The 57,671-nt window shown below is 62.5% G+C and carries 44 protein-coding genes and 2 pseudogenes (2 of these 46 running past the window's edge); 27 read left to right on the top strand and 19 right to left on the bottom strand.

The window, feature by feature from the left end:
- Positions 1-227, bottom strand: partial view of a DUF4879 domain-containing protein gene (locus tag PSH78_RS04050; protein ID WP_305498659.1) — the 5' portion only. Its footprint begins 211 nt before the window's first position; the window shows 227 of its 438 coding nt (coding positions 1-227); its start codon is at positions 225-227; its stop codon lies off the left edge, out of view.
- Positions 228-443: 216 nt separating this feature from the next.
- Between PSH78_RS04050 and PSH78_RS04045 the strand changes: the two genes are divergently transcribed.
- From PSH78_RS04045 to PSH78_RS04030, 4 genes are all read left to right on the top strand, one after another.
- Positions 444-1,739: an NCS2 family permease gene (locus tag PSH78_RS04045; protein ID WP_305498657.1), complete on the top strand. Its 1,296-nt coding sequence runs from the start codon at positions 444-446 to the stop codon at positions 1,737-1,739.
- Positions 1,736-2,815 carry a tRNA (uridine(54)-C5)-methyltransferase TrmA gene (trmA, locus tag PSH78_RS04040; RefSeq protein ID WP_305498656.1) on the top strand — a complete coding sequence of 360 codons (1,080 nt, stop codon included), beginning with the start codon at positions 1,736-1,738 and terminating at the stop codon, positions 2,813-2,815. Before PSH78_RS04045 ends, trmA begins: the two co-directional genes overlap by 4 nt.
- A 290-nt stretch (positions 2,816-3,105) precedes the next feature.
- The gene (gene aroQ, locus PSH78_RS04035) at positions 3,106-3,546 is read left to right on the top strand and encodes a type II 3-dehydroquinate dehydratase (protein ID WP_305498655.1); all 441 of its coding nucleotides are present in this window, start codon (positions 3,106-3,108) and stop codon (positions 3,544-3,546) included.
- Between the two features lie 5 nt (positions 3,547-3,551).
- Positions 3,552-4,403 carry a shikimate dehydrogenase gene (locus PSH78_RS04030; protein ID WP_370871058.1) on the top strand — a complete coding sequence of 284 codons (852 nt, stop codon included), beginning with the start codon at positions 3,552-3,554 and terminating at the stop codon, positions 4,401-4,403.
- Positions 4,404-4,558: 155 nt separating this feature from the next.
- Here the strand turns inward: PSH78_RS04030 and PSH78_RS04025 are convergent, their stop codons facing one another.
- Together PSH78_RS04025 and quiC are read right to left on the bottom strand one after the other, a co-directional pair.
- Positions 4,559-5,236, bottom strand: coding sequence for a TetR/AcrR family transcriptional regulator (locus PSH78_RS04025; protein ID WP_305498653.1), 678 nt, complete (start codon positions 5,234-5,236; stop codon positions 4,559-4,561).
- Positions 5,237-5,338: 102 nt separating this feature from the next.
- A complete protein-coding gene (gene quiC / locus PSH78_RS04020; RefSeq protein WP_305498651.1) occupies positions 5,339-7,237 on the bottom strand; it encodes a 3-dehydroshikimate dehydratase QuiC in 1,899 nt (632 codons plus the stop codon).
- A gap of 270 nt (positions 7,238-7,507) precedes the next feature.
- Here quiC and PSH78_RS04015 point away from each other — a divergent pair, with 270 nt between their 5' ends.
- Positions 7,508-8,845, top strand: a complete 1,338-nt coding sequence (locus tag PSH78_RS04015) for an MFS transporter (RefSeq protein WP_305498649.1) — start codon at positions 7,508-7,510, stop codon at positions 8,843-8,845.
- 154 nt (positions 8,846-8,999) lie between these two features.
- Here PSH78_RS04015 and PSH78_RS04010 read toward each other — a convergent pair whose 3' ends face one another.
- Positions 9,000-9,878, bottom strand: a complete 879-nt coding sequence (locus PSH78_RS04010) for a DMT family transporter (protein ID WP_305498647.1) — start codon at positions 9,876-9,878, stop codon at positions 9,000-9,002.
- Positions 9,879-10,126: 248 nt separating this feature from the next.
- On the opposite strand from PSH78_RS04010, the gene PSH78_RS04005 reads away from it, so the two are divergent.
- The gene (locus PSH78_RS04005) at positions 10,127-11,005 is read left to right on the top strand and encodes a neutral zinc metallopeptidase (protein WP_305498645.1); all 879 of its coding nucleotides are present in this window, start codon (positions 10,127-10,129) and stop codon (positions 11,003-11,005) included.
- Positions 11,006-11,953, top strand: coding sequence for an alpha/beta hydrolase (locus PSH78_RS04000; protein ID WP_305498643.1), 948 nt, complete (start codon positions 11,006-11,008; stop codon positions 11,951-11,953).
- A 143-nt stretch (positions 11,954-12,096) separates the two neighbouring features.
- Here the strand turns inward: PSH78_RS04000 and PSH78_RS03995 are convergent, their stop codons facing one another.
- From PSH78_RS03995 to PSH78_RS03985, 3 genes are all read right to left on the bottom strand, one after another.
- Entirely contained in the window at positions 12,097-12,690 is a 594-nt protein-coding gene (locus PSH78_RS03995; RefSeq protein ID WP_305498641.1) for an HAD family hydrolase, read from the bottom strand.
- Positions 12,687-13,556, bottom strand: a complete 870-nt coding sequence (gene tesB, locus PSH78_RS03990; protein ID WP_305498639.1) for an acyl-CoA thioesterase II — start codon at positions 13,554-13,556, stop codon at positions 12,687-12,689. The genes PSH78_RS03995 and tesB overlap by 4 nt, the downstream gene beginning before the upstream one ends.
- Positions 13,557-13,660: 104 nt before the next feature.
- Positions 13,661-14,230, bottom strand: coding sequence for a GNAT family N-acetyltransferase (locus tag PSH78_RS03985; protein WP_305498637.1), 570 nt, complete (start codon positions 14,228-14,230; stop codon positions 13,661-13,663).
- 72 nt (positions 14,231-14,302) lie between these two features.
- On the opposite strand from PSH78_RS03985, the gene PSH78_RS03980 reads away from it, so the two are divergent.
- Positions 14,303-15,223: a histone deacetylase gene (locus PSH78_RS03980; protein ID WP_305498635.1), complete on the top strand. Its 921-nt coding sequence runs from the start codon at positions 14,303-14,305 to the stop codon at positions 15,221-15,223.
- Positions 15,224-15,502: 279 nt separating this feature from the next.
- Positions 15,503-16,744 (top strand): TIGR03862 family flavoprotein, encoded by a 1,242-nt coding sequence (locus PSH78_RS03975; protein ID WP_305501178.1) that lies wholly within the window; start codon positions 15,503-15,505, stop codon positions 16,742-16,744.
- A gap of 135 nt (positions 16,745-16,879) precedes the next feature.
- Here PSH78_RS03975 and PSH78_RS03970 read toward each other — a convergent pair whose 3' ends face one another.
- The 5 genes from PSH78_RS03970 to PSH78_RS03950 all read right to left on the bottom strand — a co-directional run bounded on the left by PSH78_RS03970 (position 16,880) and on the right by PSH78_RS03950 (position 21,433).
- Positions 16,880-18,217 (bottom strand): DEAD/DEAH box helicase, encoded by a 1,338-nt coding sequence (locus PSH78_RS03970; RefSeq protein ID WP_305498634.1) that lies wholly within the window; start codon positions 18,215-18,217, stop codon positions 16,880-16,882.
- A gap of 58 nt (positions 18,218-18,275) precedes the next feature.
- Positions 18,276-19,178 carry a drug/metabolite exporter YedA gene (gene yedA, locus PSH78_RS03965; RefSeq protein WP_305498633.1) on the bottom strand — a complete coding sequence of 301 codons (903 nt, stop codon included), beginning with the start codon at positions 19,176-19,178 and terminating at the stop codon, positions 18,276-18,278.
- A 243-nt stretch (positions 19,179-19,421) separates the two neighbouring features.
- The gene (locus PSH78_RS03960; RefSeq protein ID WP_305498632.1) at positions 19,422-20,033 is read right to left on the bottom strand and encodes a PolC-type DNA polymerase III; all 612 of its coding nucleotides are present in this window, start codon (positions 20,031-20,033) and stop codon (positions 19,422-19,424) included.
- 21 nt (positions 20,034-20,054) lie between these two features.
- Positions 20,055-20,534, bottom strand: a complete 480-nt coding sequence (locus PSH78_RS03955) for an NYN domain-containing protein (protein WP_030140338.1) — start codon at positions 20,532-20,534, stop codon at positions 20,055-20,057.
- A gap of 128 nt (positions 20,535-20,662) precedes the next feature.
- Positions 20,663-21,433, bottom strand: a complete 771-nt coding sequence (locus PSH78_RS03950) for a DUF2076 domain-containing protein (RefSeq protein ID WP_305498631.1) — start codon at positions 21,431-21,433, stop codon at positions 20,663-20,665.
- Between the two features lie 176 nt (positions 21,434-21,609).
- Between PSH78_RS03950 and PSH78_RS03945 the strand changes: the two genes are divergently transcribed.
- A complete protein-coding gene (locus PSH78_RS03945) occupies positions 21,610-22,269 on the top strand; it encodes a YciC family protein (protein ID WP_305498630.1) in 660 nt (219 codons plus the stop codon).
- Positions 22,266-23,345 (top strand): endonuclease/exonuclease/phosphatase family protein, encoded by a 1,080-nt coding sequence (locus tag PSH78_RS03940; protein ID WP_305498629.1) that lies wholly within the window; start codon positions 22,266-22,268, stop codon positions 23,343-23,345. The genes PSH78_RS03945 and PSH78_RS03940 overlap by 4 nt, the downstream gene beginning before the upstream one ends.
- A gap of 126 nt (positions 23,346-23,471) precedes the next feature.
- Here the strand turns inward: PSH78_RS03940 and hrpB are convergent, their stop codons facing one another.
- Entirely contained in the window at positions 23,472-25,988 is a 2,517-nt protein-coding gene (gene hrpB / locus PSH78_RS03935; RefSeq protein ID WP_305498628.1) for an ATP-dependent helicase HrpB, read from the bottom strand.
- A gap of 95 nt (positions 25,989-26,083) precedes the next feature.
- On the opposite strand from hrpB, the gene PSH78_RS03930 reads away from it, so the two are divergent.
- Both PSH78_RS03930 and PSH78_RS03925 read left to right on the top strand, forming a co-directional pair.
- Complete coding sequence (locus PSH78_RS03930; RefSeq protein WP_305498626.1) at positions 26,084-26,503, top strand: polyribonucleotide nucleotidyltransferase; 420 nt, start codon at positions 26,084-26,086, stop codon at positions 26,501-26,503.
- Between the two features lie 27 nt (positions 26,504-26,530).
- Positions 26,531-27,424, top strand: a complete 894-nt coding sequence (locus PSH78_RS03925; RefSeq protein WP_305498624.1) for a cation diffusion facilitator family transporter — start codon at positions 26,531-26,533, stop codon at positions 27,422-27,424.
- A 132-nt stretch (positions 27,425-27,556) separates the two neighbouring features.
- Here PSH78_RS03925 and PSH78_RS03920 read toward each other — a convergent pair whose 3' ends face one another.
- Positions 27,557-28,537, bottom strand: coding sequence for a DUF6515 family protein (locus PSH78_RS03920; RefSeq protein WP_305498623.1), 981 nt, complete (start codon positions 28,535-28,537; stop codon positions 27,557-27,559).
- Between the two features lie 341 nt (positions 28,538-28,878).
- Here PSH78_RS03920 and PSH78_RS03915 point away from each other — a divergent pair, with 341 nt between their 5' ends.
- The 5 genes and pseudogenes from PSH78_RS03915 to PSH78_RS03890 all read left to right on the top strand — a co-directional run bounded on the left by PSH78_RS03915 (position 28,879) and on the right by PSH78_RS03890 (position 42,301).
- A complete protein-coding gene (locus tag PSH78_RS03915) occupies positions 28,879-30,570 on the top strand; it encodes a ShlB/FhaC/HecB family hemolysin secretion/activation protein (RefSeq protein ID WP_305498621.1) in 1,692 nt (563 codons plus the stop codon).
- A 35-nt stretch (positions 30,571-30,605) separates the two neighbouring features.
- A pseudogene (locus PSH78_RS26570) lies at positions 30,606-40,248 on the top strand (hemagglutinin repeat-containing protein).
- On the top strand, positions 40,245-41,048 hold the full coding sequence (locus PSH78_RS03900; RefSeq protein WP_305498618.1) for a hypothetical protein: 804 nt from the start codon (positions 40,245-40,247) through the stop codon (positions 41,046-41,048). Before PSH78_RS26570 ends, PSH78_RS03900 begins: the two are co-directional and overlap by 4 nt.
- A gap of 337 nt (positions 41,049-41,385) precedes the next feature.
- On the top strand, positions 41,386-41,865 hold the full coding sequence (locus PSH78_RS03895; RefSeq protein ID WP_305498616.1) for an Lrp/AsnC family transcriptional regulator: 480 nt from the start codon (positions 41,386-41,388) through the stop codon (positions 41,863-41,865).
- Positions 41,866-42,091: 226 nt separating this feature from the next.
- Entirely contained in the window at positions 42,092-42,301 is a 210-nt protein-coding gene (locus tag PSH78_RS03890; protein ID WP_305498615.1) for a DUF2788 domain-containing protein, read from the top strand.
- Here PSH78_RS03890 and PSH78_RS03885 read toward each other — a convergent pair.
- The 4 genes from PSH78_RS03885 to PSH78_RS03870 form a co-directional block, all read right to left on the bottom strand.
- Entirely contained in the window at positions 42,296-42,862 is a 567-nt protein-coding gene (locus tag PSH78_RS03885; RefSeq protein WP_305501176.1) for a pseudouridine synthase, read from the bottom strand. The two genes, PSH78_RS03890 and PSH78_RS03885, sit on opposite strands and share 6 nt — an antisense overlap.
- Before the next feature lie 145 nt (positions 42,863-43,007).
- Positions 43,008-44,507 (bottom strand): AMP nucleosidase, encoded by a 1,500-nt coding sequence (amn, locus tag PSH78_RS03880; protein ID WP_305501175.1) that lies wholly within the window; start codon positions 44,505-44,507, stop codon positions 43,008-43,010.
- A 175-nt stretch (positions 44,508-44,682) separates the two neighbouring features.
- Positions 44,683-46,332, bottom strand: coding sequence for an acyl-CoA dehydrogenase family protein (locus tag PSH78_RS03875; protein WP_305498613.1), 1,650 nt, complete (start codon positions 46,330-46,332; stop codon positions 44,683-44,685).
- Between the two features lie 73 nt (positions 46,333-46,405).
- Positions 46,406-48,790 carry a hybrid sensor histidine kinase/response regulator gene (locus PSH78_RS03870; RefSeq protein WP_305498612.1) on the bottom strand — a complete coding sequence of 795 codons (2,385 nt, stop codon included), beginning with the start codon at positions 48,788-48,790 and terminating at the stop codon, positions 46,406-46,408.
- A gap of 446 nt (positions 48,791-49,236) precedes the next feature.
- On the opposite strand from PSH78_RS03870, the gene PSH78_RS03865 reads away from it, so the two are divergent.
- The 4 genes from PSH78_RS03865 (at position 49,237) to PSH78_RS03850 (ending at position 52,761) form a co-directional block, all read left to right on the top strand.
- Positions 49,237-50,034: a hydroxymethylpyrimidine/phosphomethylpyrimidine kinase gene (locus PSH78_RS03865; RefSeq protein WP_305498611.1), complete on the top strand. Its 798-nt coding sequence runs from the start codon at positions 49,237-49,239 to the stop codon at positions 50,032-50,034.
- 15 nt (positions 50,035-50,049) lie between these two features.
- Positions 50,050-50,676 (top strand): thiamine phosphate synthase, encoded by a 627-nt coding sequence (gene thiE, locus PSH78_RS03860; protein WP_305498610.1) that lies wholly within the window; start codon positions 50,050-50,052, stop codon positions 50,674-50,676.
- A 27-nt stretch (positions 50,677-50,703) separates the two neighbouring features.
- The gene (hemL, locus tag PSH78_RS03855) at positions 50,704-51,987 is read left to right on the top strand and encodes a glutamate-1-semialdehyde 2,1-aminomutase (protein ID WP_305498609.1); all 1,284 of its coding nucleotides are present in this window, start codon (positions 50,704-50,706) and stop codon (positions 51,985-51,987) included.
- Positions 51,988-52,206: 219 nt separating this feature from the next.
- Complete coding sequence (locus PSH78_RS03850) at positions 52,207-52,761, top strand: tetratricopeptide repeat protein (RefSeq protein WP_305498608.1); 555 nt, start codon at positions 52,207-52,209, stop codon at positions 52,759-52,761.
- 141 nt (positions 52,762-52,902) lie between these two features.
- On the opposite strand, the gene PSH78_RS03845 is transcribed toward PSH78_RS03850, so the two are convergent.
- Entirely contained in the window at positions 52,903-53,232 is a 330-nt protein-coding gene (locus PSH78_RS03845; RefSeq protein ID WP_305498606.1) for a DUF1820 family protein, read from the bottom strand.
- A gap of 286 nt (positions 53,233-53,518) precedes the next feature.
- On the opposite strand from PSH78_RS03845, the gene miaB reads away from it, so the two are divergent.
- From miaB to lnt, 5 genes and pseudogenes are all read left to right on the top strand, one after another.
- Positions 53,519-54,847: a tRNA (N6-isopentenyl adenosine(37)-C2)-methylthiotransferase MiaB gene (gene miaB, locus PSH78_RS03840; RefSeq protein WP_305498604.1), complete on the top strand. Its 1,329-nt coding sequence runs from the start codon at positions 53,519-53,521 to the stop codon at positions 54,845-54,847.
- 215 nt (positions 54,848-55,062) lie between these two features.
- Positions 55,063-56,070, top strand: a complete 1,008-nt coding sequence (locus PSH78_RS03835) for a PhoH family protein (RefSeq protein ID WP_305498603.1) — start codon at positions 55,063-55,065, stop codon at positions 56,068-56,070.
- Positions 56,063-56,521, top strand: a complete 459-nt coding sequence (ybeY, locus tag PSH78_RS03830) for an rRNA maturation RNase YbeY (RefSeq protein WP_305498601.1) — start codon at positions 56,063-56,065, stop codon at positions 56,519-56,521. Before PSH78_RS03835 ends, ybeY begins: the two co-directional genes overlap by 8 nt.
- Positions 56,522-56,561: 40 nt before the next feature.
- Positions 56,562-57,402, top strand: a pseudogene (locus PSH78_RS03825) (HlyC/CorC family transporter).
- Between the two features lie 27 nt (positions 57,403-57,429).
- On the top strand, positions 57,430-57,671 hold the 5' end (the start) of the coding sequence (gene lnt / locus PSH78_RS03820; protein ID WP_305498599.1) for an apolipoprotein N-acyltransferase. Its footprint extends 1,282 nt past the window's final position; only the first 242 of its 1,524 coding nucleotides appear in the window; the start codon lies at positions 57,430-57,432; its stop codon lies off the right edge, out of view.

Below are 57,671 nucleotides of genomic sequence, written 5' to 3'. Positions count from 1 at the left end.
ACATGAGGCTGGCGGCCATAACCGACCTCCAGCACGTAGACCTTGATATTCGGCCCGCCATGATCGCAACGGGTCTGCGTCTGCCCCGCCGCGACATCCTCGAAACCACAGGTCGGCGATTCGACCTTGAGCACCTTGACCTCGCTCAGCGGCGGCGCCGAGGCGGCGTGCGCCGCCGGTCCGAGCAGCGCCAGGTTCAACGCGCAGGCCCATGCGAATTTTTTCATGCGATACATACCGACCTCCCCGGAATCGCGCGCAGTATGGCCCAACTTTTGCGTCTGCACACTTTGCGACGTACCGAGGATCGCAGCCTCATCGCCGCGCTGCTATGATGCGCGGCTTTTTCCGACCCGCAGAAAATCCCGGGCGCCCCTGGCGACGTGTGCTTTGCTGTTGAGGTCGATACATTCACGGCGCCGCGCGCGCCACGGGGAGCAGACATGCTGGAAAGGCTGTTTCAACTCAAGGCACACAATACCAACGTGCGGACCGAGATCCTGGCGGGCGTCACGACCTTCCTGGCCATGGCCTACATTCTGTTCGTCAACCCGAGCATTCTCGGCGAAACCGGCATGGACAAGGGCGCCGTATTCGTCGCCACCTGCCTGGCGGCGGCCATTGGTTCGACGGTCATGGGCCTGATCGCCAACTACCCGATCGCCCTCGCGCCGGGCATGGGCCTGAATGCCTTCTTCACCTACACCGTGGTCTTGCACATGGGCCACACCTGGCAAGTGGCGCTGGGTGCGGTGTTCGTCTCCGCCGTATTGTTTTTCCTGCTGTCGATCTTTCGTATTCGCGAATGGATCATCAACAGCATCCCGCTGCCACTGCGCTCGGCCATCGCCGCCGGTATCGGCCTGTTCCTGGCGCTGATCGCCCTGAACAACGCTGGCATCGTGGTGAAAAACCCGGCGACCATGGTCGGTCTCGGCGACCTGAAGCAACCGGCGCCGATCCTGGCGACCCTGGGCTTCGTCCTCATCGTCGCCCTGGAAGCACTGAAAGTGCGCGGCGCCGTGCTGATCGGCATCCTGGCGGTCACCGTCGTCTCGATCGTGATGGGCTTCACGCCGTTTGGCGGGATCATTTCCGCGCCGCCCTCCCTCGCCCCGACGTTTTTGCAGCTGGACATCAAGGGCGCCCTGGACATCGGTCTGGTGAGCGTGATCTTCGCCTTCCTCTTCGTCGACCTGTTCGACAACTCCGGTACTCTGATCGGCGTCGCCAAGCGCGCCGGGCTGATGGGCAAGGACGGCCACATGCCGAAGATGGGCCGCGCGCTGATCGCCGACAGCACCGCCGCCATGGCCGGTTCGCTGCTGGGCACCTCGACGACCACCAGCTACATCGAGTCGGCGGCAGGCGTCAGCGCCGGCGGACGCACCGGCCTGACCGCCATCGTCGTGGCGATCCTGTTCCTGCTGGCGCTGTTCTTCTCGCCACTGGCCGCCAGCGTCCCGGCCTTCGCCACCGCGCCGGCCCTGTTGTTCGTGGCCGTGTTGATGACCTCCGGCCTGGCCGAGATCGACTGGGACGACATCACCGTCGCCGCCCCGGTGGTGATCACGGCGCTGGCAATGCCGTTCACCTACTCCATCGCCAATGGCATCGCCTTCGGCTTCATCGCCTGGACCGCCATCAAACTGGTGTCCGGCCGTGGCCGTGAGCTGAACCCGGCGCTGGTCATCCTGTCGATCCTGTTCGTTATCAAGTTGGGTTGGTTCAACGCATGACTTTTGATTCCCAGGCCTACGCCGCCCAGTTGCAGGACAAGGTCACGCGCTTGCGTGACTTGCTGGCTCCGTTCAATGCACCCGAGCCCGAGGTATTCGACTCGCCCTTGCAGAACTTCCGCCTGCGCGCCGAATTCCGCCTGTGGCGCGAGGCCGGCGAACGCCACTATGCGATGTTCTCCCAGGACGACAAGCGCACGCCGATTCTGATCGAAGAGTTCCCCATCGCCAGCCTGCGCATCAACCAATTGATGCCGCAGCTCAAGGCCGCCTGGCAGGCCAGCGCGCCCTTGAGCCACAAGCTGTTCCAGGTGGAGTTCCTGACCACCCTGGCCGGCGACGCGATGATCACCCTGTGTTATCACCGCCCGCTGGATGAACACTGGCACGCCGCGGCGTCGAAACTCGCGACCGACCTGGGCGTCAGTATCATCGGGCGCTCCAAAGGCAAGCGGGAAGTGATCGGCCACGATTATGTGGTGGAAAAACTTGAGGTGGGTGGCCGTACCTTCAGCTATCGCCAGCCCGAAGGTGCCTTCACCCAGCCCAACGGTACGGTGAACCAGAAAATGCTCAACTGGGCTTATGAAGCCTTGGGCGATCGCAGCGACGATCTGCTGGAGCTTTACTGCGGCAACGGCAACTTCACGTTGCCCCTGGCCACCCGCGTGCGCAAAGTGCTCGCCACTGAAATCAGCAAGACATCGGTCAACGCCGCGCTGAGCAACCTCAGCGAAAACGCTGTGGATAACGTCACGTTGGTACGGCTGTCCGCCGAGGAACTGACCGAAGCCTTGAACGAAGTCCGCCCATTCCGCCGCTTGCAGGGTATCGACCTGAAAAGCTACGAATTCGGCAGCGTCTTCGTCGACCCACCTCGCGCCGGCATGGACCCGGACACCTGCGAACTGACCCGACGCTTCGACAACATCCTCTACATCTCCTGCAACCCGGAAACCCTCGCCGCGAACATCGCGCAGTTGAGCGACACCCACCGCATCACGCGCTGCGCGTTGTTCGATCAGTTTCCGTGGACTCATCACATGGAATCCGGCGTGTTGCTGACTCGGCGCTGAGTCATCGCAACAACCCTTATGTAAAAGGGGCTATCTGTGGCGAGGGGATTTATCCCCGCTCGAGTGCGTAGCGCTCGCAAACTGTTTTGGGGGCTGCTACGCAGCCCAGCGGGGATAAATCCCCTCGCCACATTACTTTCACTACCTCCCGAGCAAGGCAATATTCGATCATCGAACACTTATTGGCCCTCCAACGCGGCTTTGTTTGACCAAATTAACCATCTAGTACAATTTATCCCCACAGGCTGAACCACAGCCCACACCAACAATAAAAATGTGGAGAAATTGCGATGCCTCCGATCGTTCTGGTGCTCAACGGCCCGAACCTGAACCTGCTCGGTACCCGCGAGCCGGCCACCTATGGTCACGAAACCCTGGCGGATATTTCCGCGCTGTGCGGCCGCGCCGCCGAGGAATTCGGCCTGGCCGTGGAGTTCCGCCAGACCAACCAGGAAGGCGAATTGCTTGACTGGATCCACGGCGCCCGTGGCCGGTGTGCCGGGATCATCATCAACCCGGCAGCCTGGACCCACACTTCAGTTGCGATCCGCGATGCGCTGGTGGCCAGTGAAGTCCCGGTGATCGAAGTCCACCTGTCCAACGTCCACGCCCGCGAAACCTTTCGTCACCACTCCTTTGTCTCGTCAGTCGCCATCGGCGTGATGTGCGGGTTCGGCAGCCATGGTTATCGCCTGGCCCTGGAACATTTCAGTCAGCGGTTGAAGGGTTGATGAGTATGTCCAACGTCACTGTACTGGCCGGCCTGATCGGCGCGGGCATCCAGGCCTCTCGCACGCCGGCGCTCCACGAACACGAAGGCGATGCCCTAGGCATGCGTTACCTCTATCGGCTGATTGACCTCGATGCGCTGAAACTCGACAGCGGCGCCCTGGCCGATTTACTGGTGGCTGCCGAGCGCATGAGTTTTACCGGGCTGAATATCACGTTTCCCTGTAAACAGGCGGTCATCCCGCTGCTGGACGAGTTGTCGCCCGAAGCGCGCGGCATCGGTGCGGTGAACACCGTGGTGCTCAAGAACGGCAAACGCATCGGCCACAACACCGACTGCCTCGGGTTCGCCGAGGGCTTTCGGCGTGGCCTGGGCGATGTTACCCGTCGCCATGTCGTCCAGATGGGCGCAGGGGGTGCCGGGGCTGCCGTTGCCCATGCGTTATTGGCCGAAGGCGTGGAGACGCTGAGCATCTTTGATGTCGAGACCAGCCGTGCCGAGGCGCTGGCGAATAACCTGAACCAACAGTTCGGCACCGGCCGTGCGCGTGCCGGGCATGACCTGCCCACCGCCATGGCCGAGGCCGACGGCCTGGTGAACACCACGCCCATGGGCATGGCGAAACTACCGGGCATGCCGGTACCGGTGGAGCTGTTGCGAGGCGATCTGTGGGTCGCGGAAATCGTCTATTTCCCGTTGGAAACCGAACTGCTGCGCAACGCCCGCGCCCTCGGCTGCCGCACGCTGGATGGCGGCACCATGGCGGTGTTCCAGGCGGTGAAAGCGTTCGAACTGTTCAGCGGCGTGGCGCCGGATGCGGGGCGGATGCTGGCGCATTTTCAGCGCATGGATAACTGAGGCTGGTAAGAATTTCTTGTGGGATTACTTGTGGGAGCGAGCTTGCTCGCGATAGCGATGTACCAGTCACCATTGGTGTTGGCTGATCGGCCGCTATCGCGAGCAAGCTCGCTCCCACACAGGCTCGCTCCCACAAGGTATGCAGAGGTTCGGTGTCAGGCCTGCAAGTACCGCAACACCGATTCACACACCATCTGCCGATGGCGCTGCTTGACCGCTTCGTCCGACAGATCGATCTGAAAGATCTCACCGAACGTCTGGCGGTTGGACACCCGGTAGAAGCAGAACGAACTGATCAGCAGATGCACATCCAGCGGCTCGAGGCCGGCGCGAAATACGCCCTCCTCGGCGCCTCGACGCAATATCACGCCAAGGGAATCGAGAATGGTGTTGGTCAGCGCCTTGATCGCGCCGGATTGCTTCACGTATTCGGCGTTATGGATGTTCTCGATGCAGACGATACGCACGAAGTCCACATTGCGGTCATGGTGGTCGAAAGTGAATTCCACCAGGCGCCGGATTGCGTCGACCGGCGCCAGCTCGGCCAGGTGCAGACGGCTTTCGGTAGTGCGGATATCGCCGTAGAGTTTTTCCAGCACCTCGACGTACAGCTGCTCCTTGCTGCCGAAGTAGTAATAGATCATCCGCTTGGAGGTGTGGATGCGCTCGGCGATGGCGTCGACCCGTGCGCCGGCCAAGCCCTGCTGGACGAACTCGACGATGGCTTCCTGAAGAATATTTTCCCGGGTCTTTTCCGGATTGTTCTTGCGACTCTTGCGCGGCGCGGCGACAGGTTCGTCGAGGGCTGCGGAAAGCTCTGGATTCATAGTCATTACGGGCTCACGGCCATCACTGCACAGGTTCGCGATTATGGGCCGCACCGCACAGTGAAGGAAGCCACGGCGTTGCCCTTTACCGCCGCGCTTACGATTTCCCTACAACTTGGCGTGCCGCAAGCCACCGCTGCGGGACTTGGCCATGGCCGCCAGCCGCACCGCGACGTTGGCCGCGCCGTAGCCGGCATAACCGTTCTTGCGCTGGATGATTTCGAAGAAAAACCGCCCTTCGAACGGTTCGGTATAGACGTGAAACAACTCGCCGCCCTGGGCGTCACGGTCGTACAACACGTTGAAATAGGCCAGCTCGCTGAGAAACTCATCGTCGAAATCGAAACGTGCCGCCAGGTCATCGTAGTAGTTGAGCGGAATGTCCAGCAACGGCACCCCGGCCTCCTTGGCACGGCTGACCTGGGCGAAGATATCGTCGCAGTCAAAGGCGATATGGTGCACGCCGGAACCGCGATAACTCGACAGCGCGTGTGAGATCGCGGTGTTGCGGTTCTCGGAAATGTTCAGCGGCAAACGAATCGAACTGCAGCGGCTGCGCAACGCACGGCTTTTCACCAGGCCATAGGGGTCGGGCAATACCACTTCATCGTCAGCTTCGAAATCCAGCAGGCTCTTGTAGAACAGCACCCAACTGTCGAGGCTGTCGGCCGGCAGCGCCATCGCCATGTGGTCGATGCGCTTGAGCCCGGCGCCGATGACCGCACCGGGTTGCAAGTTGAAATCGGTGCCATAGACATCGGCGTCCTGGTCCACCAGGTAGATCAGGCTGCCGTCCGGCGCGCGCACCGCCGCCAGCTCCAGCTCGTTGGGCCCGACCAGGCCACGATAAGGCTGGCCCTTGTAGGCCACCGCCCGCTTGAGGGCGCTGGCGCTGTCCTTGACCCGCACGGCGGTGGCGCACAACGATGGGCCATGGGCTTCAAAAAAGCTGTGGGCGAAGGAATACGGCTCGCAATTGAGGATCAGGTTGATATCGCCCTGGCGCAACAGGCTGACGTTCTTGGAGCGATGCTGGCCGGCCTTGACGAACCCCAGCCGCTCCAGCCAGTGGCAGAGCTTGGCGCCGAGGTTGTCATCCACGGCGAACTCTAGGAATTCAACGCCGTTGTATTCGCTGGCCGGCGCTGTCGCGAAGAGGATATCGCTGTTCTGGGCAGGCGCTTGCGCGGCCAGGCGCTCTCGGGTTTTTTCTTCCAGGTACAGCAGCGAACGCAAACCGTCGGCGGCGTTGGCCCTGGGCGGCGCGGCGCGAAACCCGTCGTTGAAGATCTCCAGCGACAGCGGCCCGGTGTAACCGCTCTGGATGATCGGCGCGAGGAAACCCGGCAGGTCGAATTCACCCTGGCCCGGAAAACAGCGGAAATGCCGGCTCCACTCCAGGACGTCCATCGCCAGGATCGGTGCGTCGGCCATCTGTACGAAAAAAATCTTCTCCCCGGGGATCTCGGCGATGGCGCTCGGGTCGCCCTTGAGGGACAAGGTGTGAAAGCTGTCGAGCAGCACGCCCAGGCTGGGGTGATCGGCCAGGCGCACGATGTTCCAGACCTGTTGATAAGTATTCACGTGGCGGCCCCAGGCCAGCGCCTCATAACCGATGCGCAGGCCCCGCGCACCGGCACGCTCGGCCAGCAAGCGCAGGTCATCGATCAGTATCTGCTCGTCGCCGACGCTGTCAGCCGAGGCATTGCTGCATACCAGCACCAGATCAGTGCCCAGCTCCTGCATCAGGTCGAATTTGCGCTCGGCGCGGTCGAGGTTGCGCGCCAGACGATCCCGGCGGCAGCCTTCGAAATCCCGAAATGGCTGGAACAAGGTGATGGCGATACCCAGGTCGGCGCACATCTGCCTGATTTCCCGAGGGCTGCCGTCGTAATACAGGAGGTCGTTCTCGAAAATTTCCACGCCGTCGAAACCAGCGGCGGCAATCGCTTCGAGTTTTTCCGGCAGGGTACCGCTCAAGGAAACAGTGGCAATGGAACGCTGCATGACTTCGGCTCCCGGGACAGGCATCGGCTACACAAGGTGCGCCGCTTTTGAAAGAGTCAGCCGATTATTGAGCGGTCGGTTTTTTTGGGCAATTTAATATGTACCATTCGGTTAGTTTTTTGGGCGATTATCGAACACAATGCCCGATCAGCGAATTGACGATTTTTTGTCCACTGCGCACCATCGGCCCCACATTGACGCCGGGTTGCGGCGCGAGCCTCAATGCAGACCCAGACCACACCATAAGAATTTCAAGAACGGGTGCACCTTATGATTCCTTCCCAGAGTTCCCGCCTGGCCCCCGGCCTGAGTGCCGCCCAAGGTGGCATCGGCGACAAGATCCGTGGCGCCATGGCCGTGGGCAAGACCCGTTGGGGCATGCTTGCCCTGGTGTTTTTCGCTACCACCTTGAACTACATCGACCGCGCCGCCTTGGGGGTCATGCAGCCTATCCTGGCCAAGGAAATGAGCTGGACGGCGATGGACTACGCCAATATCAACTTCTGGTTTCAGGTCGGTTATGCGGTCGGCTTCCTGCTGCAAGGTCGCCTGATCGACCGGATCGGCGTCAAGCGGGTGTTCTTCTGCGCCGTGCTGCTCTGGAGCCTGGCAACCGGCGCCCATGGCCTGGCCACTTCGGCGGTGGGTTTCATGGTCTGTCGCTTCATCCTCGGCCTGACCGAAGCCGCCAACTACCCGGCCTGCGTCAAGACCACGCGGCTGTGGTTCCCGGCCGGCGAACGGGCCGTGGCCACCGGCATCTTCAACGCCGGCACCAACGTTGGCGCGATGTTCACGCCGATGCTGCTGCCGCTGATCCTGCACGTATGGGGCTGGCAGGCCGCGTTCCTGTGCATGGCCGCGCTAGGCGGGATCTGGTTGCTGTTCTGGGGCCTGAAATACTTCAACCCGGAAGATCACCCCAGCGTCAAACAGTCGGAACTGGACTACATCCAGGCCCAGGAAGAACCGGACCAGGTCCGCGTACCGTTCTCCCGTATCCTGCGCATGCGCGGCACCTGGGCCTTCGCCCTGGCCTACTCGATTACCGCGCCGGTGTTCTGGTTCTACCTCTACTGGCTGCCGCCGTTTCTCAACCAGCAATACAACCTGGGCATCAACGTGACCCAGATGGGCATCCCGCTGATCATCATCTACCTGACCGCCGACTTCGGCAGCGTCGGCGGCGGGATCCTGTCCTCGTTCCTGATCGGTCGCGGGCTCGACCCGATCAAGGCGCGACTGGTCTCTATGCTGCTGTTCGCCTGCTGCATCGTGGGGGTGATCATGGCCGCCGGCTCCAGCAGCCTGTGGGTGGCAGTGTTTGCCATCTCCCTGGCCATCGGCGCGCACCAGGCCTGGACGGCGAATATCTGGAGCCTGGTGATGGACTACACGCCCAAGCACATGATGAGCACGGTGTTCGGCTTCGGCGGCATGTGCGCGGCCATCGGCGGGATGTTCATGACCCAGTTGGTGGGGCACATCCTGACCGTCACCCATAACAACTACACGGTGCTGTTCACCCTGATTCCGGCGATGTATTTCATTGCGCTGATCTGGATGTACTTCATGGCGCCGCGCAAGGTTCCGTCCTTGGAAAACTGACCGTGAACTAACGGACAGTGATTTACCCGTGGCGAGGGAGCTTGCTCCCGCTCGATTGCGCAGCAATCGCAAAAAAGCGAGGGCCGCTTCGCAGCCCAGCGGGAGCAAGCTCCCTCGCCACAAAAACCTCTGCCAGCTATAAAAGGTTTGAGCTTTACTTGCGCCGCTGCTGCCACGCCGCCGCCAACCCACTCAAGCAGATCAGGACGATACCCACTACCGTGGTCAGCGTCGGCGTATGGCTGAACAACAGCCAGCCGAGCAACCCGGCAAAGACAATCTGGCAATACCCGAATGGCGCCAGCAACGCCGGGGCGGCGAAGCGGAAGGCCTGGGTCAGCATCAGGTGCGCGGTCATCCCGCAGGCGCCCAATGCGAGCATCATCAAGCCGTGGGTCACGCTGGGCACTTGCCAGAAGAACGGCACCAGCGCGCTCATCACCAACGTGTTGCACAGGCCAGCAAAAAAGTTGCTGGTGGTCGGGCTGTCGATCTCACTGAGCTTGCGTGTGAGCAATTGGTAGAAACAGAAAAATAGCGCCGAACAGAACGGCAACAGCACCGCCGGGGTGAACAGATCACCACCTGGATGGACAATGATCAGCACGCCGATGAAACCGAAGATCACCGCGATCCACTGACCGCGCGTCACGTGTTCGCCCAGCAACGGCACTGACAACGCGGTGACCAGCACGGGGGCGAGGAAGTTGACCGCGGTCGCCTCGGCCAAGGGGATGTACATCAGCGCCGTGGTGAAAAACAGACTGGTGCCCAACAGGCACAACGCCCGGGCCAGTTGCCACAACGGACGCTTGGTCCGCAGCACCCGCAGCCCCGAGCGCGGCAGGAAAATGCCCGCCATCAACAACGTGTGCACCACGTAACGGGCCCAGACCACCATGATGATCGGATAAAAACCCGAGAGATATTTGGACAACGCGTCGTGACTGGAGAACAGGAACGTTGCGACCAGAATAAGCACGATGCCCTTGAAAGCCTGGTTGACGCCGGAGAGCGGAGTGCTGACGGTCATGAGGGAAACCTGCGTTGCTTGATGAAAGGCCGTGATCCTTGATGCACTTGTTGGGCCAGCGAGGATTCCGATAGTTCTGGTCCGAAGTGTAATGAAAATTCCGCCCTCGGGCAGGATCGGCGCACTGATGAACCAAAATCCCTGTCAGTTGCCTGAAAGCTCAAGCATGCGCGCACCTTGCGCTCCTGAAAGCTAGACTCTTCGCCACAGCAGCCATTCTTCGCACGGTCATTCAGAGGATTTCCCCCATGTTATGGAAAAAAGGTCGCCGCAGTGACAACGTGGTGGACGCCCGCGGTGACGGCGGCGGGATGCGTTTTGGTGGCGGCAAGGGCTTGAGCCTGACGGCCATTATCCTGATCGTCGGCATCGGCTGGATCACCGGCCAGGACCCGATGCAGATTCTCGGGCAACTGACCGGACAGATGGACCAGGCTTCCGCGCCCGCTCCTTCGCAAACGCGCCAGGCGCCACCGGCCAACGACGAACAGGCTGAATTCGTGCGCTCCATCCTGGGCGATACCGAAGACACCTGGGGCCAGGTTTTCCAACAGGCCGGGCGCCAGTACCAGCAACCGAAGCTGGTGCTGTTCAGCGGTCGGGTCAACTCGGCGTGCGGCCTGGCTTCCTCGGCGACAGGCCCCTTCTACTGTCCGGCGGACCGGCAGGTTTACCTGGACATGAGTTTCTTCAAGGAAATGTCCCAGCGCTTTTCCGCCGCCGGAGACTTTGCCCAAGCCTACGTCATCGCTCATGAAGTGGGCCACCACGTACAGACGCTGCTCGGCGTGTCGGCGAAAATCCAGGAAGCGCGCCAGCAAGGCCGGCAGATGGAAGGCGACGGTGGTTTGCTGGTGCGCCAGGAATTGCAGGCCGATTGCCTGGCGGGCGTCTGGGCCAACCACGCGCAAAAGCGCCTGAACTGGCTTGAACCGGGGGATATCGAAGAGGCCTTGACCGCCGCCAATGCCATTGGCGACGATCGCCTGCAGCAACAAGGCCAGGGCCGCGTGGTGCCGGACTCGTTTACTCACGGCACCTCGGCACAACGGGTGCGCTGGTTCAAGACCGGTTTTTCTCAAGGCCAGGTCAGCCAGTGCGACACCTTCGCGGCGAAAACCCTGTAGATGAAGTGGCGGGCATTGCTCGGGCTGGTGCTGTGCTGCGCCGTGGCCCAGGCCGAGGAACACGGCGTCAAGGTGATCGCCGAGGGACGCTTGCAGATCAGGGGCGGCGCCATGGCCGTCGGTGTCAGCCCGCCACCGGCCTCGATCGAGCGGGTGCTGATCATCCTCCATGGTCGGCTGCGCAACGCCGACACTTACTTGCACAGCGCTGAAAAAGCCGCGGCACAAGCCGGTCAATCGGCGACGACGTTGATCATTGCCCCACAGTTTCTCAACGAACATGACGTGGCGCGCCATCAGTTGCCTGCTGAAATCCTGCGCTGGCAGGGCAATGACTGGATGGCGGGCGGCCTGTCCACGGGGCCGAAACCGCTCAGTTCATTCCAGGTGCTGGACGACATCGTTGCGCGGGTCAGCGACCGCCAGCAGTTTCCCGCAGTGAAAGACATCGTCATCGTCGGCCACTCCGGCGGCGCCCAAGTGGTGCAGCGCTATGCCCTGCTTGCCCATGGCACATATCGCATCAGCCCACGGTTCGTGATCGCCAACCCTTCGTCCTACGCCTACCTGGACGCACAGCGGCCCATGGCGTTCGACCCGGTCAGTTGCCCAGGCTTCAATCGCTGGAAATACGGCCTGGAAAACCTGCCCGCCTACGCCACCGGGCAAACGTCCGCCCAGCTCGAGGATCGCTACATCAAGCGCGACATCGTCTATCTGCTTGGACAACAGGACATCGACCCGGAACATCCGGCGCTGGATAAAGGTTGTGAGGCGCAGACACAAGGGGCGTATCGGCTGCTACGGGGGCATTTCTTCTTTGACTACCTGACCCGGCGCCACCCGCAAGGGTTGAATCAGCGACTGATCGAAGTGCCCGGGGTTGGGCACGATGGGGACGGGATGTTCAATTCGCCGGAGGGGTTGAGGGTGTTGTTTGGGCAGTGAGCGTTGTGTCGACTTTCAGGGCCTCATCGCGAGCAAGCTCGCTCCCACAGGGGATTCCTGTGCATCACAAAATCCATGTTCGCCGTAGTTCCACTGTGGGAGCGAGCTTGCTCGCGATGGCGGTCGATCAGTCAACCAACCTCTCAAGCCGAAAGCATCCGCCGCAACTCGGCGCAATCACGCGCATGCCAGTCCGTCAGCTCCGGCCAGGGATTGTCCGGCAGATTCACCAGCACCGTCCGCGCGCCCGCCGCGCGGCCGCAGTCGAGGTCAAAGCGGTAGTCGCCCACCATCACCATGGTCTCGGGCGCCACGTTCCAGGCCTCGGCCAGTTTCAACAGGCCACCGGGATGCGGCTTGGGCGGCGCTTCATCACGACCGAGAACGTCCTCCACGGCAAAACAATCGGCCAGGCCGATCGCCTCAAGCGTCACGTGGGCGAGCTCGCGGGCATTGCGCGTCAGGATGCCCAGGCGATAACCACGCCCGGCCAACTCGCGGACCAGCTCCACCGCCCCCGGCGCGGGCCTGGAGCCCAGCGCCAGGTCCCGCTCGTGTTCCAGCAACCAGGCATGTTTGGCCGTGGCTTCTTCAGCGGGCAATCCCGCCAGATGCGTGAGGATGTCGTCTTCGGCCGGAATCGCCAGGGCCACGCGGATCGCGGCGAAATCATGCACGGCGATGGTCAGCGTGCCGTCCATGTCGAACACCCAGTGCCGCACATCGGCCAGGCTCATGCCCAGTCCTTGCGATGGCGGATCAGGCCTTCCTGGGTCACCGAGGCCACCAGTTGCCCGCCGCGATTGAACACACTGCCCCGGGAGAAGCCACGGGAATTGCCGGCCCAGGGGCTGTCCATGGCGTAGAGCAACCAGTCATCGGCGCGCAGGTCGGCATGGAACCACAGCGCGTGGTCGAGGCTGGCGACCTGCATGTCCTTGTGCCAGACCGATTTGCCATGAGGCAGCAACGAGGTGGTCAGCAGGCCGAAATCCGACGCATAGGCCAGCAGGTATTTATGCAGGGCCGGGGAATCCGCCAAGGCGCCATCGGCACGGAACCACACGTACTTGACCGGATCGGCCGGTTGCGGGTTGTACGGGTCCTTTTCGGTGACCGGGCGCACCTCGATCGGCTTGGGGCACAGCAGTTTTTCGCGCATGTGTTCAGGCAACAGGTGCGCGCGCTGCTGGGTCAGTTCCAGTTCCGAGGGCAGGTTTTCCGGCCCGACGACCTGCGGCATCGTGCTCTGGTGCTCGAAGCCCTGTTCGTCGTACTGGAACGACGCGCTGCAGGTGAAGATCGGGTTGCCCTTCTGGATCGCCGTGACCCGTCGGGTGCTGAAGCTGCCGCCATCGCGCACGCGATCCACCTGGTAGACCACCGGCAACGCCGCATCGCCCGGGCGCAGGAAGTAGCCATGCATCGAATGCACATGGCGCGCCTCTTCCACGGTCTGGCTGGCCGCCGACAGCGACTGGCCCAGCACCTGGCCACCGAACAGCTGGCGAAAGCCCAGGTCCTGGCTGCGACCGCGAAACAGGTTCTCTTCGATCGGTTCCAGGGTCAGCAGGTCGACCAGATCTTCCAACACGTGGCTCATTCAGATTTTCCTCACACAGCACAAAACCGCGCAGGCTGTGCTGCGGCGGCGGATCGATAATTGGCCCTGGCCATTTTGGCGGGCATTGTAAACGTCCGTGTCGGCTAACCGTGAAGGGTCTGTAACCATTGCTCACGATTGATGCGATAGAGCACATGGTGACGCAATGGATGACCGACCGCGAGCTTTGGGTGTTCGAAATCATCCTCCGGATCGTGCTGCATGCCGATGGCCTGCATGACTTTCTGCGAAGGCAAGTTATCCACAGCGGTAAACGCCACCACCTCGTCCAGGCCCAAGCGGTCGAAGGCGCAACGCAACGCGGTCCACGCGGCTTCGCTGGCATACCCCAGCCCCCAGTGCTCGCGCGCCAGGCGCCAGCCGATTTCCACCGCCGGGGTGAAATGCGCATCGAACCCGACCACGCCCAACCCGGTAAAACCGATGAAGGCACCGGTGTCCTTGCGCTCCAATGCCCACAAACCAAAGCCATGCTCGGCAAAATGCCCGCGCACCCGGCCGATCAACGCAGCGCTTTCCAGGCGACTCAGGGGGGCCGGAAAATAACGCATCACTTGCGGATCGGCAGACATCGCCGCAAACGCCGGCAGATCTTCATCGCGCCACTGCCGCAATATCAGCCGTGCGCTTTCCACTTCCAGTATCGGCTCCATCTTCACTCCCTTTCCATGCCCAGAGTCTACATCGCTGGTAGGATCCGTCACTCACCCGCCACTGAAAACACCATGCCGCTTCCGCTGATCTACCACGAAGACTACAGCCCCGAATTCCCTACGGAGCACCGTTTCCCCATGGACAAGTTCCGCCTGCTGCGCGATCACCTGGTGGACAGCGGCCTGGCCCGGGACTCGGACCTGCTGCGTCCGCCCCTGTGTCCGCCGGACGTGCTCGCCCTGGCCCATGATCGCGCTTATATCGAACGCTACATGGGCGGCGAGTTGTCCCGCGAAGACCAACGGCGCCTCGGCCTGCCCTGGAGCGAAGCCTTGGCTCGCCGAACGGTACGCGCCGTCGGCGGATCACTGCTGGCCGCCGAGCAGGCCCTCGAACACGGACTGGCCTGTCACCTGGCCGGCGGTACCCACCACGCCCACTACGACCACCCGGCCGGCTTTTGCATCTTCAATGACCTGGCGGTGATCAGCCGCTATTTCCTCGCCAGCGGTCAGGTCTCGCGAGTGCTGATTTTCGACTGCGACGTGCACCAGGGCGACGGTACGGCTCGAATACTCCATGACACTCCCGACGCCGTGACAGTTTCCTTGCACTGCGAAAAGAATTTTCCTGCACGCAAGGCGCAAAGCGACTGGGATATTCCCCTGCCGATGGGCATGGAGGACGCCGCTTACCTGAAGGTCGTCGATGACGCACTCAATTACCTGCTGCCGCTCTATCAGCCGGATCTGGTGCTCTATGACGCTGGCGTCGATGTGCACAAGGACGATGCCCTCGGTTACCTGAAGCTGACCGACGAAGGCCTCGCCGCCCGGGACGAGAGCGTCATGCGCCACTGCCTGGGCCGGGACATTCCGGTAGTCGGCGTGATCGGCGGCGGCTACAGCAAGGACCGCAAGGCCCTGGCCCGCCGCCATGGGATCCTGCACCACAGCGCACAAAGGGTCTGGACGTCATCAGGTTGTCACTGAAGTCTGCGCGTTACCCACAATGCCTGTGGAGCGGCCTGTGGATAACCTGAGCGAAAGGGCCTACAACCTATGCCGCCTATAGCTCGCAAGAGCTTGGCTGTTTTTTAACCAGACTTTCCAGCCATCCATATATCCCCCCTGTGGGAGCGAGCCTGCTCGCGAATGCAATGCACCAGTTGATGCTCATGTAACTGACACACCGCATTCGCGAGCAGGCTCGCTCCCACAGGGATTTGTGCTGATAGAATGCCCCGCCTACTCCTGCCCCACAGCCCGATCATGACCTCGACCACCAAGCCTTCCACCCCAAACATCGCCATCATCGGCGGCGGCCCGGCCGGCCTCATGGCGGCCGAGGTACTGAGCCAGGCCGGCCTCCAGGTCGACCTGTACGACGGCATGCCATCGGTGGGCAGGAAATTTCTGCTGGCCGGTGTCGGCGGCATGAACATCACTCACTCGGAAGCCTTCCCGGCGTTTCTCTCCCGCTACGGCGAACGCGCACCGAATATCGCCCCGCTGCTGCGAGCATTTGGCGCGAATGAGCTGTGCGAATGGATTCACGGCCTGGGCATCGACACCTTTGTCGGCAGCTCCGGGCGGGTATTTCCTACCGATATGAAGGCCGCCCCGCTGCTGCGCGCCTGGCTCAAGCGCCTGCGCGATGCCGGCGTGCTGATTCATACGCGCCACCGCTGGCTTGGCTGGAATGCCGACGGCAGCCTGCGCATTGCCAGCATGGACGGGGAAAAGGCCCTGCTGCCCGACGCGACCTTATTGGCGCTGGGAGGCGGCAGTTGGTCTCGCCTGGGCTCCGACGGTGCCTGGATGTTGCCGCTGGAACAGCGCGGCGTGGTCCTCGCGCCTCTGCAGCCAAGCAACTGCGGGTTCGATGTGCCGGGCTGGAGCGATCTGATGATCGCCAAATTTGCCGGCACCCCACTGAAGAACATTGCCATCGGCCTTAACGATGACGTACCACGCCTCGGCGAATGCGTCATCACCGCTACCGGCATCGAAGGCAGCCTGATCTATGCGCTGTCGGCGCGGATTCGTGAGGCCATCAATCAACACGGCAGCGCGACCATTCACCTGGACCTGCTGCCGGGCAGGCCTTTGGACAAGGTTCTCCAGGCATTAAGCAAGCCGCGCGGTTCTCGCTCGATGGCCAAGCATCTGCACAGCCAGTTGGGGCTCGACGGGGTCAAGGCAGCGTTATTACGGGAACTGACTCCAGCCGATTGTTTTGCCGACATGGCGCGGCTGGCCCAGGCGATCAAGGCGTTGCCGGTCACGCTGGTGAACACCCGTCCGCTGGACGAAGCCATCAGCAGTGCCGGCGGCGTGACTTTCGAAGCACTCGATGAGCGACTGATGCTCAAGCAAGTGCCCGGCGTTTTCTGCGCGGGAGAGATGCTCGATTGGGAAGCGCCGACCGGCGGATACTTGCTTACGGCATGCTTTGCCAGCGGTCGTGCGGCGGGGTTGGGGATGGTGGAGTGGCTACAGCGCCAGGCTTGAAGACCGAGGCGCGCCCATCGCGAGCAAGCTCGCTCCCACACAGGATCTGAGGTGCACACAAGATATGTGAACACCCGCTAACCCATGTGGGAGCGAGCTTGCTCGCGATAGCGGTGTATCAGACACAGCAAATCATCAAGGCTTACGCTTGCGCGGCCCGGTATTGAACACCGGCACTTTTCGCACAGGTTTCACCGAAGGCTCTACCGGTCCCGAGTCGCCACTGTCCACCCACTTGCCAAGGTTGCGTTTGCCGCCACCACCGGAAGCTTTCGGCTTTTTTGGCTTTTTCGGTTTCTTGATCACCTGGCCGCTGGCATCGGTATCCGGCACGCGATGTTCAGGTTCGAAGTCCTGTTCCATCTGCCGGGGCAATGTCTGACGGGTCAGGGTTTCGATGGCGGACAGCAGATTCACTTCATCGGCGCAGACCAGGGAAATCGCCTGCCCGGTGGCACCCGCACGGCCCGTACGGCCGATACGGTGGATGTAGTCCTCGGCGACGATCGGCAAATCGAAGTTCACCACCAGCGGCAAGTCCTCGATGTCCAAGCCTCGGGCCGCGACGTCGGTGGCCACCAGGATCTGCACTTCGCTGGCCTTGAAACGATCCAGCGCGCGCTGGCGGGTCGCCTGGGGTTTGTCGCCGTGGATGCCATCGGCGTTGACGCCCAGGCCCTGGAGTTTTTCTACCAGCGCATCGACGCCGTTGCGGGTCTTGGCGAATACCAGCACCTGCTTCCACTTGTGCTTGCGCATCAGGTGGATGAACAGTTCCGGCTTGCGCTTCTTGTCCACCGTCACCACCCATTGCTTGACGGTGTTGGCGGCCACGTTGCGCGGGCTCACTTCGATGCTCAGCGGGTCGTTGAGCATCTGCCCGGCCAGCAGGCGGATCGCATCGGAGAAGGTCGCCGAGAACAGCAGGGTCTGGCGCTTCTTCGGCAGGGCCTTGTAGATGTTCGCCAGTTCCTCGGAGAAGCCTAGGTCGAGCATGCGGTCGGCCTCGTCCAGCACCAGGGTCTGCAACTGGTTGAACTTCAGCGCGTTCTGGCGGAACAGATCGAGCAAGCGGCCCGGCGTGGCCACCAGCAAGTCGACGCCTTTGCGCAGCTTCATCATCTGTGGGTTGATGCTGACGCCGCCGTACACGGCGTAGGTGCTCAGCGGCAGGTTCTGGGCGTACTGGCGCACGCTTTCGTGGACCTGCTCGGCCAGCTCGCGGGTCGGCACCAGGATCAGCGCGCGCACCGAGTTGGCAGCGACTTTCGGCCCTTCGGTGGTCAGCAACTGCAACAGCGGCACGGCGAAACCGGCGGTCTTGCCGGTGCCGGTCTGGGCCGCGGCCATCAGGTCGCGACCGGCGAGCACCGCCGGCATGGCTTGGGCCTGGACCGGGGTCGGCGTCTGGTAGCCGAGCGTCTCGAGGGCGCGCAGCAGGGGTTCGATCAGGCCAAGAGTGGCGAAAGTCATGGAGATACCGTAGGAAAAATCAGCGCAAGGTGTGCAATGCGCGGCAGTTTACCCTAAATCAGGATTCGGCCGGTGCGGGCTTGGGCTTGCGCCACTGCGGCAACCCGATCAGGACCACGGCGCTGATAATCACCAGCATCGCCAAGGCCTCTTCGATACCAATGGTTTCCCCGGCGAAGACGATCCCCAGCAACACCGCCACCGCCGGGTTGACATAGGCGTAGCTGGTGGCTGCGGCCGGACGCACATGCTTGAGCAGGTACATGTAGGCGTTGAAGGCGATGATCGAACCAAAGCCGATCAGATAGACCAGCGCGAACCAGCCTTCCAGCGGCGGCATGTGTTCCAGGCGCTCGCCACTGGCGAAGCTGCCGATCAACAGCACCACGCCGGCCACCAGCATCTCCACGGCGCTGGCCATCGCTCCCGCCGGCAACGGCAGGTGTTTGCTCAACACCGAGCCGAAGGCCCAGGAAGCCGCCGCAAACACCAGCAAGGCCGCCCCCATCGGGCTCGATTGCAGGTTGGAACCGAGGTTGAGCATGGCGATACCGATCAGCCCCAATACAATCCCGGCCCATTCCAGACGCGTATTACGCGCGCCCCAGAAATATCCGCAGAGCAAGGTAAACAAAGGCACCGTCGCCACGGCCAACGCCGCCACGCCCGAGGCCACGCCCATATGCTCGGCGATACTCACCGCGCCATTGCCGAACGTCAGCAACAACACCCCGATCAGCGCCCCGGCCTTCCACTGCGCCCAGGTCGGCGCCGGTGCCCCGCGCCAGCGCAGGAAGCCATACATCAACGACCCGGCGATCACGAAACGAATCCCGGCCAGCAGCAAGGGCGGCCAATGCTCGACGCCGATGCGAATCACCAGATAGGTCGATCCCCAGATGACGTACAAGGCGAAGAAGGCAGCGATCAATGGCAACGGAAAACGGCGTGGGCCAGGCATGTTCAGCTCGAAGTCAGGACGATGAAACCTGTCATTTTAAAAAGGCAATCGGCAGAAATTAAGTTACAAAATCTGTTTATCCGAGCCATACACTTTTCAAGACACGGCAGATCTCAGATCAACACAACCCACCCTGTGGGAGCGAGCCTGCTCGCGAAAGCGGTGTGTCAGACAACACAGAGGCTGAATGTACCGCCGCCTTCGCGAGCAGGCTCGCTCCCACAAAAGGATCCTGGGTGTATTTCAGAACCCGCGATGGCGCTTGAGATGCTCGTTGATTCTCGCTGCCGGCACCTTCTGCAAGCTGCACAGCAGGTCATGGGACAACTCCCGCAGCCCATGCTTTTGCCGCAATTCCGAAGCCAGGTGCGCGGTGAGGTTGGCGGCCATTTCGGCATCGGCCATGGCCCGGTGGGCCTGGCCGGTGTGGGGCAGGCCGGCGAAAGCGTTGAGCGTGCCGAGCTTGTGGTTCGGCGCCGCTGGCATCAGGCGTCGGGCCAACAGCAGTGAACAGGCAAAATTCTGCAGGCGGGTGCGCTTGATTCGTCCCAGTTCGAAGTCCCAGAACTTCTGGTCGAACGCGGCATTGTGAGCCAGCAGCGGCGTGATGCCGACGAATTCGTTGACCTCGTTCATGACCTTTTCCGCTGGCGGTGCGCTGCGCAGCATGGCATTGCTGATACCGGTCAGTTGCTCGATGAAGGCCGGCACGCGCACGCCGGCGTTCATCAGGCTCTGGTAACGGTCGACTATCCGGCCTTGCTCAAGGATCACCACGGCGATTTCGGTGGCCCGGCAACCGCTGCTCGGGGTGATGCCGGTGGTTTCAAAGTCGATGACTGCGATGCGTTCCAAACCGGTGGGGCTCCTTGAAAATCAGTTCTTGAGCAACAACGCGCCTTCGATCGGCACATAGCGGCTGGCGGCGCGGATCAGCGAGTTGGCAGTCAACCCAGGTACCCCATAGGCCACCGCCTGCACGCCGTGTTTGCTGATGATGCGTTCGAGCAACATGTCGAAATCGCCATCACCGGAGGCCAGGACCACCTCGTCGACGTGGTCGGCGGCGTCCATGATGTCCAGGGTGATGCCCACGTCCCAGTCGCCCTTGGCCGAGCCGTCGCTGCGCTGGATATAGGGCTTGAGTTTCACGGTGAACCCCAGGTTGCGCAGGATCTGCTGGAATTGCTGTTGCTTGCTGTCACCGCGATCGATCGCGTAGGCATAGGCCTCGACGATCTGCCCCTGCTTGCTCACATCGGCCCACAGCGCCGCGTAGTTGAAATGGCAGCCATAGGCTTGGCGCACGGTGTAGTAGAGGTTCTGGACATCGGCGAACACTGCGATTTTTTTCACCGCGTTTCCTCTTGAATGCACACGCGCGCAGGCCACCCGGGCCGAAAAGTCGCCCAGTATGCCAGTCTCGAGGAGCGTTCCGCGAATAATCGGCCCGAGGCGCCAGGGCGCCCCGGACGAACGGCGGATCAGACGAAAGAGTCGTCGTCGCCGAACAAGGACGAATCGTCGCTGTAGTCGGCGTCGCTGAAACCGCCCTGGTCGTTGCCGTAGCTATTGTTGCCGTAGCTATCGCTGTCGGCCACGCGCTGATCATCGCCCCAACCGCTGTCACCGTTGTTGGCGGTGTCATTGACTGGCTGGGCCGGCTCTTCCTTGAGGATCTCGACGATCTCCTCGGGTTGATTGCTGTGGAACAGACTGCTGATGCCCTGGGCGAGCATCACACCACCGGCCACGCCCGCTGCGGTTTTCAAGGCACCGCCGAGAAAGCTGCCCGCCGCCGGGGCCTGCTGTTGCGGCGCGGCATAATTGCCGGGCGCAGCGCCAAAGCCAGACTGGGCCGGCACATTGAAGGAGGGCCTGGCCGGTTCGCGCCAGCCACCACCGCCGGTTGCCGGTGCGCTTGCTGGCCGTGAATCGCGGTTGCTGCCACCGAAGATACTCGAAAGGAAACCACCGCCGCCGCTTGGCGCCGAAGTCTGGCTGCGGGCCTGTTGCAATTCGCCCTGCAATTGCTCGGCCTGTTGGGCGAGCTGTCTGTTCTGCTCGTCCAGGCGCTTGATCGCCGCCTCTTGCACCAGGATTGCCTGGGCCATGAAATAGCCCGCGGCAGGCTGGTTGGCCAAGTGTTCCTTGATCCGCGCCTCTGCCTGGGCGTCGCGCGGGGCTGAATCCTTTTCGGCCTGCTGCAGCCGTGAAAACAGTCCATCGATCAGGGTTTGTTCTTCGCTGTTCATGGCGACCTCATCAGATTGCCGGATTAAAACCAGGCCGGTCGCAAAGACCGGTGCGAGTCAGTAATGGGGTTGCGCAGGAAGCTTTCAATGGTCTTTACCTGATGTTTACGTTTGCTTGTGCGGTCGCTTCATCGGTTAAAGTGTCGGACCGCTTTTTCGAACTGCGATACCGACTCATGAATCCGTTAGAAGTACTGCGTGACTCCTTGTATTTTTTCAAGCGCAACCTGGGCCGGATCGCCCAGCTGTGCCTGCCGCTGGTGGTCCTTGAGGCCGTGCTGCAACAAGGGGTGGACAGCGCCATCGGCGCCGACGGTTTCTCCGGCTACAGCGTGATCGTCGGTCTCCTCGTGTACCCGCTGTATACCGCGGCGTTGATCCTGTTTCTCGATGCTCGCAGTCGCGGCGAAGCCCCGCGTGCCCGTGACCTGCTCGCGGCAGCCCTCCTCCAGTGGCCGCGCTTCGCCTTGCTGACCGCCCTTAATACGCTGCTGATCCTGATCGGCATTTCCTTGTACTTCCTGCCGGGGCTGTGGCTGATGGTCGTCCTCGCCTTCGGTGAATACCTGTTGGTTTTGCGGGGCATGGCGCCCTTGGCGGCCATGAAGGAAAGCGCGCGCCTGAGTCGGGGCAATTTCTGGCGAATCCTGTTATGCATCCTCGCCGTAATGGTCCCGTTGTGGCTGCTCAAGGGCGCCAGCGTCTCGGTGTATCCGCCGCCGCAGAACCCCTTCATCAGTTTGCTGATCGACAGCGTCCACAGTTTCCTGCAACTGTTCACCACCGTGGTGCTGTTTCGAATGTTCATGTTGATTGCAGAAAAACCCGAGCCATGAGCCGTCTGCTGCGATACGTCTTGCTGGGCCTGTTGTTGCTCGTCGGCATTGCGGCCTTTTCCATCTATGGCCCGACCTGGCGCCCACAGGCCCGGGAAGCGCTGCCCGTCAGTTGCACCGCAAATGCCGCGCCGCTGGTGCCCGGCCAGGCCCTGAAGGTGATGACCTGGAACGTCCAGTTCCTGGCTGGCAAGCGCTACGTGTTCTGGCACGACCTGGCCGAGGGCGACGATGAAAGCCCGACGCCGGAAGACATGGCCTTCAGCCTCGACGAAGTGGCACGGGTCATCCGCGACGAGCAGCCGGACGTGGTGCTATTGCAGGAACTCGACAACGGTGCCAAGGCCAGCGACTACCAGAACCAGCTCAAGCTCTTGCAGGAACGGCTGGCCGACCTCTATCCCTGCGGCACCAGCGCTTTTGACTGGAAAGCCGATTTCATTCCCAGCCCACATATCTTCGGCAGCGTTGGCCGCCAGTTGGCGACGCTGAGCCGCTACCGCATCGACCGTGCGGAGCGGGTGCAATTGCCGGTGGCCGAGGCGAACTTCATCAGCCGCCAGTTCCAGCCGAAAAATGCCTTGCTGGTGAGTTACCTGTCCCTGAGCGACGGCGGACAGCTGGCAGTGCTCAATACGCACCTGGAGCGGGCCACCCAGCCGGACGACACGGCGCGCGCGCAAGTCAGCGCGATAGCCAAGGCCTTGGACAAGCTTGAATCCGCTGGCACGCCCTGGCTGATCGGGGGAGATTTCAACCTGTTACCCCTGGGCCAATACCGACGCCTGCCCACCGAGCAACGCTCACCCTACTCCGCCGACAGCGAGCTGCACCTGCTGTGGGACAAATACCCGATGATCCCCACCAACAACGAGGCCAGCGGCATCGACCGGGCAAACTGGCTGACCCACTACCCCAATGACCCCGGCCTCAACGGCCCCGACCGGACCGTCGATTACCTGTTCTACAGCCCCCACCTCAAACGGGTCGAAGCCCAGGTCCGGCAGGACGATACGTTGCGCATTTCCGATCATTTGCCGGTGATCGCGCGGTTTCTGTTGCCGGCTACCCCGTAACCAAGCTCACTGAATACCCCTGTGGGAGCGAGCTTGCTCGCGATAGCGGTGTGTCAGCTGATGTGATGCTGCCGACCTACCGCCATCGCGAGCAAGCTCGCTCCCACAAGGGGTTTGTGTTGGGCCTCACTTACGCGGCTTGACCCGCGCCGTCGCCTCCGCCACCAGCGGGTCGTCCGGCCAGTAATGCTTGGGATAGCGTCCCTTGAGATCCTTCTTCACCTCGGCGTAAGTGCTGCGCCAGAAGTTCGCCAGGTCCTGGGTCACTTGCACCGGTCGGCGCGCGGGCGATAGCAGGTGCAGCTTGACTACCTGCCGACCACCGGCGATACGCGGGGTGTCGGCCAGGCCGAAAAGCTCCTGCAAGCGCACCGCCAGAATCGGTGGATGCTCGCTGTAGTCCAGGCGAATCGACGACCCCGAAGGCACGCTCAAGTGCTGCGGCGCCAGTTCGTCCAGCCTCTGCGGCAGCGGCCAGGGCAACAGGTTACGGACGATGCTCGACAGATCCAGGCTGGCAAAATGACTGAGGCGCGACACCCGGCCCAGGTAGGGCATCAGCCAATGCTCGAGACTTTCCAACAGGGCAGCGTCGCTGACATCCGGCCACTCGCTGTCGCCCTTGGTATCCAGGTCGAGCCGGCGCAGCAGCGCCACCCGCGCCTGCCACTGCCGCAGCTCCGGTGTCCACGGCAACAACTCCAGCCCCTTGCGCCGGACCAGGTTGACCAGCGCCCTGCTGCGGGCCGATTCATCCAGGCCGGTCAACGGCTCGCGGCTGAGTACCAGTTCACCGACCTTGCGCTGGCGCTCTGCGCGCAGCACGCCTTCGCGCTCGTCCCAATCCAGTTGGTCTTCGGTACGTACTTGCTCTGCCAGCACCGAATCGAACAGCGCCGGATCGAAATCCGTCGCCAGGTAGATCCGTTCTTCCCGCTGGCCCTGGCGACTGCCCAGCTCGGCAATCACCAGCCACGGTTGCTTCATCAGACTGTCGGCCTCGGCAAACAGCGCCGCACGCCCATTCGCCAGGCGATATTCCGCGCCGCCGGGGCGCCGCTGTTGCGCGACACGATCCGGATAGGCCAACGCCAACAGCGCGCCGAGCCAGCGCGGATGCTCGGGATCGGCGACGGCTTCCTCGGCCTTGCCGCGCAAGTAGCCACGATACTGCCGGGCCAATTGCCGCGCCCGCTGCACACCGCCCTGAGCGCCGCGTGCCGCTCGTTCCTCGCCGGACAGCAACGCCAGGCGACTGTGCAAATCCGCGCCGGCGCCGCGAAGAATGTCACGCTCGCCCAACAGCGCCGCGACATTGCAGGCCATGTCCGCCAGACCCAACGCCTGGCCCCGCAGCAGCAAGTGCGCGATGCGCGGATGGGCCGGTAGCTCGGCCATGGCCTGGCCGTGCCGAGTCAGTTGTCCACCGTCCAGCGCGCCCAGGCGCTGCAATAAATCCTGCGCCTGGGCATACGCGGCGGTCGGCGGGACGTCGAGCCACGTCAACTGCTGCGGCGTCACGCCCCAGCGGCCCAATTGCAGGGCCAGCCCGGCCAGGTCCGCCGAGAGAATCTCGGCGCTGCCGTAGGCCGCCAGCTGTTCATGCTGGTCTTCGGACCACAACCGGTAACACACCCCCGGCTCCAGTCGCCCGGCCCGGCCGGCCCGTTGGGTGGCGCTGGCGCGGGAGATACGCTGGGTGTCGAGGCGGGTCATGCCACTGCCCGGGTCGAAGCGCGGTACGCGGGCAAGCCCGGCATCGACCACTACCCGCACACCGTTGATGGTCAGGCTGGTCTCGGCGATGTTGGTAGCGAGCACCACTTTGCGCTGGCCGGGCGGCGCCGGATCGATGGCGGCGCGCTGGGCGGCCAGGTCCAGCTCGCCATGCAGCGGACACAGCAACACGTTGCTGCCCTCGCCCAAGGCGTCGGCCAATTGTTGATGAACTCGACGGATCTCCGCCTGCCCCGGCAGGAACACCAGCACGCTGCCGGTTTCGTCGTGCAGCGCTTCGAGGAGGGTCTGCACCAATCGCGGTTCGATGAATTCGCCGGGCTGGAATGGCCGGCCCCAGCGCACCGTCACCGGGAACATGCGTCCTTCGCTGCGCAAGATCGGCGCATCGTCCAGCAACCCGGCCAGGCGCTCGCCTTCCAGTGTCGCGGACATCAACAGAATCTTCAGCGGCTGCTCGTCACGAAACAGCTCCCGACCGTTGAGGCTCAACGCCAGGGCCAGGTCGGCATCGAGGCTGCGCTCGTGGAATTCATCGAAAATCAACAGCCCCACGCCATCCAGTGCCGGATCGTCCTGCAAGCGGCGCGTGAGGATACCTTCGGTGACCACTTCAATGCGGGTTTTCGGCCCGACCTTGCTGTCGAGGCGAATCCGGTAGCCCACGGTTTCGCCGACCTTTTCCCCCAGTTCGCTGGCCAGGCGCTCGGCCGCCGCCCGTGCCGCCAGGCGCCGCGGTTCGAGCATCAGAATGGTCTGCCCGGCCAGCCACGGCTCGTTCAACAGGGCCAAGGGAACACGGGTGGTCTTACCGGCACCGGGGGGCGCTTCGAGCACCGCTTCGTGGCGCGACGCCAGGGCTTGGCGCAGGGCCGGTAAAACTTCATCAATCGGCAAAGAAATCATGCTGGCTCCAAAACAGAGGGCCGAGTATAACGGCGAACTGTTTAGCGTGGTCTGGACTCCAACCAGCAACGCCCTTACCTGCTCAGGAGATTGTTATGCGTATTCCCTTTCGCGTGATCGGCGGCGTGCTGGTCGCCAGCCTGCTGACCCAGATCAGCGCCTGTGGCTCGATCTTCTACCCCGACCGTCGCGGCCAGATCGAGGGCAAGATCGACCCGGCCATCGCCGCGCTCGACGCTGTCGGCCTGCTGTTCTACATCATCCCAGGGCTAATCGCCTTTGCCGTTGACTTCGCCACCGGCGCGATCTATTTCGAGCCGGGCAGAAGCGTGCAGATCGAACCGGAAAAACTCAAGCCGGCCATCAACGCCGACGGCACGGTCAATAGCCAGAAGCTGCAAGCCATCCTGGAGCGCGAGCTGGGCCGCAGCTTCCCGCTGGACGACCCGCGCCTGATCCAGCACAAAGGCAACGTGCAACAACTGGCCACGCTCGGTCTCGTACCCGCCGCGTAAGAGGCGCAGCCCAAGGAAGACCGCGCCATGACCACCAGCGCCGAACACGCTCGCCTGCTACGCCTGGCCACCCGCGCTTCGGTGGCCGTGGCGTGCATTCTGATCATTGCCAAGGCGCTGGCCTGGTGGCTCAGCGGCTCGGTGAGCATGCTCGCCGGCCTGACCGACTCGGCGCTGGACGGCGTCACCTCGTTGCTCAATCTGCTGGCGGTGCATTACGCCCTGCGGCCGGCTGATGACGATCATCGCTACGGGCATGGCAAGGCTGAATCACTGGCCGGCATGGCCCAGGCCCTCTTCATCGGCGGCAGTGCGGTGCTGATCGCGTTGCAGGCATACGAACGACTCAAGCAGCCGCTGCCGGTCGAGGCGCCCTGGCTCAGCGTCGGGGTGATCGTGTTTTCCCTGGCGCTGACCCTGGCGCTGCTGGCATTGCAGCATCGGGTCGTGCGCGCCACCGGCTCCAACGCCGTGCGCGCCGACTCGCTGCACTACCGCTCGGACCTGTTGCTCAACGGCAGCATCCTGGTGGCCCTGGTCCTGGCCGGGTTCGGCTGGTATCAACTCGATGCCTGGTTCGGCCTGGGCATCGCCGCGTACATCCTCTGGAGCGCAGTGCAGATAGCACGGGAAAGCTTCGCCGTGCTGATGGATGAAGAGCTGCCGCCGGACGTCAGCCAGCACATGCTCGAACTGGCCTGCGCAGTGCCCGGCGTGATCGGAGCCCATGACCTGCGCACACGAATCTCCGGCAACCACTGGTTCGTGCAACTGCACCTGGAATTGCCGGGGGAACTGACCCTGTCAGTGGCCCACGGCATCAGCGACCAGGCCGCCGATGCGATCCATCGCGCTTATCCGAAGGCCGAGGTGCTGGTGCATGCTGATCCGTCAGAAGTGGTGAAGCGCACCAACGCTTGATGCCGAACACCGTGGCGAGGGAGCTTGCTCCCGTTGGACTGCGCAGCAGGACCTAAAATTTTGCGGTCGCTGCGCAACCGAGCGGGAGCAAGCTCCCTCGCCACAAAGAGCGGGCATGCCGCTCGCACAATCTCAGTACGTCACCTGATACCCACGACTGCTCAAGCAATCGCCTTGGGCCCGACGATAGGTTTGCACCACCTCCGGCGCCGGTGGATAGGTATAGGTGCGCGGGTCGAAACCACTCTGCTGCACCGCCCAGCGATAGCAATCGTAGCCGTCCTGGTTGACCTGCTCGGGCGACTGGCCGTTGGCCGGATAAGCCACCACGTCGAAGCTGTTGCCTTGCGGTTGCGGCTGCGGATTGGCGGCCGGCGCCTCGACCACGACGTAATCCCGGGTGTTGGCTTCATAAATGTAATAGGCGCCAGCGGCGAGGAAAAACAGCGAGCTGCCGATCCAGACCTCACGGGCATAATCGGGCAGATAGCGGGTCCGAATGCCCCGAGGCGGCTGCACCACGACATAACGCGGCCCTTGCGGGCGATACCAGTAGCCACCCGAGTAGAAATAATCCTGGCCGCGATAAGGCACGCGGTAATTACGATCCGGGAAACGATCGATCACATACCCTGGCCGATATTGCGGCCCCTGACCCCAACCGTTGCCATGGCCGTCCGGCCGACCGGGCCAGTGCTGATCGGGCCGGTTGTCGTGGCCTGGACGCGGCCCGCCGTTGGGATAACCGTCGTTGCGCCGTGGAATGTCGCGGTAGTAGCCCGGTCGCGGCTCCTGGGTCTGGTTCACGCTGTCGGGCCGGCCCTGGATCGGCAGGTTGTTGCCGGGTTGCGGTTGCGACGGGCGGTTCTGAACGTTGGGGTCCTGCGGTGGACGCTCGTAACGTTGCCCACCTGGGGATTGCGGCTGGACCTCGAACTGCCGGCTGTTGTCGCCACGAATGATCTCGTTGCTTTGCGGCCGGGGCTGGCCTGAATAACCCGGGCCATTACCGTTGGGACCGCCACGGTTCTGCTGATCATCCGCCATTCCCTGCGCACTGACACTTGCCCACAACAGACCAACACCTGCCAAACGCCAGATGCGCGACTTCATGAAATTCCTCACAGCGATTCGGGGCCTGAAAATAAGACTGGAAAAGCCCAGGCCGGTTCGGCGACAGGTTATCAGGCGCGGGGCTTGATTCGCAGGACCACAGCAAAATTTCATGGCGTCGCCTCGGATATGAGCGCACAGCCGCACAGCAATCAAAGCCTTATGCCACCATCTAAAGCGAATCAAACGACAACTACCGTTCGTCGGCTTTACCTCAGGCTTTTTTATTACACGAAGTTTAAAGATTTAAGATGCCCCCGATTTAACCGGGCCGCATGGACTTTTGCGCCTGAAACGACCGCTGGCATCCGTCGCAATTAGCCGTTCAAGGGAATGAAGGCATGACCCGCTTTAGTCTTTCGCACCTTTTCGCTGCTGGTGCAATTTTTACCTCCCTCGCCAACGCCGCGCCCCTGCAAAGTCCTGGGGACCGCGATCTGATTCGTGACCGCCAGCAGCAACTGCTGCAGGAACAACAAAAACGCCTCGACGAGCTTCAACAACTGCCCGGCAAGACGTTGCCCCCACCTGAGCCGGCCAGCCCCGACGACAGCCGCTGCTTCGACATCAAGACCATCGAGCTTGAAGGTGCGAACCATCTCGATGCAGACATGCGCGATCAACTGCTCAAGCCATATCGGAACCAATGCCTGTCGCTCGGGCAGATCAATACCCTGCTCAAGGCTGTGACCCACCACTATCTGGAACGCGGGTTCGTTACCACGCGCGCTTACTTGCCGCAGCAGGATCTTTCGGGCGGCGTCCTGAAAATCGTTGTGGTCGAGGGGCAGCTCGAAGGTTTCGACAGCTCCGCCATCGTCAGTCCCCGCGAGTTGACGATGACCTTTCCCGGCCAGATTGGCGCGCCGCTGAACCTGCGGGAACTGGAACAACTGGTGGATCAACTTGGCCGTCTGCCGTCCCGCCAGGCCCAGTTGGAGCTGACTCCGGGCGAGCAAGTCGGCGGCAGTCGCATCAGCCTCAAGGGCGAACGTGAAAAACCCTGGCAGGTCTCGGCTACCCGCAACAACGACGGCGACCGCAGCACCGGCCAGCAGCAGATGGGCCTGGGCCTGGACTGGGACAGCCCGCTGGGCCTGGCCGACCAATTGAGCCTGCGCGCCAACCAGGACGCGGTCAGCGATCACTGGCGCCATTCCGACAACCAGAGCCTTTACTACAGCGTGCCCTACGGCTGGTGGACGTTCAATTACGCCTACAGCCAGAGCTTCTACCGCGCCAGCGGCAACGCCCAGGGCTACGTATTCGGTTATGACGGCACCAGCAAGAATCACGCAGTACGCGCCGAGCGCGTCTTGCACCGCGACAACGTCAGCAAGACCGGCATCAGCTTCGGCCTCAGCCAACTGCGCACACGCAATTACGTCGACGACAACTTCATCGACGCCTCCAGCGTGACCATCACCGAGACCCAGTTGAGCCTCAACCATGGCCGGCGCATCGGGACCGCGTTCATCAACCTGGACGCCGGATGGCAACAGGGGATCGGCGCGCTGGATGCCCAGCGTGACAGCGCTCACGACGAACCGCAGTCGCGCTACAACAAATACAGCCTGACGCTGAGCTACTTACAGCCTTTCCGCCTCTGGGGCGAAAGCTTCAGCTTCGACAGCCTTGCCACCGGCCAACGCAGCGAAGATCAACTCTACAGCCCGCAACGAATCAGCCTCGGCGGTGTCAGTTTCGGTACGTGGCCTGCAAGATCAGACCCTGACCGCGACAGCGGCGGTTACTGGCGCAACCAGTTACGCTGGCGCCGGCCCGTGACTTGGCAACCCTTGCAGCCGGTATTACAGGAATACGGCGTGGCGTTTGCCTACGACGTCGGCGTGATCGAGGGCACCTCCTCGAATCCCGATGAACGTGGCCGCGTCACCGGCAACGCCCTGGAGCTCAATGCCAGGGGCAAGCACCTGGCCACTTCCGTGAGCTTCGCCCGCTCGTTGGAACGCCCCGGGATTATCGAGAAACGCGAACGTCCGGTGTATTTCCGCGTCGATCTGTTTTTCTGATATCCGATTCGCACTTGTCAATGGAAGACTCACACATGGACGTCCGTACCCCACTGTCTCAATGCATCGCCCTGTCCCTGGCCTCGATTGTGCTGCTCAATCCCCTGGTCGTCGCAGCAGCGGGCCTCACCGTCGACGCGGCAGCGGGTGGCAAGACCAGCATTGGCGCGGCGGGCAACGGCGTACCGGTAATCAATATCAACGGTGCCAATGGCAGCGGGCTGTCCCATAACAAGTTCACCGACTACAACGTCGGCCAGAATGGCGTCATCCTCAACAACGCCACCGGCAAGACCCAGCGCACGCAACTGGGCGGCATCATCCTGGGCAACGACAACCTCAAAGGCCAGGCCGCACAGGTGATCCTCAACGAAGTCACCAGCGGTAATCGCAGCCACATGGCCGGCTACACCGAAGTCGCCGGGCAAGCGGCGCGCGTCATTGTCGCCAACCCCAACGGCATCACCTGCAGCGGCTGTGGTTTCATCAACACCCCGCGCGCGACCCTGACCACCGGCAAACCCGTCCTGGACGGCGAGCGCCTGGACCGCTTCCAGGTCGACGGCGGTGACATCAGCATCGAAGGCACCGGCCTGGATGCCAGCGAGGTCGACCAATTCGAGCTGATCACTCGCAGCGCCAAGCTCAACGCCAATATCCATGCGAAGAACCTCAACGTGGTGACCGGTCGCAATGACGTCAACGCCGAGAACCTGAGCGCCACCGCTCGCGCCGACGATGGCAGCGAAAAACCGCAACTGGCCATCGACAGCTCGGCACTGGGCGGCATGTACGCCGGGGCGATACGCCTGGTGGGCACGGAGAAAGGCGTAGGGGTACGCCTGGCCGGCGACATGGCCGCCAGCGCCGGCGACATCCAGGTCGACGCCAACGGCAAGGTCAGCCTGAACAATGCCAGCGCCAACCAGGCAATCGCCGTGAACGGGCAGAGCGTGGATGTTCAGGGCAAGGTTTATGCCGGCACCCAGGTCGATATCAAGACCCCGGGCAACGTGACAATCAGCAAGAGCATCGCTGCCCGGGACAAGGTCGCCATTACCAGCGCCAGCAAGGTAACCAACGGCGGCATCATCGAAGCCGGGGTCAATCCGGACAACACGCGCAACCCGACCGGCGACGTCGCCCTCACCGCGCGGCAACTGAGCAACACCGGTACGGTGACTGCCAGTCGTGGCCTCCAGGTGCAGGCCACCGAGTTCATTGACAACCAGAACGGGATTCTCCAGGGCGCCATCGTCGGCCTGACCAGCGATCGCCTGGTCAACCAGGGTGCCGCAGCGCGGGTGCTGGGCGTGAACTCGCTGTCCCTGGTGACGCCTGCCATCGTCAACCTGGGCGGCCTGATCCGTTTCGGTGACGGCCAGTCCGCCATTCTCAACCTCAACAGCCTGGATAACACCGACGGCCGTATCGAATTGGCCGGCGCAAGCCTTGAACTGAACGCCAGGCAACTGAATAACCTGCGCGGCTCGGTAATCGCCGACCAACTGAAAGTAACCGCTGATCGCCTGGGCAACCAGGCCGGCCTGATTGCCGCCAGCGTCGGCCAGGCAACCATCAAAGTCGCCGGCCAGCTCGACAACACCGGCGGCACGCTACAAGCGCAGGGCCTGCTGGAAATCGGCGCCGCCAAGGTGCTCAACCAGGGCGGCAAGATTGTCGCCGATCATTTGCAACTGACCGCAGATCGCCTGGACAACAGCGCCAATGGCTTGCTCAGCGCCGAGCTGGGCAATACCGACCTGACGATCGCTCAAGAATTGCTCAACAACGGTGGCCGGATCCAGGCAACCGCTGCCATGAACGTGGACGCGGCCAGCGTGGACAACACCGGCGGCACCCTGGTGGGCAAAAAAATGACCTTGGTCAGCCACGGCGCCCTGAACAACCAGCAGGGCAAGATCGGCGCCGAAGACCTTGTCATCAACGCGCAGGACCTGGACAACACTGAAGGCCTGCTGCAAGGCACGAGCGTCGCAACCCTGACTGCCCGCGACCTGGACAACTTCAAGGGCACCGTCAACGGTGGACAACTCACCACCCACCTGCGCAACCTCACGCGCAACACCCAAGGCGTGCTCAGCGCAGAGACCGGCAAGCTGAGCATGATCGTGACGCAGCAACTGGCTAATAACGCCGGTCACCTGCAATCCAGGCTGGGCGATCTCGACATCACCTCTGCCGGGCTGGACAACCAGCAAGGTGTGATCACCGGCAGGCAGTTGCTGATGACTCAAACCGGCCTGCTGGACAACCGTGGCGGCCGCATCGTCGGTGACCAACTGACCCTCAACGCCGGACGCATCGATAACCGCGCCGAGGGTTTGTTATTGGCCGGTGCCGGCGGCGCATTGCTGACGCTGCGCGACCAAGGCGCAACGCCCGGGCAACTTCTCAACAATCAAGGTCGCGTACAAAGCGACGGTCATTTGCAGGTCAACGGCAGCGTTATTGACAACCAAGCCGGCGTGTTGCTCGGCCAAAGCGTAGGCGTCACCGCCACTCAATTGGACAACAGCGCGAAGGGTGCGGTGATTGCTACCGGCGGATCGATCGGCCTGGCAGTCTCAGGCGTGCTGAACAATGCCCTGGGCTTGATCGACGGCGGCGAGTCATCGGTATTGGTGACCCAGGCCAGCCGAGTGGATAACCAGGGCGGCACGCTGACCGGCAAGCGCCTGGATGTTCAAGGCACGGTTGTGGATAACCGCAAGGGCCAGTTGCTGTCCGGCGTCGATGGCCTGAAGGTCACCGCCACCACCCTGGACAACAGCGAAGGCCTGGTGCTGGCGCAGGCGGGTCATGTGGACCTGCAACTTGCCCAGGGTGCCCTGGATAACCAGGGCGGCGCTGTGCAGGGCAACAGCATCGAGGTAGCGGCCGCAACGGCGAACAACAGCGCACTGGCCGGCAAGGCCGGGCTCATCAACGCCCAGGCTGGAAATTTGAAACTGCTGGTCGACCAGTTGACCAACCAGGCCGGCCGCCTTTATGCCCAGGGCCTGCTCGACAGCCAGGGCTCTACCCTGGATAACCGGGCGGGTGGCGAGATCAGCGCGAAAAACCTGACCCTCAGTGCCTCGAACATCTACAACCAGAGTGGCCTGATCGAGTCGGGCGGCAACTTGCTGTTGACCGGCGGCAACCTGGAAAACGCCACCGGCCGTATCCGCGCCATTGGCGGCGACCTGAGCCAGATCCTGCTGAGCGGCGCCCTGAACAACCAGGGCGGTTCCATCGGGATCACCAGCCAGGCTCTCAACCTCAAGGCCGCCGCGCTGAACAACCAGGCCGGCAGCATCGAGCACGCCGGGACGGGACTGCTCAAGGTCGACCTGGCCAGCCTCACCGGCAACCAAGGCAGCCTGATCGGTCTTGGCAGCGGTGACCTGGACATAACCTCGGTCGATGGCACCGGGCGCCTGCAACTCAACGGCGCACTGGACGTGGCCGTGAATGGCGATCTCAAACTGTTGGCCGGCGATCGCATCGCCAGTGCCAGCGGCCTTGCACTGAGCGCCGCGACACTGACCAGCAGCGGCGAAATACTCAGCGACGGCGACCTGGGCCTGACGCTCACCGGGGACTTCAACAACGCCGGCCTGCTGTCGGCAGCCAAGGCCGTCAGCCTCTCGGCCGGCAACCTGCTCCAGGATAACGGCCGCATAGCCAGTGGCGGCGATACCACGCTTGAGCTGCGCGGCCGGCTGGACAACCTGGGGCGCCTGATCGCCAACCAGAACCTCAAGGTCCAGGCGACCCAGGTCAGCAACCGCGGCACCCTCGGCGCAATGGGCCAGCTCGACATCTTCGCCGGCGGCGGCATCAGCACCCTCGGCCAATACCCTGATCTACAGCGGCGCCGACATGAACCTGCGCGGCGCCACCCTGAGCAACCTCTACGGCGACATCTACAGCAAGGGCAACCTGAGCTTCGCCGGCCTCGACGGCGGCCAGGCGCAAAGTCTCAGCAACCGCTCGGCGAACATCGAAAGCGAAGGCGACATGAACCTCAATGTCGCCAGCCTGGAAAATACCAAGGATGAGTTCGAACTCGGCGAATCGCTGGTCAGTCGCCGCATCGACATCAACTGCACCGATTGCTCCGGCGACCACCACACCGCGACATTCATCGTCAACAGCACTTACTTGGGCAAAATCATCAAGGATTCTCCTGGCGCGCGACTGATTGCCGGGCGTGACCTGTTGATCAACGCCGGCACGGTGGAGAACAAACAAAGCCTGATAGCAGCCAACCGCGACGCCTTCGTCAACGCCACCAATTTCTACAACCGTGGCGCCACCCTCGACCAACGCGTGGAAAGCACTACCTACTTCCTGCACGGTGTGAAGCAAGGCGACTTCCGTTGGGCAGAGTCCAACGCCCACGCCTGGAACGCCGCCAATGCCGGCAGCGCTCCGGACCAGCAGCAACCGATTCCTGCGGCGATTACCCAGTACCCGCTCATTGGCCAGAGCAGCGTCGTGCATACCGGCACCCAGACCGCGAACGCCTCGACCCTGCAGTCCGGACGCCAGTTGAACCTCAACGTTTCCGGCAATATTGAAAACGGCACCCTGACCCAACAGGCCACCGCCCAACTGACCGGCCAGACCCTGAGCAACACGGTTGGCCTGCTCGGCGGCCAGACCATCACGGTCAACGCCTTGGGCAGTGGCGGCAGCACCCAGGTAGCGGCCGATGTCCGCCGTGTCGAGCGCGTCACCGCCGACGGCAGTACCCAGGTCAGCTTCGTGCCCGTGGACTTCGCGGGCGTTCCTTTCGTTGCGGTCGACCCTACGGCGCTTGCCACTTACCGCTTGCCGGAAGGTGACTATGGCCTGTTCGTACGCAGCCAGAATCCGAACAGCCGTTATCTGATCGAGACCAACCCGAACCTGACCAACCTGTCGCGATTCATGAGTTCCGACTACATGTTCGGCCTGCTGGGCTACAACGACGACCGCAGCTGGCGTCGACTGGGCGATGGCCTGTACGAGACCCGCCTGATTCGCGAAGCGGTGCTGGCCCAGACCGGTCAACGCTTCCTCGCGGGCAGCCTGACCAGCGACTACGACCAGTACCAATACCTGATGGACAATGCCGTCGCCTCCAAGGATCAGTTGCAGTTGAGCGTGGGCGTCGCCCTGACTTCCCAGCAAGTAGCCGCATTGACCCACGACATCGTCTGGATGGAAACCCGCCGGGTGCAGGGCCAGGATGTATTGGTACCGGTGCTCTACCTGGCCCAGGCCGAATCGCGCAACCTGCGTGGCGGCAGCCTGGTACAAGCCCGGGATATCAACCTGTTGGCCGGCAATGACCTGACCAGCGTCGGTACGCTGCGAGCCAGCAACGACCTGACGGTCGAAGCCGGCAACAACCTTTATCAAGGCGGCCTGGCGCAAGCCGGCGAGCGCGTCAGCCTGATGGCCCAGAACAGTATTCGCAACGCCCTGGGCGGCGAAGTGCGCGGCAATCAGGTCGACCTTAACGCAATCAAAGGCGACATCGTCAACGAACGTGCGGCCATGCAGGTGCTCTACGGTTCGGGCTCGCGGACCAACCTCGACCAAGGCAGCCTGATCAGTGCCCGTCAGCAATTGAACGTCAACGCCGGACGTGACCTGACCAACAAGGGCCAGATTCACAGCGACGGCAACGCGAGCCTGAACGCCGGCCGCGATGTGGAAATGCTCGCGGTAACGGATCACACCTTTACCCAGAGCGCGATCCGTCGTGGCCTGGTCACCAACGACACGGTGAAAAACCTCGGCTCCAGCGTGACCACCGGTGGCGACCTGGCCGTCACCGCCGGGCGCGACATGGCAATTGTCGCAAGCCAGCTCAAGGCGGGTCATGACATGGCACTCAAGGCCGGGAATGACATGGCGATCATCTCGGCGCTGGACGAACAGTCCTCGACGTTCTACCAGAAGAAAAAAGGCTCCTGGGGTAAAAGCAAGACCACCCAGAGCGCTGACTCGGCGACCACCAACGTAGCGTCTCGCCTCGAAGCCGGACACGACCTGACCGTCAACATCACCCAGGACAAGGACGGGCGCATCGGTCTCACCGGCGGACAGGACGTGAGCGTGATCGGCAGCCAGCTCAAGGCCGGAAATGATCTGCTGGTGGGCGGTGCTGGCAATGTGAACCTGATGTCGGCGCAAGAGCAGGCCGACAGCAGTTACAGCGTGAAGAAAAAAGGCAGCTTCGGCCTGAGCAAAAGCGGCAACAGCCGCAGCTCCAGCAGCATCACTCAGGTGGGCAGCGAGTTGAACGCCGGCAATGACACGGTGGTGGTCGCGGGCAGCAACGTCAACCTGTCCGCCAGCCGAGTCGATGCCAGACGCGACGCCGAACTGCGTGCCGGGATGATCAACCAGAATGGCGACGTCAACCTGATGGACGCGGCCAATGAGTCAACCAGCCACAGCGAGAAGTACAAGAGCAAAATCGGTTTCAGCACTTCCGGCAATTTCATTTCCGTCGCCTCGGCAAAAAAGGCCGGTCAGGAAAACCTGCAGACCCAAAGTGTCGGTAGCCAGGTCACGGGTGGGCGCGACGTCACCGTACAGAGCATCCGTGATGTGAACATGATCGGTAGCACCGCCGAGGCCGGGCGCAATCTGCAAGTCGGTGCCGGCCGCGACGTCAATGTGTTGGCCGGTAGCAACAGCCAGGACCAGAGCAACTGGAAATCCACCAAGCAGGCCGGCCTGTCACTGGAAAGCGACCGCAACGGCTTCACCGCGTTTGCCGGGCGCGAAGCTACCAAGGTCAAGTCCCGCGATGCCCAGCAGACCGCCGCGGGCAGCCAACTGGTGGCTGGCCAGGACATGACCGTCCAGGCCGGGCGCGACCTGACCCTCGAAGGCGCGGGCGTGGACGCCGGGCGCGATATCAACCTGCAGGCCACGCGGGACATCAACGTCGATGCCGCCGATGAAACCTTCATCCAGGAACGCAGCAAGACGCGCGATCGCAACGGCCTGACCGTGAATATCAGCCACAACTACGGCAATACCAAGGATGCCATCAGCGGCACGGGTAAAGGCGAAGACAACGTCAGCAAGGCCTCCAGCGTGCTCAGCACCGTGGACGCCATCAACTCGTTCACCTCCGGCCCCACCAGCGCGACCCACTTCGGCTCGGCCAGCCAGGGCACCCGCTCGCGCTCGGAAATCCGCGACAACATCCCCTCGACCCTGAGCGCCGGCCGCGACATCAATGCGGTCGCCGGTAACAATCTCAATGTCCGTGGCAGTCAGTTCGAAGCCGGGCGCGACATCACCCTGGTGGGCAAGAACGTCAACCTGGATGTGGCCCGTGGCGAGATCAACGAAGAGAGCCAGACCACCCGCAGCCAGGGCGGCATCAACGGCCAGAGCGGTGGCGGCAGTGCCCGCGCCGGGATCGGCGGCAGCAATGGCGTAGCCAGCGAAGAGATGACCCAGGGCACCAACAACCCGAGCGTGCTGCTTTCCGGGCGTGACACCAATATCGAGGCCAGCGAGAACCTGAACATGGTCGGGACCCAGGTGATCGCCGGCCACGACATCGACCTGCGTGCCGGCAAGGACCTGAACATCCGCGCCGCGCAGAACGACTCCAACAGTCAATCCACCCGCCGCAGCGGTGGCGGCGAGGTCGGCCTCGCCCTGGGCGGCGAGGACTTCATCGCGGTCTACGCCAGCGTCGACATGGGCAAGGGCAAGCTGGAGCGCGAGACTGAGAAACAGCAGACTGCCTACCTCTATGCGGGGAACCAGTTGCGCTTCAACAGCGGCAACGACACCACTATCGCTGGCGCGAACCTGCGCGCCAACGAAGTGGTTGGCCGCGTGGGCAGGGACCTGCTGGTGTCGTCGGTGCCGGACACCGGCAAAGTCAGCGGCAAGCAATTTGATGCCAGCGTCACCGTCAGCATCGGCCTGGCCGGTGGCGGTGGGGTCAGCGGCTCGGTGGGTGTGGGCAAGACCACCGGCAAGACCAACTGGGTGGAGCAGCAAACCAGCATCACCGGTAAAAACGGCGTGGATATCCGCACCGAGAAGCACACCCAGATCGACGGCGCGCTGATCGCCGCCGATAACGGCAAGCTCAAGCTCGACACCAACACCCTGGGCTTTCGCAACATCAACGGCGAGGACAAGGAGCACAGCTACTACGTCAATGTCGGCGGTGCCTTTGGTTGGGGCGCAGACGCGGGTGACGGCGCCAAGGCCACCGGCGGCAAGGATGTGGCGTTCACCGGCGACAAGAGCCTGAGCGGCGCGCCCAAGGAAGGTTTCAACGGCTGGAGCGTGAGCGGCTACGACTACCGCAAGGAGCGCGAGCAGGACGTGCGCGCCACCGTCGGCGCGGGCAACATCATCGTGCGCAACGACGCAGTGACCGGACAGGATTCCATCGCCGGCCTCAACCGTGACCTGACCAAGGCCTACGACATCACCCGGGACAAGGAAAAACGCACCGAGCTCTACGTGAGCGAGTCGTCGCTCAATTCGGTAGCCAACCCGTCGCAGACCCTGGATCGGTGGAAAAAAGGGCTGCAGGACTATGGCAAGAACAGCTCTGATCTGTTCAAGAACTACGGCAACCTGACCAAGGCCACCGAGCAGGCGCTGGCTGAAAATCCAGGCCTGGCACCTCTGGCCTGGATTCCGGGCGTGATGCAAAGCGCCATGGACAAAACCTCGTACGGGACCCTGGGCCTGATGCCGGGCGTTATCAGCCATGGTGGCGTAGCCACGCAGTTGCCTGTGCTGCTCAGCGGAGACATGAGTTTCTACCGCACCGAGTTGGTCTATCAGAAAGATGCCAATGGCAACGTTGCCATGGACCCGGAAACCGGCAAGCCCCTGCTGGACCTGACAAAGACCAAATTCGACATGATCCTGCGTCCCGATGCGCCGGGAGCGGTTGCCACCAACGGCATCCAGAACTCGTTCGAGGCGGCGTTGGTCAACGGCGGCATGCAAACCGGCCGCGACAACTATATGCAGGCCTACAACCCGGAACACGGCTTCCTCGGCGACCTGTTGGAATCGGCGTGGGACGTGAACCTGGGCGACATCAAGCGTTCCGGTAACGCCCAGCAGCTGCATGAGTTCTATCAGTCAGGCATCGACCAGGGCTTCAAGTTGGACCTGGTCGGCCACAGTCAGGGGGCGTTGCTTACCTACCGTGCCCTCGACGGCCTGGATTTCAGCAAGAACCCCGGCAGCATCCAGCTCTCCGGTGCACCGGTATACGCGCAAAAGTTCTTTACCGCCGCGGAGAAAGCCGGCTTCAACACCACCGATAACGCGGTGTTCCAGGTCAACCGGCCAGACAAGCAGGTGTTCTTCGGCATGTTGCCCATGACCGACTCGGTGTCCGACTTCCTGGGACGCAACGCGATGAATTCCAACGATCCGATCAGTCGTTTCCTCGGGGCCGTATTCACCCTTCCGGGCCTCATGGGTAAGGAAAGCCCACACTCCAATTACCTGTGCCAGGTTCAATCGATGTGCGGAAACGGCGCCAGTCAATTGCAGCAAGACTTCAAGAACGGCACCACCACCAATCCGGACGGAACCAAGAGCAAGACTTACATCGTGCCGACCTTTATCGACAAGAACGGCAACGCTTTCGGCGCTTCACTTTGAAGCCAAGGCGACTTGCCCTGCTGTTGCTGCCCATGACCTTGTGGGGTTGTGGGCAGACGCCGTTGGTATACGAAGACGATCGACGCCTGAGCCGTATGTTGTGTGAAGTGGGAGAACAGCGGGTGACGCTCAGTCCGCGCTTCTCTTATGACCTGCCCGGGCCGCTGCGACACACGGCCTGCGGCACGCTGAAAAGCGGCTTCACCTACGACAAGCGCCGCGATATACAGTCGGCAGGCGCCTCCGGCAGCTTTCGCGCAGGTGAGCTTGAAGTCCTGGCGTCATCACTGTTCCTGATCGTAGAGGGCCGGCTCGATGGCGACGTAGAGGACCTCTATTCTCCCGAGCAATTTCTGCAGAACAAACGAGCACTGATGGATCTGGATTTAAACGAGCCTCGCCCACAAGAGATCGACTGGGTCGCTCGCCAAGGGATGCGATGCCTGCGCTTTCACAACGTATGGCACAGCCCGACGGGTACTTGGGAAGAGGTCGTCAAGTACTGGTGCTGGGAAAACCAGAGCGGTCTGCAGCAGCCTTTCCATGTACGTGCTGGTCAGCGCTTGCCCGAAGGCGCCCGGGGCTACGATCTGGACGAGGCGTTCATCCAGCCTTTCTTCCAGAGCCTGAAAATGAATCGCCTGTCCGAGGCTCAAGTGGCCGAAGCCAACGCGCGCATCCAGGCCGCCTGCGCCCATGTCAAATCCCGCTACGACCAGCACCTGAATTGGGGCGCCGATTACCCGGACAAACGCCTGACCCACCAGCGCCTGCGTGCTTGCGGTTATGCGCAGCCCTAGGCGGGCGCAGGAAAGCCGCCCATAAAAAAGGGAGGCCCGTCGGCCTCCCCTTGAGAATCTAGTCCGTGCGCGACGCTTGTGGCATCGGCTCACCTCACGCCGTCTTCTGGACAGTGTGCAGCTCGGGGGTCTGCCAGTACCGATGGGTACTGCGACCGCAGCCGGCCTGATTGGGCGGGCTGCACTGGACTGTTTGTCCGAGCAGTGATCTTGGTGGTAAGCATAGGCCCGAGGCGTCGACAGATGATTGCTAAGATTGCTTGAATAAACACTACTTGCGCAATTTTTACCCTTGGATGGATAATCTTCCGCAATTAACCGGATAAAGGCCCGCTCAATGAGCAAACTCGACCGTTACGACCTGAGCATCCTGGCGGAATTGCAGCGCGACGCGCGCATCTCGAACCAGGAATTGGCCGAGCGCATCGGCCTGTCGCCCTCCCCCTGCTCGCGGCGGGTCAAGCAATTGGAAGACGACGGCTACATCACCCGCCAGGTTGCCCTGCTCGATCGCAAGATGCTCGGCCTGAGCCTGACCGCCTACGTGCTGATCGGCATGGACCGGCACACCCCCGACCGCTTCGAGACCTTCGAAGCCGCGATCCGCAACCTGCCGCAGGTGCTTGAATGCAGCCTGGTGACCGGCATCGACGCGGACTACCAGCTGAAGGTGGTGGTGCCGGACATGGATCATTACCAGAAGCTGCTGCTGGGCCACCTGACCCGGATTGAAGGCGTCACCAGCGTGCGTTCGAGTTTTGTGCTGAACCAGGTGCTCAACAGCACCGAGCTGCCGCTTACCCACCTGCGCAGCTGAGAGCTTATGTGGCGAGGGAGCTTGCTCCCGCCGGGTTGCGCAGCGACCCCAAATCTCGAGCGGTTTGCGACTGCTGCGCAGTCGAGCGGGAGCAAGCTCCCTCACCACAAAAAACAGCCCATGATTATCCGGGCTGCGACACACCGCCGCAGCCCGATCCTGCGCCCCGCCGCCATGCCGTATACTCGCCCTGCCTTCTCAACCCCGCCCACGCCGGAGTGCGCCGATGGATCCTGCTGTTTTCGAAGAGTGGATGATGACCGGACTGGTCAGCATCCTGATCATTTTCATGGGGTTCATCGTCTGGGACCTGGCGAAGAAATCCAAGGCCGGGCGTTTCGGCTCGTTCATCCTGTTTTTCGTGCTCGGCCTGGGCGTGGCGGCGTTCATCATCAAGAGCGTGGTGATCGGCCTGATCGAATCCGGCTCGTTATAAACGCGCCGGTACCTCTTTCCATTGGCCCTGATCGAGCCCTTCGATCGTCCAGTCACCAATCCTGACCCGCACCAGGCGCAGGGTTGGCAGGCCCACCGCGGCGGTCATGCGCCGCACCTGACGGTTGCGCCCTTCGCGTATCACCAGTTCCAGCCAACTTGTCGGCACGCTTTTGCGAAAGCGCACCGGTGGATTGCGCGGCCATAATTGCGGTTCGTCCAGCTGACGGGCCTCGGCCGGCAGCGTCATGCCGTCATTCAATTCCACGCCATCGCGCAAGCGCTGCAATTGTTCGCTGCTCGGTTCGCCCTCGACTTGTACCCAGTACGTCTTGGCCAGCTTGTGCTTGGGATCGGCAATGCGCGCCTGCAACTGGCCGTCATTGGTCAGCAACAGCAATCCTTCGCTGTCGCGGTCCAGCCGACCGGCCGGATAGATGCCCGGTACGTCGATGAAATCCTTGAGCGTGGCGCGCCCTTCGCCGTCGCTGAATTGCGTCAGCACGTCAAAAGGCTTGTTGAACACGATCAGTTTCGCTTCGGCCGGCGGCGCCTTGGCCACACGGCGCGGGGTGGAAGCGGGAGGCTTCGCGCCAGGGCGGCGGGAAGCGGGGCGTGGAGGACGGGGCATGGCAGCAAGAATATCCAACGGTCGAGGCCGACATGCTAGTGGCCCGACCGTTAAATAACCACCGTTCAGGACGGCATCAGCGGAACGGTGGCTCGTCGAAGCTGCGCAGTTTGCGCGAGTGCAACGAGTTGAGTTCGTTGCGCAACAGGTCCAGCGCCGCGATCCCGATCTTGAGGTGCTGGTTGACCGCCCGCTCATAAAACGCGTTGGCCGAGCCTGGCAGCTTGATCTCGCTGTGCAGCGGCTTGTCCGAGACGCACAGCAACGTGCCGTACGGCACCCGCAAGCGATAACCCTGGGCGGCGATGGTGCCGCTTTCCATGTCCACCGCCACCGCGCGGGACAGGTTGATCAGCGGACGCTCCTGGGCCCAGCGCAATTCCCAGTTGCGGTCGTCGTAGGTCAGCACGGTGCCGGTGCGCAGGCGTTTTTTCAGCTCGTCGCCTTTTTCGCCGGTGATGTTCGCCGCCGCCTGCTGCAGCGCCAGCTGCACTTCGGCCAGGGCCGGGATCGGGATGTTCGGCGGCACCACGCGGTCGAGGATGCCATCGCGGCGCATGTAGGCGTGGGCCAGGACGTAATCGCCGATTGTCTGGGACTGACGCAGGCCGCCGCAGTGGCCGATCATCAGCCAGCAATGCGGACGCAGCACGGCCAGGTGATCGGTGATGTTCTTGGCATTGGACGGACCCACGCCGATGTTCACCAGGGTCACGCCGTGGCCATCGCTGGCTTGCAAGTGATAGGCCGGCATCTGGTAGCGATGCCAGACCACGCCAGCGGCGATGGCCGAGGCTTCACCGTGATCCATGTTCTTGTCGATGATCACGTTGCCCGGCAGCACCATGCGCACGAAACGCGGATCGCTGCGCAACTGCTCCAGCCCGTGGACGATGAACTGGTCGACATAGCGGTGATAGTTGGTCAGCAGGATCCAGGGCTGCACATGGCGCCAATCGCTGCCGGTGTAATGCACGAGCCGGCGCAGGGAGAAATCCACCCGCGCGGCGTCGAACAGCGCCAGGGGCAGCGGGTCGGTGTTTTCCCAATCGTAGAGGCCATCGGCGATGCCATCGGTGGCGGCCGACAGGTCGGTGCTGGGGAACACCCGCGCCAGCACCGCCGCAGTCACGCCGGAACCGGCCAGTTCATCGCCCTGCTCCACCACATACGGGTACGGAATGTTCTGCTCACTGACGCCCACCTCGACGGTGACGGTGAAGTCGTGCATCAGCGGGACAAGCTGTTCGAGCAGGTATTTGCGAAATGCCGCCGGGTGGGTGACGGTGACGCTGTAGGTGCCCGGCAGCTGGACCTTGGCGTAGGCGCGGGTGGTCTGCGGGACTTCGCCATGGCAATGGTAGGTCAGGCGCAGGGCCGGATAGCGGAACAATGCGCGTTGCTCGGCATCCGGCTCGATGCGGTCCTTGAGATAACGCTTGAGCGCCTGGTTCAGCGCGGTGGTCGCACGCTCGTGCAGGGCCGCCAGCCGGTCCACGGCTTGCTCGGCGGTTTGAACGACAATAAACGCTTCGGTCACGATCAGCTTCCTGTGTTCTGACTTGCAGGCCTTCATCTTGCCTGCATCGTGGGCCGACGGGAACAGTGGCGTATTGGCGCGCGCGATCATTCACCGACAATCCCTGTGGGAGCGAGCTTGCTCGCGATAGCGGTGTAACAGCCATCACAGCGGTTGGCTATGACTATGCCATCGCGAGCAAGCTCGCTCCCACAAGGGTTTCGCGGTACCCCTAGAAGCCGTGCGGCGTCGAGCGGGCGACGATGGCTTCGACATTCAGGCCGCGGGGCAACGCGCCGTAGACCCGGCCAGTGGAACCCAGCCGGCTGGCGATGAAGGCATCGCTGACGTCGCCGTTCCCCGCTTCCAGCAGCAGCTTGGCTTGCAGGCCGACGGCGATGTCTTCGGTCAATTGCCGGGCACGATACTGGATGTCATCGGTGTCCTTGAACGCTGCGTGCAACCGGTCGATATGGGCCGCCAGGCGTTGATCCCCATGGCCGTCGCCCAGTTCGTCGAACAGCACTTCCAACACACCCGGCTCTTTGGACAGAGCGCGCAAGACGTCAAGGCATTGCACATTGCCGGAGCCTTCCCAGGTCGAATTGACCGGTGCCTCGCGGTACAGGCGCGGCAGGATGCTGTCCTCGACGTAGCCGGCGCCGCCCATGCATTCGGCCGCCTCGTTGATCATTGCCGGGGCGCGTTTGCAGATCCAGTACTTGCCCACCGCCGTCACCAGCCGGGCGAATTTGGCTTCATGCTCATCGTTCAAATGATCCAGCGCCCGGCCCATGCGCAAGCTCAGCGCCAATGCAGCTTCGCTTTCCAGGGCCAGGTCGGCGAGTACGTTCTGCATCAGCGGCTGCTCGCTCAGCAACTTGCCGCCGACCTTGCGGTGCGCGCAATGGTGACTGGCCTGGGTCAGGGCCTGGCGCATAAGGGCACTGGAGCCGACCATGCAGTCGAAGCGGGTCATGGCGACCATCTCGATGATCGTCGGCACGCCTCGGCCCTCTTCGCCGACCATCCAGGCCAGCGCACCGCGGAACTCCACCTCGCTGGAGGCGTTGGAGCAATTGCCGAGTTTGTTTTTCAAACGCTGGATGTAGAACTGGTTGCGGGTGTCATCAGGGCGGTGGCGCGGCAGCAAAAAGCAGGTCAGGCCTTTGTCGGTCTGGGCCAGGGTCAGGAAGGCATCGCACATCGGCGCCGAACAGAACCACTTGTGGCCCACCAGCTCATAGGCCTGGCCCGGACCGCTGGCGCCCACCGGATACGCCTTGGTGGTGTTGGCGCGCACATCGGTGCCGCCCTGCTTCTCGGTCATCGCCATACCGAGAGTGACCCCGGCCTTGTGGGCCATGCCGACGTTACGTGGATCGTATTCGGTGGCGAGCACTTTCGGCAGCCAGCGCTCGGCCAGGTCCGGTTGCAGGCGCAGGGCCGGCACACTGGCAAAGGTCATGGTCAACGGACAACCGGTGCCGGCTTCGGCCTGGCTGTGCAGGTACGTCATCGAGGCGCGGGCGACATGCGCGCCAGGTTGCGGATGGGCCCACGGCAGGCTGGGCAGGCCATGTTCGATGGCGGTGCGCATCAGCTCGTGATAGGCAGGATGAAATTCCACCAGGTCGATACGATGGCCGTAACGGTCGTGGCTGTAAAATATCGGCTTGTTCTGGTTGGCCAGGAACCCCGCCTCCATCAACGGCCCGCCGGCCAGGGCACCGTAGGCATCGATCCGCGCCTGCGCCCACCCTGCGCCGAAACGCCGCGACCACTCTTGCAGTGGCAGGTCGATACGGTACAGGTTGACGCCATCCAGGGACGGTGGCTGATTGGTGACGTCGTGGGTTTCGGCGAACTGGTGCAGGTTCATGACGGGGCTCCTTGGTCGGCCAACAGAGGTCAGTTAAGCACCGCCTCCTGGCCGATCAAAGTGGCATATCCGCCTAAGTACCGGCGCTTTCACCCTGCTTCGGACAAAGTACCCGTCGTTGCAGAATCGCCTGCAGTGCTTCGAATTTCACCGGTTTGCTCAGGTAATCGATCAGGCTACCCGCGGGGCAATGCGCCTGGTCCACGTTCGGGCTGACCACCAGCACGGGTAAATCCTCGCAGCCTGACAACGCACGGATCTGACAACAGACCGACACGCCATCCGATGGTGTCGACTGGCAATCGAGCAGCACCGCGTCAAAACTGTCGCCCTGCAGCAGCTCCAGCGCCGCGCGGCCACTGTCAGCGGTGCGTACTCGGTAGCCAAGCTTGAGCAACATGCCGCGCATCACCAGTTGGTCGATGTTGTTGTCGTCGGCCAGCAGCACCGTGCAATCCTGGGGCAACCGCGCAGCCCGGCGTCCGCCGCCAGGAAACGTTGCCGGGACGGCCACAGGCAATGCGATGTCAAATTCCACGTCCAGCTGGAAGCGGCTACCGCGCCCCGGCTCCGAGGTATGGGTCAGGCGCCCGCCGAGCAATTCGACCAGTTGCCGACAAATCGCCAGGCCGACGCCGAGGCCGCCGTATTCGCGGGTCATCGAGCCGTCGAGCTGGAAAAAACGCTGGTACAGGGTCGCCTCCCCCAGATCGGTAAAGCCGATGCCGGTATCGATCACGGCGAAAGACAGCACCAGGCGATCGAGCTCCGACGTCCGGCCACTGACCCGCAGCGCGATGCCACCGACGCGGGTGAACTTGATGGCATTGTCCAGCAGGCACTCCAGGCACTGGGCCAATTTACCGCTGTCACCCAACAAGCGGTCCGCCAGGCCGGGCGCTATATCGACCTTGAAATCCAGGCCCTTGGTCGCCGCGTTGGCGCCAAACTGCACCTGCAGGGCCTCTATCACACTGCGCAGGCTGAACGGCGCCGGATAGACCTTGAGCTTGCCGGCCTGCAACTCGGTGAGGGTGAGCATGCCGTTGACCATGCGCATCATGTCCCGCGCGGAACCGGCTGCGGTCTGCTGATACTGGCTGAGCTCCTCGTCCATCTCGACGGTTTCCATCAGTTCCAGGCAACCGATCACACCATTCATCGGCGTGCGCAGCTCATGGGTCAACGTGGCGAGGAATTCATCCTTGAGCTTGTTGCCCTGGGCCAGTTGCTGGTTCAGCACTTCGAGTTTCTGCCCGGCGTCGAACAGCGTCTGCGCCTGCTGCTCGCGCATGGCGTTGATGCGGTCCGCCAGGGCCAGGGACAACAGCGCCACCTCGATTGCAGAGCCGATCTGGCTGGCGTACATGGTCAGGAAGATGTTCGGCAGGTAACCCAACACCATCATCGTATTGACGACGCCCCCCAGCAGAAACGCCGACCAGGCGATAATGAAGTAACGCGCCACCCGCAGCCCCCGCCACCAGGCGAACAAGCCGGCGGCGAAAATCACCACGGTGAACACCAGGGCCAGCGCCGTCGCCAGGCGCAGCGCCAGCGCATAGCTGGTCATCAACGACAGGCCCACCACCACCGCGCCGTAGGCAATCAGCGCGAGCAGCAATCGGTCGAGCCAGCGGCTGTGCTGGGCGGTTTGCAGGAAACTGCGGGCGAACTGACTGCCAAACACCCCCGCGCAACCGATGAAAAACGGCGTCGCGGCGTTGGCCCACCAAGGGTTGTCCGGCCAGAAATACTCAACCGCCGCGCCGTTGACCGACAATTGATAGAGGCCGAACGAGGCGATATAGAAGATGTAATAGAGGTAACTGGTGTCGCGCACGCTCAGGTAGATGAACAGGTTGTAGACCAGCATCCCCAGCAGTACGCCATAGATGATGCCCAGCACATACAGACGCACCGGCTGCTGTTCCAGGTACGCGGTGCTTGACCAGAGCGTCAACGGAGCCTGGATCGAGCCCTGGCTTTGCAAGCGCAGATACACGGTCTGGCGTTGATCGGGTTGGAAATCCAGGCTGAACAGGTAATTGTTCTGGCGCACCTCGCGACTGGCGAACGGCAAGGCATCGCCGGTCTGGCGAACCAGGCGATACGCACCTTGCGCATCGGCCAGGTACAGGTCCAGGCGGTCCAGCGGCGGATACGCCAGCTCCAGCAGCCAGGTGCGCTGGGCGCCGGGATTGCCCGGGCGGTAGTGCAAGTCGATCTTCAGCCAGAACGCCGAGCGCGAATACCCTGCGTTCAGCGTGGCTTGGTCGTGGGGTTTGAAGCGCCCGGCCGCGGCCTGGGCCAGGACATCCTCGAGGGTGGCCGTGCCGCTGGCGTCCTCGAACACCTGCAAGGCATGGCCCAAGGGCAGGCTTCGGGTAGATTCATCGAATTCAAGGGCGCTTGCCAAGGGGGACAAGCACAGCAGCAACATCAGCAAATAGCGCATTAAAGCCCCAGCGTGGCCTGTCCGGTTGAGTCAGGAAGCCCCCCATTCCCTGAGTAGACGTAAAACCGGCATTACCTGTTATTGGTTGGATCCATCCGTAGCATAGCCGTTGATGGCCAATTTGCACCATTGAAATTTTTCCGACAAAAGGCTCTAGCACGGGCGTCTCAGCGCCAAGCGTTGAGATAGAGCTGTTGCTTTGGTCAGGTCTCTGAATTGATCTGATAAAAACGCCCACGAAGATGATTTCCCGTGGCGAGGGAGCTTGCTCCCGCTGGACCGGGCTGGCGCTCCAGTGCGCAGCGCTCCCAAAAGCCGGGGGTCGCTTCGCGCCCCAGCGGGAGCAAGCTCCCTCGCCACAAAAACAGTCGCCAGCAGGAAATCTCGCGTAAAACCCTCAGAGCCCGATCACCGATAAATGGGGTTTGGTGATAAGCTCGCGCACCATGAATATCTACAACTCCCGCCCCGTTGTCCTCTGTCTCTCCGGCCACGACCCCAGTGGTGGCGCCGGCTTGCAGGCAGATATCGAAGCCCTGCTCGCCCAGGGTTGTCATGCCGCCCCGGCCGTTACCGCGTTGACCGTGCAGGACACGGTCAATGTCAGCGATTTCCGCGTACTCGATCGCGAGTGGGTGCTGGCCCAGGCCAATGCCGTGCTCAACGATTCGCCCGTCGCGGCGGTCAAGCTGGGGATGCTCGGCTCGCTGGAAATGGTCGACACCGTGGTCGAGCTGCTCCAGGCGCATCCACATCTGCCGATGGTCTGCGACCCGGTGCTGCGCGCCGGTGGTGGCGGACGGCTGGGCAAGGATGAAGTCGGCTACGCCATGCGCGAGCGCCTGCTGCCGCTGGCGATCATCGCCACGCCCAACCTTCCTGAAGCACGCATTCTCGCCGAACTGCCGGAAGGCAGCGCCGATGAATGCGCCGAAAAACTGCTGCCCTTCGTCAAGCACCTGCTGATCACCGGCGGTCACGGCGATGAACATGAAGTCCACAATCGCCTGTACAGCCGCGACGGACGCCGCGAGACCTTCACCTGCCAGCGCTTGCCCGGCAGCTATCACGGTTCCGGCTGCACCCTGGCCAGCGCCTTGGCCGGCCGGCTGGCCCAGGGTGAACAGCTCTCCAGCGCGGTGAAGACCGCGCTGGATTACACCTGGCGCACCCTGCGCGATGCCGAACAACTGGGCAAAGGCCAGTTCGTCCCGCGTCGCCTGCCGCTGGATTTCTGCTCGTAGCAAAGGAGCCGTGGAATGAAACTACGTGGCCTTTATGCCGTCACCGACAGCCAGTTGCTGGCCGGCAAGTTCCTCGCCTATGTGGAAGCCGCGCTGGAAGGTGGCGTGACCCTGCTGCAATACCGCGACAAAAGCAGCGACGAGGCCCGGCGTCTGCGCGAGGCCGAGGCGCTGCGCAACCTGTGCGAGCGCTACAAGACCCAATTGATCATCAACGATGACGCCGAACTGGCCGCACGCCTGGGCGTCGGCGTCCACCTGGGCCAGACCGATGGCCCGCTGGCGCCGGTACGGGCGTTGCTGGGGCACAAGGCAATCGTCGGCGCCACTTGCCACGCCAGCCTGGAACTGGCCGAACAGGCCGTCCGGGAAGGCGCCAGCTACGTCGCGTTCGGGCGCTTCTTCAACTCCAATACCAAGCCCGGGGCGCCCGCCGCAAACCTTGAACTGCTCGAACAGGCCCGCATCAAACTGCATATACCGGTGTGCGCCATCGGCGGCATCACCCTGGAAAACGCCGCCCCGCTGGTGGCCCATGGCGTCGACCTGCTCGCGGTGATCCATGGCCTGTTCGGCGCCGACAGCACGGCTGAGGTGACGCGCCGCGCCCGCGCCTTCAACGATCTGCTGCAAACCAAATAGTCATTTCCCGATTTCGAGAGCCCTACCATGTCCCGTTCCGAAACCCTGTTTGCCAACGCTCAGAAACACATCCCCGGCGGCGTGAATTCACCCGTTCGTGCGTTCAAGAGCGTCGGCGGCACCCCGCTGTTCTTCAAGCACGCCGAGGGCGCGTATGTCACCGACGAAGACGACAAGCGCTACGTCGACTACGTGGGTTCGTGGGGCCCGATGATCCTCGGCCACAGCCATCCGGACGTGCTGGACGCGGTGCGCAAGCAACTGCAACACGGCTTGTCCTATGGCGCGCCGACCGCGATGGAAACCGAAATGGCCGATCTGGTCTGCGCCATCGTGCCATCGATGGAAATGGTGCGCATGGTCAGTTCCGGCACCGAGGCAACCATGAGCGCGATCCGCCTGGCGCGCGGCTACACCGGGCGCGACAGCATCATCAAATTCGAAGGCTGCTACCACGGTCACTCCGACAGCCTGCTGGTCAAGGCCGGCTCAGGCGCGCTGACCCAAGGCGTGCCCAGCTCGGCGGGCGTACCGGCGGCATTTGCCAAACACACGCTGACCCTGCCGTTCAACGATCTCGAAGAAGTCGAGAAAATGCTCGGGGAAGTCGGCCAGGAAGTGGCCTGCATCATCGTCGAGCCGGTGGCCGGCAACATGAACTGCGTGCCGCCAGCGCCGGGTTTCCTCGAAGGCCTGCGCAGCCTGTGCGACCAGCACGGCGTGGTGTTGATTTTCGACGAAGTGATGACCGGCTTCCGCGTCGCCCTCGGCGGTGCCCAGGCTCATTACGGCGTGACGCCGGACCTGAGCACCTTCGGCAAGATCATCGGCGGCGGCATGCCGGTAGGCTGCTTCGGCGGCAAGCGCGCGATCATGGAATGCATCGCCCCGCTGGGCCCGGTCTACCAGGCCGGGACATTGTCGGGCAATCCGCTGGCCATGGCCGCCGGCCTGACCACCCTGCGCCTGATCAGCCGTCCGGGTTTCCACGCCGAGCTGAGCGACTTCACCACTCGCCTGCTCGACGGCTTGCAAGTACGCGCCGATGCGGCGGGCATTCCGTTCGTCACCACCCAGGCCGGCGGCATGTTCGGCCTGTACTTCAGTGGCGCCGATGACATCGTGACCTTCGACGACGTGATGGCCAGCGACGCCGACCGCTTCAAGCGCTTCTTCCACCTGATGCTCGAGGGCGGCGTCTACCTGGCGCCAAGCGCGTTCGAGGCCGGCTTCACCTCCATCGCCCATGGCGAGGCCGAGTTGAAGATCACCCTCGACGCGGCCGAGCGGGCCTTTGCTGCGCTGAAGTAAACGTGTGGACGACTGACGCTGGCTGACACCAGCGTCAGTGATTGCCCATTGCCCCGGGATGCCTTTTTCCAGGTATTTGCCCAACGAGTGGCCGCTATCGTTCCCTCGCAGCAGAAAAACGAGTAAAGACTTTGTAAGGATGGCCCTGCTTATTTCATAATGCGCGCTTATTGGATCCCCCGGAGGGTCCACGCGCCCCTCAGAGGTAAGTCGATTCCCATGAACCGCACCGGCCGCACCCTTGCCTTGGGCTGCCTGTTGCTCCTTCAGCCCCTGCTCGCCAACGCACAGGCAGGCGGCAACTCGTTGTTGATCCCGGCGATGGGCCGTTGCACGCTCAACACCCAGCCACAAGATCTGGCACCGGCACTCGACGCCTGTCGAAAAGCCGCCGACGAGGGCGATGCCCAAGCGCAATATGAGCTGGGCGAGTTCTACTATGACGGCAAGGCCGCGCCCCGCGACCTCAAGCAAGCCCTCGACTATTTCGAAAAAGCCTCGCTGCAAGGCCACGCCCAGGCGCAATTCAAGCTTGGCGGCATGTTCTTCCATGGCGAAGGTGTGCCGGCCAACAACGTCCAGGCTTACATCGTCTTGAAGATGGCGGCGGTCAACGGCGCCGAAGAGGCACTGGACACCGCCGACGAAGTCGCCGAGCAGATGCCCCGCGACGAGCTGGAAGTAGCGACCCAGGTGCTGGGACAGATCTTTCGCAAATACCTGATGGAGCTGCAGAACGCCGACGGGCGCACGCCGTTTTCGCCGCTGCCCTGATTATTGCTTCGGCCTGGATGGCCTCATCGCGAGCAAGCTCGCTCCCACAGTAGGATCTCTGTAGACACAAAATTTGTGTACGCCAGCATTCCATTGTGGGAGCGAGCTTGCTCGCGATTGGGGGCAACCCGGTGCTGAGTCTTACTTGTCAGGCATCGGCATCGGAAACGGCATGACATTGCCGACCGCGCCACGGGCTTCGCTGATTTTCGGCGTGCCCAGGCGCTCGACCTCGTCGATGCGCACGATCGAGTGCATCGGCACGAAGCTGCGCACCACGCCTTCGAACTGCGCCTTGAGCTTCTCTTCGCTCGGGTCGACGACCACTTGCGTGCGCTCGCCAAAGACGAATTCCTCGACCTCCAGGAAGCCCCACAGATCACTCTGATAGATCTGTTTGGCGTACATTTCGAACACCTGGCCCTGGTTGAGGAAAATCACCTTGTAGATTGGAGCTTCACGTTTGGTCATGGCTGGCGAAACACATCGGCGGGTAAAAATGAGGGCGCGAACTATAGCATAGCCACTGCTCGCGCAGCGGTAGGAACCCGGTGGCCTGTACGGTTAATTCGCGCACTCAAATTCGAGTGCCAGGGCTTGCCAGGCAAGGCGCCATGACGAGTCGTAGCCCGCTACGGCGAGGAATGGCAACGCAGCCTGGTAAGTCCTGGCGCCGAAGTTGAGTGCGCGAATTAGCCACACAGGCCACTATTTCCCTATAATGCGCGGTTCTTTGAATCACGTGATGAACCCGTCCATGGCCAAGAAGCTTTACATCGAAACCCACGGTTGCCAGATGAACGAGTACGACAGCTCGCGCATGGTCGATCTGCTGGGTGAACACCAGGCCCTGGAAGTCACCGCCCGCGCGGAAGACGCGGATGTGATCCTGCTCAACACCTGCTCGATCCGCGAACGCGCCCAGGACCGGGTGTACTCCCAGTTGGGCCGTTGGCGCGAACTGAAGCTGGCCAAGCCGGACATGGTCATTGCCGTGGGCGGCTGTGTCGCCAGCCAGGAAGGCGCGGCCATTCGTGACCGCGCGCCCTACGTGGACGTAGTCTTTGGCCCACAGACCCTGCACCGCCTGCCGGAAATGATCGACGCCGCGCGCAGCACCAAACTGCCGCAAGTAGACGTCTCGTTCCCGGAAATCGAAAAATTCGACCACTTGCCCGAACCGCGTATCGATGGGCCTAGCGCCTATGTCTCGGTGATGGAAGGCTGCAGTAAGTACTGCACGTTCTGCGTCGTACCCTACACCCGCGGTGAGGAAGTCAGCCGTCCCTTCGATGACGTGATCGCGGAGATCATCCACCTGGCGGAAAACGGTGTGCGCGAAGTGACCCTGCTGGGGCAGAACGTCAACGGCTACCGCGGGCTGACCCATGACGGTCGCCTGGCGGACCTTGCCGAACTGATCCGCGTCGTGGCGGCGGTGGACGGCATTGACCGCATCCGTTACACCACCTCACACCCGCTGGAGTTTTCCGACAGCCTGATCCAGGCCCACGCCGAGGTCCCCGAACTGGTCAAGCACCTGCACCTGCCGGTGCAATCGGGTTCCGACCGGATCCTCGCGGCCATGAAGCGCAACCACACGGCGCTCGAATACAAATCCAAGCTGCGCAAATTGCGCGCAGCGGTACCGGGGATCTGCATCAGTTCGGATTTCATCGTCGGTTTCCCCGGCGAAACCGAGAAGGATTTCCAGCAGACCATGAAGCTGATCGAGGATGTGGGCTTCGATTTCTCCTATTCCTTTGTCTACAGCCAGCGCCCCGGCACGCCGGCGGCGGACCTGGTGGACGAGACGCCGGAGGAAGTGAAAAAGGAGCGACTCAATGCCTTGCAGCACCGCCTGAACCAGCAAGGTTTCGAGATCAGCCGACAAATGGTCGGCTCCATCCAGCGGATCCTGGTGACCGATTACTCGAAAAAAGACCCGGGCGAATTGCAGGGGCGCACCGAGAATAACCGTATCGTCAACTTCCGCTGCGACACTCCGGCATTGATCGGCCAGTTCGCCGACGTGCACATCGACGCCGCGCAACCGCACTCCCTGCGCGGTTCGCTGGTTCAGTAACGACACTATCCCATGTGGGAGCGAGCCTGCTCGCGAAAGCGCTATTGAGGTCAATATCGAGGTTGGATGTGACATCGCTTTCGCGAGCAGGCTCGCTCCCACACCGGTCGTGGCGAGCCTGTTGTCAGATTGCACCGCTTAAGAGCTTTCGCACCCAGCCTACTGGCGTTATCCTTGATTTCATCTTAATTGCCCCTGGGCGGCTAAAAACGACCTTGAACGCACCCATCGAACCACATCGTTTCATTCTCGAGCCCTTCGAGGCTCGCCGCTTCGCCAATCTGTGCGGGCAATTCGACGAGCATCTGCGCTTGATCGAACAGCGCCTGGCCATCGAGATCCGCAACCGCGGAAACCAGTTCGAGCTGATCGGCGAACCCAAGCACACCTCCTCCGCGGAAAACCTGCTGCGCCGCCTCTATCGGGAAACCAAGGCAAGCGAGCTGTCGCCGGACCTGGTCCATCTGTTCCTGCAGGAATCGGCTGTCGAGGAACTCGACAACCCAGCCCCTGCGGAACCTGCGGTGGCCCTGCGCACGAAAAAAGGCATGATTCGCCCGCGCGGCCTGAATCAGCAGCGCTACGTGAAGGAAATCCTCGCCAACGATATCAATTTCGGTATCGGCCCGGCCGGCACCGGCAAGACCTACCTGGCCGTGGCCTGTGCGGTCGATGCGCTGGAGCGCGAACAGGTGCGACGCATCCTGCTGGTGCGCCCGGCCGTCGAAGCCGGGGAAAAGCTCGGCTTCCTGCCCGGCGACCTTTCCCAGAAAATCGACCCATACCTGCGCCCGCTCTACGACGCACTGTATGAAATGCTCGGTTTCGAATACGTCGCCAAGCTGATCGAACGCCAGGTCATCGAGGTTGCGCCACTGGCCTACATGCGTGGCCGCACCCTGAACAACAGCTTCATCATCCTCGACGAAAGCCAGAACACCACCGTCGAACAGATGAAGATGTTCCTGACCCGGATCGGCTTCGGCTCCACCGCCGTCATCACCGGGGACATCACCCAGGTCGACCTGCCCCGCGGCACCAAGTCCGGGCTGAACCATGTGATCCAAGTGCTCAAGGATGTTCCGGGCATCAGCTTCACGCATTTCATGCCCAAGGACGTCGTGCGCCATCCGCTGGTGCAGCGCATCGTCGAAGCCTATGAACGCTTCGAGAATCGCCAGGAAGACGCGCCCGCCACCAAGGGCAACAGCCACGATGCTTGAACTCGACCTGCAACTGGCCAGCGAACATGCCGCCCCCGACGAGGCCCAATTCCGTCAATGGTGCGAACTGGCCCTGCGTCAGCGTAGCGCCGACTCGGAACTGACCATCCGCCTGGTGGACGAAGCCGAAGGCCGTGAGTTGAACCACACCTGGCGGCAGAAGGACTACGCCACCAACGTGCTGTCCTTCCCCGCCGACGTGCCCGACGAGCTGCTCGATATCCCGCTATTGGGCGACCTGGTGATTTGCGTCCCCGTGGTGGAGCGTGAAGCGGCGGAACAACACAAGACCCCTGAGGCCCACTGGGCTCACCTGGTGATTCACGGCTGCTTGCATTTGCTCGGTTACGACCATATGGAAGATGACGAAGCCGAGGAAATGGAAGCACTGGAACGAACGTTGCTTGCCGAGCTGGGTCATCCCGACCCTTATGCCGGCGACGAACACTGATACATCAACCTGTAACGACAAAGGATTCAGAGTAATCGCTATGAGCGAAGATCGATCGACCAACGGGCAGAAGTCATGGCTGGGCAAGCTCACCCAGGCTTTTGCCCATGAGCCGAAAAACCGCCAGGAGCTGCTGGAGCTGCTGCGCGATGCACACCAGAACAAACTGTTGGACAGCGAAGCGCTGGCCATCGTCGAAGGCGCCATCCAGGTCGCTGACCTGCAAGTGCGGGACATCATGGTCCCGCGCTCGCAGATGGTCAGCATCAAGGCGACCCAGACTCCCCGCGAATTCCTGCCGGCCGTGGTCGATTCCGCTCACTCGCGCTACCCGGTCGTCGGCGAGAGCCATGACGACGTCATGGGCGTGCTGCTGGCCAAGGATCTGCTGCCGCTGATCCTCCAGGAGAACGGCGACAGCTTCAACATCAAGGACTTGCTGCGTCCGGCCACTTTCGTGCCCGAGTCCAAGCGCCTTAACGTGCTGCTGCGCGAGTTCCGCGCCAATCACAATCACATGGCCATCGTCATCGACGAATACGGTGGCGTGGCCGGGCTCGTCACCATCGAGGATGTGCTTGAGCAGATCGTCGGCGACATCGAGGACGAACACGATGTCGAGGAAGACAGCTACATCAAGCCCCTGCCCAGCGGTGACTTCCTGATCAAGGCCCTGACGCCCATCGAGAACTTCAACGAGTTCTTCGACAGCGAGTTTTCCGACGATGAGTTCGATACCGTCGGCGGCCTGGTCATGAGCGGCTTTCGGGCACCTGCCCAAGCGTAACGAAACCACCGAGATCGGCTCCTGGCGCTTCCGCATCCTGAATGCCGACAGTCGCCGGATCCATCTGCTGCGCCTGTCACCCATTGCCCGTTAACCCCTGCGAGACCCGCTAAGGAAACACATGCGCTGGATAACCCGCCCCGGCTGGCCCGGTAACCTGCTGGCCGTGGCGGCCGGCGCGATCACCACCCTGGCGTTGGCACCCTTCGACATCTGGCCGCTGGCATTGCTCGCGGTCGGGTTGTTCTACGCCGGCTTGCGCGAACTCTCGCCCCGCCAGGCCCTGGGCCGTGGTTGGTGTTTCGGTTTCGGCCTGTTTGGCGCCGGCACCAGCTGGATCTACGTCAGTATCCACAACTTCGG

This window comes from Pseudomonas sp. FP198, assembly GCF_030687895.1.
Lineage (GTDB): Bacteria > Pseudomonadota > Gammaproteobacteria > Pseudomonadales > Pseudomonadaceae > Aquipseudomonas.
This window is presented reverse-complemented; position numbering and strand designations above follow the sequence as displayed.

Coding starts and splice junctions, on each gene's coding strand:
- PSH78_RS04045 (WP_305498657.1), top strand. CDS start 444: ATGCTGGAAAGGCTGTTTCAACTCAAGGCACACAATACCAACGTGCGG.
- trmA (WP_305498656.1), top strand. CDS start 1,736: ATGACTTTTGATTCCCAGGCCTACGCCGCCCAGTTGCAGGACAAGGTC.
- aroQ (WP_305498655.1), top strand. CDS start 3,106: ATGCCTCCGATCGTTCTGGTGCTCAACGGCCCGAACCTGAACCTGCTC.
- PSH78_RS04030 (WP_370871058.1), top strand. CDS start 3,552: ATGTCCAACGTCACTGTACTGGCCGGCCTGATCGGCGCGGGCATCCAG.
- PSH78_RS04025 (WP_305498653.1), bottom strand. CDS start 5,236: ATGACTATGAATCCAGAGCTTTCCGCAGCCCTCGACGAACCTGTCGCC.
- quiC (WP_305498651.1), bottom strand. CDS start 7,237: ATGCAGCGTTCCATTGCCACTGTTTCCTTGAGCGGTACCCTGCCGGAA.
- PSH78_RS04015 (WP_305498649.1), top strand. CDS start 7,508: ATGATTCCTTCCCAGAGTTCCCGCCTGGCCCCCGGCCTGAGTGCCGCC.
- PSH78_RS04010 (WP_305498647.1), bottom strand. CDS start 9,878: ATGACCGTCAGCACTCCGCTCTCCGGCGTCAACCAGGCTTTCAAGGGC.
- PSH78_RS04005 (WP_305498645.1), top strand. CDS start 10,127: ATGTTATGGAAAAAAGGTCGCCGCAGTGACAACGTGGTGGACGCCCGC.
- PSH78_RS04000 (WP_305498643.1), top strand. CDS start 11,006: ATGAAGTGGCGGGCATTGCTCGGGCTGGTGCTGTGCTGCGCCGTGGCC.
- PSH78_RS03995 (WP_305498641.1), bottom strand. CDS start 12,690: ATGAGCCTGGCCGATGTGCGGCACTGGGTGTTCGACATGGACGGCACG.
- tesB (WP_305498639.1), bottom strand. CDS start 13,556: ATGAGCCACGTGTTGGAAGATCTGGTCGACCTGCTGACCCTGGAACCG.
- PSH78_RS03985 (WP_305498637.1), bottom strand. CDS start 14,230: ATGGAGCCGATACTGGAAGTGGAAAGCGCACGGCTGATATTGCGGCAG.
- PSH78_RS03980 (WP_305498635.1), top strand. CDS start 14,303: ATGCCGCTTCCGCTGATCTACCACGAAGACTACAGCCCCGAATTCCCT.
- PSH78_RS03975 (WP_305501178.1), top strand. CDS start 15,503: ATGACCTCGACCACCAAGCCTTCCACCCCAAACATCGCCATCATCGGC.
- PSH78_RS03970 (WP_305498634.1), bottom strand. CDS start 18,217: ATGACTTTCGCCACTCTTGGCCTGATCGAACCCCTGCTGCGCGCCCTC.
- yedA (WP_305498633.1), bottom strand. CDS start 19,178: ATGCCTGGCCCACGCCGTTTTCCGTTGCCATTGATCGCTGCCTTCTTC.
- PSH78_RS03950 (WP_305498631.1), bottom strand. CDS start 21,433: ATGAACAGCGAAGAACAAACCCTGATCGATGGACTGTTTTCACGGCTG.
- PSH78_RS03945 (WP_305498630.1), top strand. CDS start 21,610: ATGAATCCGTTAGAAGTACTGCGTGACTCCTTGTATTTTTTCAAGCGC.
- PSH78_RS03940 (WP_305498629.1), top strand. CDS start 22,266: ATGAGCCGTCTGCTGCGATACGTCTTGCTGGGCCTGTTGTTGCTCGTC.
- hrpB (WP_305498628.1), bottom strand. CDS start 25,988: ATGATTTCTTTGCCGATTGATGAAGTTTTACCGGCCCTGCGCCAAGCC.
- PSH78_RS03930 (WP_305498626.1), top strand. CDS start 26,084: ATGCGTATTCCCTTTCGCGTGATCGGCGGCGTGCTGGTCGCCAGCCTG.
- PSH78_RS03925 (WP_305498624.1), top strand. CDS start 26,531: ATGACCACCAGCGCCGAACACGCTCGCCTGCTACGCCTGGCCACCCGC.
- PSH78_RS03920 (WP_305498623.1), bottom strand. CDS start 28,537: ATGAAGTCGCGCATCTGGCGTTTGGCAGGTGTTGGTCTGTTGTGGGCA.
- PSH78_RS03915 (WP_305498621.1), top strand. CDS start 28,879: ATGACCCGCTTTAGTCTTTCGCACCTTTTCGCTGCTGGTGCAATTTTT.
- PSH78_RS03895 (WP_305498616.1), top strand. CDS start 41,386: ATGAGCAAACTCGACCGTTACGACCTGAGCATCCTGGCGGAATTGCAG.
- PSH78_RS03890 (WP_305498615.1), top strand. CDS start 42,092: ATGGATCCTGCTGTTTTCGAAGAGTGGATGATGACCGGACTGGTCAGC.
- amn (WP_305501175.1), bottom strand. CDS start 44,507: ATGAAGGCCTGCAAGTCAGAACACAGGAAGCTGATCGTGACCGAAGCG.
- PSH78_RS03875 (WP_305498613.1), bottom strand. CDS start 46,332: ATGAACCTGCACCAGTTCGCCGAAACCCACGACGTCACCAATCAGCCA.
- PSH78_RS03870 (WP_305498612.1), bottom strand. CDS start 48,790: ATGCGCTATTTGCTGATGTTGCTGCTGTGCTTGTCCCCCTTGGCAAGC.
- PSH78_RS03865 (WP_305498611.1), top strand. CDS start 49,237: ATGAATATCTACAACTCCCGCCCCGTTGTCCTCTGTCTCTCCGGCCAC.
- thiE (WP_305498610.1), top strand. CDS start 50,050: ATGAAACTACGTGGCCTTTATGCCGTCACCGACAGCCAGTTGCTGGCC.
- hemL (WP_305498609.1), top strand. CDS start 50,704: ATGTCCCGTTCCGAAACCCTGTTTGCCAACGCTCAGAAACACATCCCC.
- PSH78_RS03850 (WP_305498608.1), top strand. CDS start 52,207: ATGAACCGCACCGGCCGCACCCTTGCCTTGGGCTGCCTGTTGCTCCTT.
- PSH78_RS03845 (WP_305498606.1), bottom strand. CDS start 53,232: ATGACCAAACGTGAAGCTCCAATCTACAAGGTGATTTTCCTCAACCAG.
- miaB (WP_305498604.1), top strand. CDS start 53,519: ATGGCCAAGAAGCTTTACATCGAAACCCACGGTTGCCAGATGAACGAG.
- ybeY (WP_305498601.1), top strand. CDS start 56,063: ATGCTTGAACTCGACCTGCAACTGGCCAGCGAACATGCCGCCCCCGAC.